This is a genomic window from Leisingera sp. S2M4 (assembly GCF_055398055.1).
Window position 1 is genome coordinate 2436019 of the sequence record NZ_AP040861.1, and the last position, 55221, is coordinate 2491239.

At 65.8% G+C, this 55221-nt stretch carries 55 protein-coding genes and 1 tRNA gene (2 of these 56 cut by a window edge); 27 read left to right on the forward strand and 29 right to left on the reverse strand.

Features of this window, described 5'->3' with window-relative positions; genetic code table 11:
- Positions 1–758, forward strand: partial view of an alpha-D-ribose 1-methylphosphonate 5-triphosphate diphosphatase gene (locus tag ACZ52D_RS11785; RefSeq protein WP_222455090.1) — the 3' portion only. It extends 394 nt beyond the left edge of the window; 758 of the gene's 1152 nt are visible here — the last part of the coding sequence; the start codon falls outside the window, past its left edge; the stop codon is at positions 756–758.
- A 145-nt stretch (positions 759–903) separates the two neighbouring features.
- Here ACZ52D_RS11785 and ACZ52D_RS11790 read toward each other — a convergent pair whose 3' ends face one another.
- Together ACZ52D_RS11790 and purE are read right to left on the reverse strand one after the other, a co-directional pair.
- Positions 904–1980, reverse strand: coding sequence for a 5-(carboxyamino)imidazole ribonucleotide synthase (locus ACZ52D_RS11790; RefSeq protein WP_464441435.1), 1077 nt, complete (start codon positions 1978–1980; stop codon positions 904–906).
- Positions 1973–2461 (reverse strand): 5-(carboxyamino)imidazole ribonucleotide mutase, encoded by a 489-nt coding sequence (purE, locus tag ACZ52D_RS11795; protein WP_222455092.1) that lies wholly within the window; start codon positions 2459–2461, stop codon positions 1973–1975. The genes ACZ52D_RS11790 and purE overlap by 8 nt, the downstream gene beginning before the upstream one ends.
- A gap of 335 nt (positions 2462–2796) precedes the next feature.
- Between purE and ACZ52D_RS11800 the strand changes: the two genes are divergently transcribed.
- Positions 2797–3054 (forward strand): DUF1272 domain-containing protein, encoded by a 258-nt coding sequence (locus tag ACZ52D_RS11800; protein WP_464441436.1) that lies wholly within the window; start codon positions 2797–2799, stop codon positions 3052–3054.
- Positions 3055–3087: 33 nt separating this feature from the next.
- Positions 3088–4389 (forward strand): PDDEXK-like family protein, encoded by a 1302-nt coding sequence (locus ACZ52D_RS11805; protein ID WP_464441437.1) that lies wholly within the window; start codon positions 3088–3090, stop codon positions 4387–4389.
- Positions 4390–4453: 64 nt separating this feature from the next.
- Here the strand turns inward: ACZ52D_RS11805 and ACZ52D_RS11810 are convergent, their stop codons facing one another.
- Positions 4454–5737, reverse strand: a complete 1284-nt coding sequence (locus ACZ52D_RS11810) for a uracil-xanthine permease family protein (protein WP_464441438.1) — start codon at positions 5735–5737, stop codon at positions 4454–4456.
- 424 nt (positions 5738–6161) lie between these two features.
- Positions 6162–6386, reverse strand: coding sequence for a YdcH family protein (locus ACZ52D_RS11815; protein ID WP_222455095.1), 225 nt, complete (start codon positions 6384–6386; stop codon positions 6162–6164).
- A gap of 182 nt (positions 6387–6568) precedes the next feature.
- Here ACZ52D_RS11815 and ACZ52D_RS11820 point away from each other — a divergent pair, with 182 nt between their 5' ends.
- The 4 genes from ACZ52D_RS11820 (at position 6569) to ACZ52D_RS11835 (ending at position 8640) form a co-directional block, all read left to right on the forward strand.
- Positions 6569–6982 carry an Hsp20 family protein gene (locus tag ACZ52D_RS11820; RefSeq protein ID WP_222455096.1) on the forward strand — a complete coding sequence of 138 codons (414 nt, stop codon included), beginning with the start codon at positions 6569–6571 and terminating at the stop codon, positions 6980–6982.
- Positions 6983–6986: 4 nt separating this feature from the next.
- Positions 6987–7211: a DUF1150 family protein gene (locus tag ACZ52D_RS11825; protein ID WP_222455097.1), complete on the forward strand. Its 225-nt coding sequence runs from the start codon at positions 6987–6989 to the stop codon at positions 7209–7211.
- A 116-nt stretch (positions 7212–7327) separates the two neighbouring features.
- Positions 7328–8227: a PhzF family phenazine biosynthesis protein gene (locus ACZ52D_RS11830; RefSeq protein ID WP_417472636.1), complete on the forward strand. Its 900-nt coding sequence runs from the start codon at positions 7328–7330 to the stop codon at positions 8225–8227.
- Entirely contained in the window at positions 8224–8640 is a 417-nt protein-coding gene (locus ACZ52D_RS11835; protein WP_464441439.1) for a VOC family protein, read from the forward strand. Before ACZ52D_RS11830 ends, ACZ52D_RS11835 begins: the two co-directional genes overlap by 4 nt.
- 26 nt (positions 8641–8666) lie before the next feature.
- On the opposite strand, the gene ACZ52D_RS11840 is transcribed toward ACZ52D_RS11835, so the two are convergent.
- From ACZ52D_RS11840 to trxB, 5 genes are all read right to left on the reverse strand, one after another.
- Entirely contained in the window at positions 8667–9488 is an 822-nt protein-coding gene (locus tag ACZ52D_RS11840) for a hypothetical protein (RefSeq protein ID WP_464441440.1), read from the reverse strand.
- Between the two features lie 119 nt (positions 9489–9607).
- Positions 9608–11683 carry a bifunctional sulfate adenylyltransferase/adenylylsulfate kinase gene (locus ACZ52D_RS11845; RefSeq protein ID WP_222455101.1) on the reverse strand — a complete coding sequence of 692 codons (2076 nt, stop codon included), beginning with the start codon at positions 11681–11683 and terminating at the stop codon, positions 9608–9610.
- Positions 11684–11912: 229 nt separating this feature from the next.
- The gene (locus ACZ52D_RS11850) at positions 11913–13589 is read right to left on the reverse strand and encodes an adenylate/guanylate cyclase domain-containing protein (RefSeq protein ID WP_464441441.1); all 1677 of its coding nucleotides are present in this window, start codon (positions 13587–13589) and stop codon (positions 11913–11915) included.
- A gap of 92 nt (positions 13590–13681) precedes the next feature.
- Positions 13682–14740, reverse strand: coding sequence for a Hint domain-containing protein (locus tag ACZ52D_RS11855; RefSeq protein WP_464441442.1), 1059 nt, complete (start codon positions 14738–14740; stop codon positions 13682–13684).
- A gap of 196 nt (positions 14741–14936) precedes the next feature.
- The gene (gene trxB / locus ACZ52D_RS11860) at positions 14937–15881 is read right to left on the reverse strand and encodes a thioredoxin-disulfide reductase (protein ID WP_222455104.1); all 945 of its coding nucleotides are present in this window, start codon (positions 15879–15881) and stop codon (positions 14937–14939) included.
- A gap of 246 nt (positions 15882–16127) precedes the next feature.
- Between trxB and ACZ52D_RS11865 the strand changes: the two genes are divergently transcribed.
- Positions 16128–16628, forward strand: coding sequence for an Lrp/AsnC family transcriptional regulator (locus tag ACZ52D_RS11865; RefSeq protein ID WP_222455105.1), 501 nt, complete (start codon positions 16128–16130; stop codon positions 16626–16628).
- 59 nt (positions 16629–16687) lie between these two features.
- Here ACZ52D_RS11865 and ACZ52D_RS11870 read toward each other — a convergent pair whose 3' ends face one another.
- The 5 genes from ACZ52D_RS11870 to lgt form a co-directional block, all read right to left on the reverse strand.
- Positions 16688–17455, reverse strand: coding sequence for a Hint domain-containing protein (locus ACZ52D_RS11870; protein ID WP_222455106.1), 768 nt, complete (start codon positions 17453–17455; stop codon positions 16688–16690).
- Between the two features lie 249 nt (positions 17456–17704).
- Complete coding sequence (locus tag ACZ52D_RS11875) at positions 17705–17833, reverse strand: hypothetical protein (protein ID WP_369925444.1); 129 nt, start codon at positions 17831–17833, stop codon at positions 17705–17707.
- 290 nt (positions 17834–18123) lie between these two features.
- Positions 18124–18879, reverse strand: coding sequence for a peptidoglycan editing factor PgeF (gene pgeF, locus ACZ52D_RS11880; RefSeq protein ID WP_464441443.1), 756 nt, complete (start codon positions 18877–18879; stop codon positions 18124–18126).
- Positions 18876–19943: a class I SAM-dependent methyltransferase gene (locus tag ACZ52D_RS11885; protein WP_464441444.1), complete on the reverse strand. Its 1068-nt coding sequence runs from the start codon at positions 19941–19943 to the stop codon at positions 18876–18878. The genes pgeF and ACZ52D_RS11885 overlap by 4 nt, the downstream gene beginning before the upstream one ends.
- Complete coding sequence (gene lgt / locus ACZ52D_RS11890) at positions 19940–20839, reverse strand: prolipoprotein diacylglyceryl transferase (RefSeq protein WP_464441445.1); 900 nt, start codon at positions 20837–20839, stop codon at positions 19940–19942. Before lgt ends, ACZ52D_RS11885 begins: the two co-directional genes overlap by 4 nt.
- A gap of 96 nt (positions 20840–20935) precedes the next feature.
- Here lgt and ACZ52D_RS11895 point away from each other — a divergent pair, with 96 nt between their 5' ends.
- From ACZ52D_RS11895 to ACZ52D_RS11915, 5 genes are all read left to right on the forward strand, one after another.
- Entirely contained in the window at positions 20936–21184 is a 249-nt protein-coding gene (locus ACZ52D_RS11895) for an accessory factor UbiK family protein (protein ID WP_222455110.1), read from the forward strand.
- A 409-nt stretch (positions 21185–21593) separates the two neighbouring features.
- Positions 21594–22094: a type III secretion system chaperone family protein gene (locus ACZ52D_RS11900; protein ID WP_222455111.1), complete on the forward strand. Its 501-nt coding sequence runs from the start codon at positions 21594–21596 to the stop codon at positions 22092–22094.
- 40 nt (positions 22095–22134) lie between these two features.
- Positions 22135–22950, forward strand: coding sequence for a pyrroline-5-carboxylate reductase (gene proC / locus ACZ52D_RS11905; protein WP_464441446.1), 816 nt, complete (start codon positions 22135–22137; stop codon positions 22948–22950).
- On the forward strand, positions 22943–23281 hold the full coding sequence (locus ACZ52D_RS11910) for a tRNA-binding protein (RefSeq protein WP_222455113.1): 339 nt from the start codon (positions 22943–22945) through the stop codon (positions 23279–23281). The genes proC and ACZ52D_RS11910 overlap by 8 nt, the downstream gene beginning before the upstream one ends.
- A 1-nt stretch (position 23282) precedes the next feature.
- Positions 23283–24236, forward strand: coding sequence for a 2-hydroxyacid dehydrogenase (locus ACZ52D_RS11915; RefSeq protein ID WP_464441447.1), 954 nt, complete (start codon positions 23283–23285; stop codon positions 24234–24236).
- Positions 24237–24271: 35 nt separating this feature from the next.
- On the opposite strand, the gene ACZ52D_RS11920 is transcribed toward ACZ52D_RS11915, so the two are convergent.
- Complete coding sequence (locus tag ACZ52D_RS11920; protein WP_222455115.1) at positions 24272–24862, reverse strand: thymidine kinase; 591 nt, start codon at positions 24860–24862, stop codon at positions 24272–24274.
- Positions 24863–25259: 397 nt separating this feature from the next.
- Here ACZ52D_RS11920 and ACZ52D_RS11925 point away from each other — a divergent pair, with 397 nt between their 5' ends.
- The 6 genes from ACZ52D_RS11925 to ACZ52D_RS11950 all read left to right on the forward strand — a co-directional run bounded on the left by ACZ52D_RS11925 (position 25260) and on the right by ACZ52D_RS11950 (position 33582).
- The gene (locus ACZ52D_RS11925) at positions 25260–25724 is read left to right on the forward strand and encodes a hypothetical protein (RefSeq protein ID WP_222455116.1); all 465 of its coding nucleotides are present in this window, start codon (positions 25260–25262) and stop codon (positions 25722–25724) included.
- 538 nt (positions 25725–26262) lie between these two features.
- Positions 26263–26976 (forward strand): trypsin-like serine peptidase, encoded by a 714-nt coding sequence (locus ACZ52D_RS11930; protein ID WP_369925429.1) that lies wholly within the window; start codon positions 26263–26265, stop codon positions 26974–26976.
- A gap of 170 nt (positions 26977–27146) precedes the next feature.
- On the forward strand, positions 27147–29438 hold the full coding sequence (locus tag ACZ52D_RS11935) for a glycosyltransferase family 2 protein (protein ID WP_464441448.1): 2292 nt from the start codon (positions 27147–27149) through the stop codon (positions 29436–29438).
- Positions 29439–29546: 108 nt separating this feature from the next.
- A complete protein-coding gene (locus ACZ52D_RS11940; RefSeq protein WP_464441449.1) occupies positions 29547–31118 on the forward strand; it encodes a class I SAM-dependent methyltransferase in 1572 nt (523 codons plus the stop codon).
- A gap of 115 nt (positions 31119–31233) precedes the next feature.
- Entirely contained in the window at positions 31234–32607 is a 1374-nt protein-coding gene (locus tag ACZ52D_RS11945) for a hypothetical protein (RefSeq protein WP_464441450.1), read from the forward strand.
- A gap of 93 nt (positions 32608–32700) precedes the next feature.
- Positions 32701–33582, forward strand: a complete 882-nt coding sequence (locus ACZ52D_RS11950; protein WP_222455121.1) for a hypothetical protein — start codon at positions 32701–32703, stop codon at positions 33580–33582.
- On the opposite strand, the gene ACZ52D_RS11955 is transcribed toward ACZ52D_RS11950, so the two are convergent.
- The 8 genes from ACZ52D_RS11955 to ACZ52D_RS11990 form a co-directional block, all read right to left on the reverse strand.
- Positions 33566–34513, reverse strand: a complete 948-nt coding sequence (locus ACZ52D_RS11955) for a hypothetical protein (RefSeq protein WP_464441451.1) — start codon at positions 34511–34513, stop codon at positions 33566–33568. The two genes, ACZ52D_RS11950 and ACZ52D_RS11955, sit on opposite strands and share 17 nt — an antisense overlap.
- An 88-nt stretch (positions 34514–34601) precedes the next feature.
- Positions 34602–35534: an AEC family transporter gene (locus ACZ52D_RS11960; protein ID WP_464441452.1), complete on the reverse strand. Its 933-nt coding sequence runs from the start codon at positions 35532–35534 to the stop codon at positions 34602–34604.
- Positions 35535–35619: 85 nt separating this feature from the next.
- A complete protein-coding gene (locus tag ACZ52D_RS11965) occupies positions 35620–36417 on the reverse strand; it encodes an MBL fold metallo-hydrolase (RefSeq protein WP_369925415.1) in 798 nt (265 codons plus the stop codon).
- On the reverse strand, positions 36417–37226 hold the full coding sequence (locus tag ACZ52D_RS11970; protein WP_464441453.1) for a TatD family hydrolase: 810 nt from the start codon (positions 37224–37226) through the stop codon (positions 36417–36419). The genes ACZ52D_RS11965 and ACZ52D_RS11970 overlap by 1 nt, the downstream gene beginning before the upstream one ends.
- 41 nt (positions 37227–37267) lie before the next feature.
- The gene (locus ACZ52D_RS11975) at positions 37268–38386 is read right to left on the reverse strand and encodes a DNA polymerase III subunit delta' (protein WP_464441454.1); all 1119 of its coding nucleotides are present in this window, start codon (positions 38384–38386) and stop codon (positions 37268–37270) included.
- Positions 38383–39021, reverse strand: coding sequence for a dTMP kinase (gene tmk, locus ACZ52D_RS11980; protein WP_464441455.1), 639 nt, complete (start codon positions 39019–39021; stop codon positions 38383–38385). The genes ACZ52D_RS11975 and tmk overlap by 4 nt, the downstream gene beginning before the upstream one ends.
- Positions 39018–40208, reverse strand: coding sequence for a D-alanyl-D-alanine carboxypeptidase family protein (locus tag ACZ52D_RS11985; RefSeq protein WP_464443135.1), 1191 nt, complete (start codon positions 40206–40208; stop codon positions 39018–39020). The genes tmk and ACZ52D_RS11985 overlap by 4 nt, the downstream gene beginning before the upstream one ends.
- Positions 40209–40215: 7 nt before the next feature.
- Positions 40216–41121, reverse strand: a complete 906-nt coding sequence (locus ACZ52D_RS11990; protein WP_464441456.1) for an SPOR domain-containing protein — start codon at positions 41119–41121, stop codon at positions 40216–40218.
- A gap of 299 nt (positions 41122–41420) precedes the next feature.
- On the opposite strand from ACZ52D_RS11990, the gene ACZ52D_RS11995 reads away from it, so the two are divergent.
- A tRNA-Ser gene (locus tag ACZ52D_RS11995) sits at positions 41421–41510 on the forward strand.
- Between the two features lie 293 nt (positions 41511–41803).
- On the opposite strand, the gene ACZ52D_RS12000 is transcribed toward ACZ52D_RS11995, so the two are convergent.
- Positions 41804–42160, reverse strand: a complete 357-nt coding sequence (locus ACZ52D_RS12000) for a RidA family protein (protein WP_417474764.1) — start codon at positions 42158–42160, stop codon at positions 41804–41806.
- A 100-nt stretch (positions 42161–42260) separates the two neighbouring features.
- On the opposite strand from ACZ52D_RS12000, the gene ACZ52D_RS12005 reads away from it, so the two are divergent.
- From ACZ52D_RS12005 to ACZ52D_RS12030, 6 genes are all read left to right on the forward strand, one after another.
- Positions 42261–43145 (forward strand): LysR family transcriptional regulator, encoded by an 885-nt coding sequence (locus ACZ52D_RS12005; RefSeq protein ID WP_464441457.1) that lies wholly within the window; start codon positions 42261–42263, stop codon positions 43143–43145.
- A 112-nt stretch (positions 43146–43257) separates the two neighbouring features.
- Positions 43258–44727: an aldehyde dehydrogenase family protein gene (locus tag ACZ52D_RS12010; RefSeq protein ID WP_464441458.1), complete on the forward strand. Its 1470-nt coding sequence runs from the start codon at positions 43258–43260 to the stop codon at positions 44725–44727.
- Positions 44724–45731: a membrane dipeptidase gene (locus ACZ52D_RS12015; RefSeq protein WP_464441459.1), complete on the forward strand. Its 1008-nt coding sequence runs from the start codon at positions 44724–44726 to the stop codon at positions 45729–45731. Before ACZ52D_RS12010 ends, ACZ52D_RS12015 begins: the two co-directional genes overlap by 4 nt.
- Before the next feature lie 48 nt (positions 45732–45779).
- Entirely contained in the window at positions 45780–47339 is a 1560-nt protein-coding gene (locus ACZ52D_RS12020) for a BCCT family transporter (RefSeq protein WP_464441460.1), read from the forward strand.
- 72 nt (positions 47340–47411) lie between these two features.
- Entirely contained in the window at positions 47412–49115 is a 1704-nt protein-coding gene (locus tag ACZ52D_RS12025) for a hypothetical protein (RefSeq protein WP_464441461.1), read from the forward strand.
- Positions 49112–49756: a DUF3726 domain-containing protein gene (locus ACZ52D_RS12030; RefSeq protein ID WP_464441462.1), complete on the forward strand. Its 645-nt coding sequence runs from the start codon at positions 49112–49114 to the stop codon at positions 49754–49756. Before ACZ52D_RS12025 ends, ACZ52D_RS12030 begins: the two co-directional genes overlap by 4 nt.
- A 114-nt stretch (positions 49757–49870) precedes the next feature.
- On the opposite strand, the gene ACZ52D_RS12035 is transcribed toward ACZ52D_RS12030, so the two are convergent.
- From ACZ52D_RS12035 to ACZ52D_RS12055, 5 genes are read right to left on the reverse strand one after another with little or no spacing between them, the layout of a single operon-like run.
- A complete protein-coding gene (locus ACZ52D_RS12035) occupies positions 49871–50800 on the reverse strand; it encodes a glucokinase (RefSeq protein WP_464441463.1) in 930 nt (309 codons plus the stop codon).
- A 4-nt stretch (positions 50801–50804) separates the two neighbouring features.
- Positions 50805–51902 (reverse strand): ABC transporter ATP-binding protein, encoded by a 1098-nt coding sequence (locus ACZ52D_RS12040; RefSeq protein WP_464441464.1) that lies wholly within the window; start codon positions 51900–51902, stop codon positions 50805–50807.
- A gap of 5 nt (positions 51903–51907) precedes the next feature.
- Positions 51908–52801, reverse strand: coding sequence for a carbohydrate ABC transporter permease (locus tag ACZ52D_RS12045; protein WP_222455734.1), 894 nt, complete (start codon positions 52799–52801; stop codon positions 51908–51910).
- Positions 52794–53666 carry a carbohydrate ABC transporter permease gene (locus ACZ52D_RS12050; RefSeq protein WP_464441465.1) on the reverse strand — a complete coding sequence of 291 codons (873 nt, stop codon included), beginning with the start codon at positions 53664–53666 and terminating at the stop codon, positions 52794–52796. Before ACZ52D_RS12050 ends, ACZ52D_RS12045 begins: the two co-directional genes overlap by 8 nt.
- 57 nt (positions 53667–53723) lie before the next feature.
- Positions 53724–54968, reverse strand: coding sequence for an ABC transporter substrate-binding protein (locus ACZ52D_RS12055; protein WP_222455736.1), 1245 nt, complete (start codon positions 54966–54968; stop codon positions 53724–53726).
- Between the two features lie 242 nt (positions 54969–55210).
- Here ACZ52D_RS12055 and ACZ52D_RS12060 point away from each other — a divergent pair, with 242 nt between their 5' ends.
- Positions 55211–55221, forward strand: partial view of a response regulator transcription factor gene (locus ACZ52D_RS12060; RefSeq protein WP_222455737.1) — the start only. The gene runs 727 nt beyond the window's last position; 11 of the gene's 738 nt are visible here — the first part of the coding sequence; it begins with the start codon at positions 55211–55213; its stop codon lies off the right edge, out of view.

The window sequence follows — 55221 nt, forward strand, 5'->3', positions numbered from 1 at the left end:
TGCGGCTGGAGATCCACATGCTGGACGACTACGCCGCGCTGCCCGCCCGCATCGCGGACTGGCAGGTGCCCTATGTGGTGTTCAACGACCACCTGCCGCACGAGCGGCTGGCGGCGGGCAAGAAGCCACCGCGCCTCACCGGCCAGGCGCTGAAGGCGGGCCGCAACCCGGAGGTCCACTGGCAGATGCTGAAGGACATGCACGCGCGGCGGGCCGAGATCCCCGCTGCCATGGATACCCTCTGCGCCGCGTTGTCGGAGATGGGGGTGCGGCTGGGCAGCCACGACGACCATCGTGCCGAGGACCGCAGCCTATGGCGCGCGCGCGGCGTGCGGATCTCGGAGTTTCCCGAAACCATGGAAGCGGCAGAGGCGGCGCGGGCTGGCGGTGATCACATCATTCTCGGCTCGCCCAACGTGGTGCGTGGCGGCTCGCACAAGGGCAATGCCTCGGCGGTGGAGCTGATCGCGATGGGGCTGTGCGACGCGCTGGCCTCGGACTACCACTATCCCAGCCCGCGCCGCGCCGCCCTGATGCTGGAGCGCACGGGCCTGATGGATCTGGGCACGGCCTGGCGGCTGGTCTCGGAAGGTCCGGCCCGGCTGCTGGGCCTGGACGACCGCGGCACGCTGGAGGCGGGCAAGCGCGCCGATATCGTGGTGCTGGACAAGCGGACCCAGCGGGTGGCTGCGACGATCGCCGGTGGGCGGGTCAGCTATATGTCAGGAGAGGTGGCAGGCCGGTTCATGGGCTGCTGAGGGGGAGGCGGCGCCGCGCATCAGGCCGGATGGCCCTCTTTACGGCGCGTGAAAGCGGCGGGGCCGCTTTCACATGCGTTTCTCTGCGCGGGCGTGCGCCGTCCTGATGTGGGGGGAAACCCACGGGCCGGGGCTGGGTCCCGGCTTACTCCTGTGGTTTCACCACGCGGTTCACATGCGCCATCTTGCGCCCCGGCTTGGCCTCGGCTTTGCCGTAGAGGTGCAGCGCGCAGTTGGCTTCGCGGGCCAGCTCCGGGATGCGGTCGATGTCATCGCCGATCAGGTTTTCCATCACCACGTCGGAATGGCGCTGGCCATCACCCAGCGGCCAGCCGGCGACGGCCCGGATGTGCTGCTCGAACTGGTCGGTGGTGCAGCCGTTCTGGGTCCAGTGGCCGGAGTTGTGCACCCGCGGTGCGATCTCGTTGACGATCAGACCCTGCGGGGTGACGAACAGCTCGACCCCCAGAACGCCGACATAATCCAGCGCGTTGAGGATCTTGCCCGCCATCAGCACCGCATCCATGCGCTGCGCCTTGCTGAGGCGCGCGGGCACGGTGGTGGTGTGCAGGATGCCGTCGCGGTGGACGTTCTCGCCCGGGTCGAAACAGGCGATCTCGCCGCTCACGCCGCGGGCGGCGATCACCGAAACCTCGTGGCTGAAGTTGACGAAGCCTTCGAGGATCGAGGGCGCGCCGGCCATCGCGGCGAGCGCCTCGGCGGCGTCTTCCGGTGCCTTGATGCGGGCCTGGCCCTTGCCGTCATAGCCGAAGCGGCGGGTCTTCAGGATCGAGGGCGCGCCGATCTCGGCGAGGGCCGCATCAAGGCTGGCCTGATCGGTGATGTCGGCAAAGGGCGCCGTCTGCAGGCCGAGATCCTGCAGGAAGGTCTTTTCCGTCAGCCGGTCCTGGCTGATCCGCAGTGCCTCGCGGCCGGGGCGGATCGGCTTTTGCGATTCCAGCAGGTCCAGCGCCGAGGTCGGGATGTTCTCGAACTCATAGGTGATGACGTCGACCGAGGCGGCGAAGGCCTTGAGCGCCTCGGCATCCTCGTAGCCTGCGGTGGTCACCCGGTCGGCGACATGGCTTGCGGGCGGGTTGGCGCCGGGCTCGAAGATATGGGTTTTGAAGCCGAGGCGGGAGGCCGCGACCGAGAGCATGCGGCCCAGCTGGCCGCCGCCCAGGATGCCGATGGTGGCGCCGGGAGAGAGCATGTCAGTCATCGACGGGCTCCTCCGGGATCGAGGCCGAGAGCGCCTCGCGCCAGCTGTCCAGACGCTGCGCCAGCTCGGGGTCCTGCAAGGCGAGGATGCCCGCGGCCATCAGGCCCGCGTTGGCGGCGCCGGCCGCGCCGATCGCCATGGTGGCCACCGGGAAGCCCTTGGGCATCTGCACGATGGAATAGAGCGAGTCGACGCCGGAGAGGGCGCGTGTCTGCACCGGCACGCCGACCACCGGCACCCGGGTTTTCGACGCGACCATGCCGGGCAGGTGGGCAGCGCCACCGGCACCTGCGATGATCACCTGCAGCCCGCGCTCCGCTGCGGACTTGCCGTAGCTCCACAGCCGGTCCGGGGTGCGGTGGGCGGAGACGATCTTTGCCTCATAGGCAACGCCCAGTTCATCGAGGATATTCGCGGCTTCCTTCATGGTGGGCCAGTCGGATTGGCTGCCCATGATGATGCCTACTTTGATGTCGGCCATCGGCTTGGCTCCTGTCGCGGCTTGTGGAGCGCGCACTATAGGGAAAGTTGGATTTTGCGCAATCCGGGAAAGGTGCTGGAATGCGGTGCCGTGGTTCGGTTTTTGCGGGTCTTGGCTTCTATGCCGCAGGGCGCTCCCGCCCGTGGGGGAGGCAGCAAAGCTGCCCCGCCGCCCCGGTTGGGCCGGGCAGCGCGCGGGGCGCGCTGCGGGTGCGGCTGTTGGCGGGCCTTGCGCCGGGCGGGGGCGGCGGGCAGGGTGGCGGCAAAGCGGAGGGTAAGATGCTGGAGTCGTGACCAAATGGTGAGCTGTGTGATCGGGATCTGCCGCCGAATGCGGTGGATGCGCGGATCTGCTCCTATGAATGCACCTATTGTGCCGACTGCGTGGAGCATGTGCTGCACAATGTCTGCCCGACCTGCGGCGGCGGCTTTGCGCCGCGCCCGATCCGGCCGCAGAAGGCCTGGCGGCAGGAATTGAACCCGGGTTTGAGCAACCATCCGGCCTCAACGCGGCGGGTGCATTCGAAATTCAGCCGGGCAGAGATCGACGCCCATGTGGCGCGGATTCGAGATCTGGAGCCGGGGGCGCGGTGAGGGGCGTCAAGAGATCGAACTAAAGGAGATTTGATGTCTGAAAGTGATTTGCCGACCAGCCGGGCGCTGGAGGATCTGTTTGTGAATAATCCGCGGCTGGAGCGAGTTGAGGCCTATCTCAACCGGTTCAACCCAATCCGCATCATGAAGATGGAGCGCCGAGAAATCCGCCACTCGGCGATCCTGGCCTGGCTTCTGGACCCGGCGGAGTCGCATGGGCTGGGGGACCGCTTCCTGAAGGCATTTCTGGCCGAGGCCTATCGAGGTAACAACAGCATTGACGGACCGTCGGCGCTGGAGATCATCCAGAGCGATCTGCGCGATGCGGAGGTGCGGCTTGAGTGGCAGAATATCGACATATTCATCTTCAGCCGGCGCAACGGCTGGGCTTTTATCATTGAGAATAAATTCGACAGCAGCCAGCACTCCAACCAGTTGCAGCGCTATCTGGACAAGGTGCGCGCGATCTATCGTGGGCGCGCAGGCCTGCGGATCTGCGGGGTGCTGCTGACGCTGCGCGAGGAGGCGGCGCAGGTGCCGTCCTTTGTGGAGATCCGCTATGAGACCATCTGCGGGTTTCTTCCGCGGTTTCTGGAGCAGGAAGCCCATGTTCTGCGGCCCGAGATCGCCGTGTTTATCCGGCAGTATATTGAAATTATTGAGGAAGCCGCAGATATGAGCAGCGAGCACAAAGAGATGGTCCGGCTGGCGCGCGAGCTGTATCGCAGCCACAAGAAGGTGCTGGATTTTGTCATTGAACATGGCGCGGCAACCGAGCTCTCGCTGGCGGTGGAGGCGCTGTTTGGCGCTGATCCGCAGCTTCTGGATGCGACGCAGATCGGCCGACGGGCCCAGCGGTTCTGCTATGGGGATCTGCACCGGGACTGGGTCAGCTTTCTGCCGCAGGACTGGGTGCGGGCCATGGGGGGCGCGCCGGGGCGCTGGGCGGGCTGTGAAAACTGGTGGCTGGGGTTTCCGGTGACCTGCTGGATCACGCTGTCGGCAGGCGCGGACGGTGCCAAGGGGCGCCTGCGGCTGCATGTTGAAGTGGGGCCGCTGACGGATCACGCTACCCGTGCTGCGCTGATCGGGGCGATTGAGAGCAGGGCGAAAGCCGGTGGTTTCAAGCGTATCCGCTTTCAACAGGGCGCGGCAAATGAGGGCAAGAAGTTCTCGAAGTTTTTCAAGGATAACACTGCCGAAATCAGCGATATCCACGATGCAGAAGAGATCGGAGAGGGCATAGCGCGGCTGCTTGACCGCTTTCAGGCGGAGTTTGCGGCGGTGGCGGATGTGCTGGGGGTTCTGGTGCAGCCACAAGCCGCGGTAGAGTGAGCGCTGGCAGAGGCTGTATCTGGTCTTCGAATGCAGGAGCCGCCGGGGCGGCTCCTGCAGGGGATCAGTCCCGCTGTTTGGGCAGGATCAGGTTCAGCAGCAGGCCCGCGACACCAGAGAGGCCGATGCCTGCGAGGGTGAAGCCTTCGCCGAATTCCAGCGTCAGCCCGCCGAGGCCGATGATCAGCACGGTGGAGATGATCACCATGTTGCGCGCCTCGGACAGCGCGTCGCCCAGCTTGGCCAGCACCGACAGGCCGACCACGGTGACCATGCCGAACAGCAGGATCATGATGCCGCCCATCACCGGCATCGGGATGGTCGCCAGCGCCCCCGACAGCTTGCCCACGAAGGCCAGCGCGATCGCGATCAGCGCCGCCCAGGTCATGATTGCCGGATTGAAGGCGCGGGTCAGGGTGACGGCGCCGGTGACCTCGGAGTAGGTGGTGTTGGGCGGGCCGCCCAGCAGGCCGGCGGCGGTGGTGGCCAGCCCGTCGCCCAGCATGGTGTTCTGGATGCCCGGCTTTTCCATGTAGTCACGCTTGGTCACGTTGGAGATCGCCAGGATGTCGCCGAAATGCTCGATCGCGGGCGCGATGGCGACCGGCAGGATGAACAGGATGGCGGCGAGGTTGAACTCAGGCATGACGAACTCGGGGATCGCGAACCAGGGCGCAGCGTCCAGCGCGGAGGTGTCGATCAGGCTGGTGTCGCTCACGGCGCCCAGCACCAGCGCCGCGATGTAGCCCGCGGCAACGCCCGCAAGGATCGGCACGATGCGCATGATGCCGCGGCCGAGGATCGCGGTCAGCATGGTGGTGCCGAGCGAGATGGCGGCCAGGGCGAGCGCGGTGTTGCGCGGCATCACCTGGGTGTCGCCGGCAAGGCCGGTGGCCATGTTGACCGCCACCGGCGCCAGCGACAGGCCGATCACCATGATCACCGGGCCGACCACCACCGGCGGCAGCAGCCGGTGCAGGAAGCCGCTGCCGAAGGCGCGGATGGCAAAGCTGAGCGCCACATACAGAAGACCCGCGGCGGCCAGGCCGCCGGTGGTGGCGGCAATGCCCCAGGTCTGCACGCCGTAGATGATCGGCGCGATGAAGGCGAAGGAAGAGGCCAGGAACACCGGCACCTGGCCGCGGGTGACGATCTGGAAGATCAGCGTGCCAAGGCCCGCGGTGAACAGCGCCACGCTGGGGTTCAACCCGGTCAGCAGCGGCACCAGCACCAGCGCGCCGAAGGCGACGAACAGCATCTGGGCGCCGGCCAGCGCCTGTCTGGGGGAGAATTTGTAGGCGGTGTCCTGCACGTCGGGCACCGGGTCGTGGTCGCGCGTGGCGGTCATGGGCAAGTTCCTCGTCCGTTTTTGTCTTTGTTGTTCGTTGCGTGTGGTTGCGGTTTGTCTCAGGAGCCGCCCCCGGCAGCTTGCCGGGCAGCGGGGTGAGCAAAAATTTTCGAGGTTCTAGAAAGAAACGCGCGGTTTGACCATCCTCGGTTTTTCGGAAGGTGGTGGTTTGCGGGCTGCTCCGGCGGGTGACGCGCAGGCTGGCTCAGCGCGCCGCAGGCGCGCTGCCACGCCCAACGCCCTGGCGGGCAGCTGGCTGCCTGTCAGCGGGGGCGGGAGGGGCTGTGGAAGGTTCGGGCGGTGGTGTTCAATGGCCGGTCCCGCAGGCCTTGCGGGGCAACCGGCACAAGCCGGGGCAGGGGCTGCAGGGGGCATCCGGTATCGCGCGGGCCGAAAGCGGTTGGATGGCCGCGCCGCACAGCGGTCAGGCGATGATGTCCGGGGTCAGCCGGTCTTCGATCAGCGAGATCTTGTCCTTGAGGATAAGCTTCTGTTTCTTCAGGCGGCGGATCGTCAGCTGGTCGCTGGTGCCGCGCTCTTCCAGCGCGGTGATCGCCTCGTCCAGATCCCGGTGCTGTCTGCGGAAAACCTCCAGCTCAACCTTCAGGACCTCGTCGGTTTTCATCGACACATCTGTGGGTGCATTCATTGGCGACTCAGGTAAGCTGATGAAGGAAGTTGGGAAACCATACGGCGTTAACCGCTTTTCCGCCAGACCTATGCGTACATGGTCTTGTGAATCCAGATGGAACTTCCCATATTCCTTTCTGAGGCGGCTGCCGGGATCGGGGCCGCACCCTACCGTCGCTTTGGCATAAAGGACGAACGAACGTGTCGAAACTTACCTTGGCCTCCTACCCGCATATGCTGGGGTTTGAGCAACTGGAACGCCTTCTGGAACGCTCCGCGAAGTCGGGCAACGAAGGCTATCCCCCTTACAACATCGAACAGACCTCTGATCATTCCTACCGCATCACGCTGGCCGTGGCCGGTTTCGCGGAGGAGGATCTGGCTATTACCGTCGAGGACCGCCAGCTGGTGATCCGCGGCCGCCAAAGCGACGACAGCGACGGGCGGGTGTTTTTGCACCGCGGCATCGCAGCGCGTCAGTTCCAGCGCATGTTCGTGCTGGCCGATGGCGTCGAAGTCGGTGAGGCGGTGATGGAAAATGGGCTGCTGCATGTGGATCTGACCCGCGCACGGCCCGAAACCGTGGTTCAGACGATCAACATCAGAAAGGGGTAAGGCAATGAACACACCGTTTGATTTCAGCCAGGGCTCCGGCCGGACCGTTTACGTCAAGGCAGTGCCGGTGACGGATCTGCCCAAGGATGTGCAGCAGAGCGTGGCCGGACGCCAGCGGCTCTACGCGGTCCACGATTCGCAGGGTGGCCAGCTGGCGTTGGTGACCGACCGGCGCATGGCCTATGTGCTGGCGCGGCAGAACGACCTGACACCTGTCGCGGTCCACTGAACAGCGTCCCGTGCAGTGCGGCGGCCTCGGCCGTTGACAGACCGCGGGCGATACAGATGATGCCAAAGGCGGGCGCAGGCCCGCCTTTTTTGATGTCCGCCGTGGGGGAGCTTGCAATGGCACTGTATGATTTCGACTGGGTGGATGCGTTTTCGGCGCGGGCCTTTGGCGGCAATGGCTGCGCCGTGGTGCATGGCGGGGCGGAGCTGCCGGAGACGGTCTGCACCGCCTACGTGCGCGAGACCTCGCTGGTGGAATGCACGTTTACCGGCCCGTCGCAGGTCGCCGATGTCCGGGTGCGGTATTTCCTCGCCAGCCGCGAGATTCCCTTTGCCGGTCATCCCACCATCGCCACGGTGGCGGCGCTGCGCGACCGCGGGCTGTTCGAGGGCGACCGGATCACCCTGGAAACCGGGGCCGGGCTGGTGCCGGTCACGCTGGACGGCGACCTGATCGAGATGACCCAGGTGGCGCCCGAGTTCGGCCCCTTTGCCGATCCCGCGCTGGTGGCGGCGGCGGTGTCGCTGCCGGTGGAGGCTATCGTGGGGCGCCCGCAGAAGGTGTCCACCGGGTTGCCCTTCTGCATCACGGTGCTGCGCGATCGCGCGGCGCTGGAGGCGGCCCGGCTGGACCTCGGGGCGCTGGCCGAACTGGGCCGCGCGCTGGGGGCTGACGGCATCGACATGATGGAACCGTTCCTGGTGACGCTGGAGGGCGCGACACCGGCGGGAGACACTTTCTCGCGCCTGCTGATGGCTCCGCCGAGCCCGCCGGAGGATCCCTTCACCGGCTCGGCCACCGGCGCGATGGCGTCCTACCTGTGGCGGCACGGGCTGATCGACAAGGCCGCGTTCACTGCCGAGCAGGGTCACGGGCTGGGCCGTCCCGGCCAGGCCCGGGTGGCGCGGGTTGGCACGCCGGATGCAATCGAAGGGGTGCGGGTGGCCGGAGAGGGCTTCGTGCTGATGCGCGGCACGGTGGATCTGCCGTCCGATCCGGGGCCGCAGGGGCGATGATTGCCTATGTCACGGTTGGCGCCGATGATCTGGCGCGGGCGAAGCGGTTCTACACCGCCTTCCTGCCGCCGCTTGGCTACAGTCTGACGGAAGGGCCCGAGGGGCTGAGCTTCTGCCTGCCAGTGGCACCGGGACAGCGCCCCGTGTCGCCCGATTTCTACGTGAAGCCACCGTTTGACGGCGCCGCGGCGACGGCGGGCAACGGCTGTATGGTGGCCTTCGAGGCAGGCAGCCAAAAGGCGGTGCGCAGCTTGCATGCGGCGGCGCTGGCGGCGGGCGGCACCTGCGCGGGCGCGCCGGGGTTCCGCGCCGCCTACAGTGCCGATTTCTACGTCGGCTACCTGCGCGACCCCCAAGGCAACAAGATCGCGCTGTTTTCCAGCAACCCGGAGGAGCCCGGCCGCGACGGGTGAAGGTTCCGGAAGACCTGCAAGGAGCGTCAGCTCTGCCAGGTCATATCCGCGGGCAGCCGGTCGGCATGGCGCTTCAGCATGCGCCCGAACAGGCTGTCGGGGGTGGGGCGATGGTTGGGCCGCGTCTTGCAGTGCACGTGCAGCCCGGTGATGTCCGGGTCGTCCTCGAGGCGCCACTTGTCGGTGGGGGCGAAGAAGCGTGTGGTCTGCTTGCCGTTCCAGCAATAGAAGGGTTTGGTGCCAAGGGCGTATTGCGTCAGCTTGTGCTTCTTGATCAGGCGGGAGAAGGCGTCGTTGCCGTAGATGGTGATCCCAAGGTCGCGCGGCGAGAAGGGTTTGCCCTGCAGGCGCCACAGCGCGGGCTTCAGCACCCGCCTGCGAAAGCCCAGCCAATGCGGCATCAGGTCGGGGTGGTCATAGACCCGGTTGTAGTCGCGGATCATCTCGCAATCTTCTGGCAGGTAGAACACTGATGCGCCGATGCGATGCCGGTCTTCCCAGGCGAAAAACGGCTTACCTGGGTCGATGTCAAACGGGCGGAACAGCAGCACGTCGCAGTCCAGCCACAGGCCGCGGCCAAGCTCCATCAGCTTCATCCGGAACAGGTCCGAATAGGACAGGGTGCTCTGGATGTTGGCGCGTTCGGTGTAGCGCAGCGGTTTGAGGCGGGGGATCAGATCCGCGGGCAGGACCTCCGCGGCCGGGCGTAACCGGACGCCGGCGGGAACGTTTTCCACCGGGCCGAGATGGTACAGGTCGACGTCAAAACCGTGGTCGAGCCAGGACGACAGGCAAAGTGCGCCCAGGTTGTGGATCCGTCCCGATATCCATAGCGTCGCCAGTTTCACGCCTGGTCTCCCCGATAGCCCGCCAGTCCGGCGCAGCCTTACAGGAAAGTCGGGGCATGTCGCAATCCGCCCCGCCCAAAGGGGCGGGGCGGTGTGGTGTCAGGGTCGTACCGTCAGGCTCAGCCCGAGATCAGGCCCATGCTTTCCAGCTTCAGCAGAACCTGGTGGGCGCAGTTGTCCACGTCGGTGCCTTCGGTCTCGACGCGCAGTTCCGGGTTCTCCGGCACGTCGTAGGGGTCGGAGATGCCGGTGAACTCCTTGATCTTGCCTTCGCGGGCCAGCTTGTAGAGACCCTTGCGGTCGCGGCGTTCGCATTCCTCGATCGAGGTGGCGACATGCACTTCGACGAAGGCGCCGAACTGTTCGATCTCCTCGCGCACGGCGCGGCGGGTGGCGGCATAGGGCGCGATCGGCGCACAGATGGCGATACCGCCGTTCTTGGTGATCTCGGAGGCCACGTAACCGATGCGGCGGATGTTGAGGTCACGGTGCTCTTTCGAGAAGCCCAGCTCGCTCGACAGGTTCTTGCGCACGATGTCGCCGTCCAGCAGCGTCACCGGGCGGCCGCCCATTTCCATCAGCTTGACCATCAGCGCGTTGGCGATGGTGGATTTGCCGGAGCCGGAGAAGCCGGTGAAGAACACGGTGAAGCCCTGCTTGGAGCGCGGCGGCTTGGTGCGGCGCAGTTCCTTCACCACCTCGGGGAAGGAGAACCATTCCGGGATTTCCAGACCTTCGGCCAGGCGGCGGCGCAGTTCGGTGCCGGAGATGTTGAGGATGGTGACGTTGTCGCGGTCCTCGATCTCGTCGGCGGGTTCGTACTGGGCGCGTTCCTGCACGTAGACCATGTGCTTGAAGTCGACCATCTTGAGGCCGATTTCTTCTTCATGGGCGCGGAACAGCTCCTGCGCGTCATAGGGGCCGTAGAAGTCTTCGCCCTGGGAGTTCTTGCCCGGCCCGGCGTGGTCGCGACCGACGATGAAGTGGGTGCAGCCGTGGTTGGCGCGGATCAGGCCGTGCCAGACCGCCTCGCGCGGGCCGGCCATGCGCATCGCCAGGTTCAGCAGCGACATGGTGGTGGTGGCGGCCGGGTATTTGTCCAGCACCGCCTCGTAGCAGCGCACGCGGGTGAAGTGGTCGACGTCGCCCGGCTTGGTCATGCCGACGACCGGGTGGATCAGCAGGTTGGCCTCGGCTTCGCGCGCGGCGCGGAAGGTCAGCTCCTGGTGGGCGCGGTGCAGCGGGTTGCGGGTCTGGAAGGCCACGACCTTGCGCCAGCCCAGCTTGCGGAAATGCGCGCGCAGCTCGTTCGGGGTGTCGCGACGGCCGCGGAAGTCATAGTGGATCGGCTGCTGGATGCCGGTCACCGGGCCACCCAGGTAGACCTTGCCTGCGGTGTTGTGCAGGTAGTTCACCGCCGGGTGCGCGTCGTCATCGGCGCCAAAGACCTTCTCGGCCTCGCGGGATTTGTTCGGCACCCAGTTGTCGGTGACGGTCATGGTTGCGAGGATCACGCCTTCCTGGTCGCGCAGGGCGATGTCCTGGCCCGCTTCCAGCTTGGAGGCGAAGTCTTCGGACACGTCCAGGGTGATCGGGATCGGCCACAGGGTGCCGTCGGCCAGGCGCATGTTTTCGACCACGCCGTCATAGTCTTCCTCGGTCAGGAAGCCCTTCAGCGGGTTGAAGCCGCCGTTCATCAGCAGTTCCAGGTCGCAGATCTGGCGCGGGGTCAGGTCCCAGCTGACCAGATCGGCCGCTTCGACTTTCAGCTTCTGCGCGCTTTCGTAGGAGACATAGAGCTCAGGGATGGGAGCCAGGTTGCTTTGCATTGGATGGGTCCTGTGCTTGATGGGTGGCAGGCCGCTGGCGGTGCCGGTAAGTTCCGCGTGCAGCGCGTTGTATTCGGCGAGCTTGCGGGAGAGGAAACGATCTGTGAGCCGCAGTTTTTCAGTCGCGCCCCGGGTGGTCAGCGTGTAGGCAAACCGCTGCCGCTTGTCCGGGCCGGGGCGGTTGCTGATGGTGATCAGCCCGGCCTCGGCGGCGGCGCGCAGCTGCGTGTTGAGCCGACCAAGCGAAATCCCCAGCGCGGCGGCGGTGGCCCGCTGCGAGGCGTCCGGTGCCGCGTCCAGCTGGCGCAGCAGCCGAAAGAGCAGGTCTTCCTCTTCCGGAGACGGTGGGGGGGCAAGGGTCGGCACGGGCGGGCAGCTCTGTCAAAGTGTGTTCACGGCTGAACGCTTTGCATGGAATGCCGCTGTTGCAAAGTCGAAATTGCCCGTATTGGGCGATTTCCTGCCGCGTTGCATCGCTGCAACGCAGCGCTTCGGATTTTTTGGGAAATTGTTCCGCGCTCCGGCGGTTCGCCGGAACGGGCGTGGGGTGGGCGGCCCGGGCGGGCCGTGTTTTTGGATAAAGAGTTTCGCGAATTTATCGGGCGGCGGCCAGAATCCGGGGCAGGGCGGCGGCCTGCTGCACCGGCAGGGCGGCAAGCGAATCACTGACGCCGCGCAGATCGACCTGTCGCAGATCGAAGCGCTCGGGCGTATACCCGGCCGCCTTCAGCAGCTGCGCCGAGATCAGAAGCTCCACCGCCAGTGGCTTGGTCTGGGCTTCGAGACGGCTGGCGGTGTTGACGCTGTCACCGATGATGGTTTTCGGTGCATGGCCGACGCTGCCGATCTCGCCCAGCACCACCTCGCCCAGGTGCAGGCCGATGCCGATGCGCACTTCGGGCTCTCCCTCGTCGGCGAGCTGCGCATTGAACTGTTGCAGGGCGAGGCCGATGGCGGTGGCGGCCTCCAGCGCCGCCTCGGCCGAGGGTTGGGCACCGGGGGCCTTGAACACCGCCAGCAGCCCGTCGCCGAGATACTTGTCGACGGTGCCACCGGCCTCGGTGATGGCGGGCACGATGGCGTCGAAGAACCGGTTCAGCAGGAACACCACGTCATAGGGCAGCTGGCCTTCGGTGCGGGCGGTGAAGCCGCGCATGTCGAGGAACAGGATGGCCAGCTGCTGCTCGCTGCCCTGGCTGGCGTGGGCGCGGCCGGGGCGGCCGTCGGGGCGGAACACGCGGGTGACCGTGAGCGGTGCCGCGGGGCGGATCTGGCAGGCCAGCCGCATGTTGGCCGGGGCGTTTACCCGCGCGAGGCTGCGGGCCTCGGTGGGCTCGGGGGATGGCAGGTCTTCGGCGCCGTCGTCGATGACCACCCGGCAGGTGGTGCAGCGGCCCTTGCCGCCGCACAGCGCGGTATGGGCAATGCCGTTGGCGCGCGACATCTCCAGCAGGGTCATGCCGCGTTCGGCGCGGATCTCGGGACCGTCGGCATAGCGGATCCGCACCGCTTGTCGGCGCCGCATCATCTTGCGCAGCAGGTAGCTGGTGGCGGTCAGGGCAAGCAGCAGCCAGAAGGTGGTGAGCCAGAGCGTCTCGGTGCGCAGCAGCTGCGCAAAGGCGTCGCGGCTGGGCCAGTTGAACGCCGCCATCAGCTCGGCGCGCTGGCTGCCCTCGACAAAGAGGTCATAGATCCGGCGTCCCTCGGTCAGCAGCCCGGCCAGCGCAAAGCCGGGGATGAACACCGCCAGCCCGGCCATCCAGGGGATCATGGGGCGCCACCAGCGGGTCAGGCGCAGCCAGTAGTGCAGGCCGATGCAGCCGTGGATCCAGACCGCCAGCAGCAGCGCCGTCTGCTGCCAGACCTCGGGCGAGTTCCACATCAGCACGATGACATAGGGCATCGCGTCGTTGGTGTCGTGGATCTCGTGGGAATAGCGGGTGTAGACAATATGGCTGAGCAGCTGGAGCGGGATCAGCAGCCCGAGGACGGTCTGCACCGCGGTGCCGCGGGGCATCCGCAGATTGCGCCGCCGGGCGAGGCTCCACAGTGCCAGGCCCGCGTGCAGGAGCAGCGAGGCGTAGAGGATCACGCTGCCAAGCAGGCTGTGGGTGATCAGTTGGCGGACGTCCTGGAACCGCGCCATCCAGACCGGGGACAACAACCCGAGGCCGATGTTGATGAAGTGAAAGAAGGCATAGGTGAACAGCACCAACCCGGTAGCGATGCGGGTGCGGCTGATCCAGTTGCCCTGCCAGAGTGCGCTTGCCAAGCCGGTTCCCCTTCGCGCCGTCGTTACCGCACAGGGTGCCGGGCGGGGCGGGCGTGGTCAAGGCGGGGCGGATGCGGCGCTGGCATGGCGGGTCAGCCGGAGGACCCGTGCAAAAGCTGGCTTTCCTGCGGCTTCAGCAAAAGGCGCGCGGGCGGGTAGCCGTGGTCTCCGCTGTGGGCGAGGTCGGGAAAGAGCGCGAGGATTTCCCGTCGGGTGGCGGCGCCACCGTCGGCCAGCAGCCTTGCGCCCGGCCGGAAGCTCTCGCTCCACAGGCCTTCGGACAGCACCAGCTGGTGCTGGGCAAACAGCAGGTGCACATAGGTGGTTGCCGCCACCGTCTGACGTTCGATGCCGTCCTGCGCCAACAGGTGGCTGGCGGCGGCCAGCGCCTCCGGTTCGCCGAACAGCAGCTGGCACGTGGCGCCATCTTGCAGCAGCCGGTGCTGGGGCGAGACCCAGAGGTCCCGCGCGGGGCAGCCGGGGCCAAAGGCATTGGCGGCGATGCGCACCGGTTGCAGGTGCGGGCACTGGCGCAACCAGTCGGCGCCGACCTGCCGCAGCCCCACCCACAGGAGCGGCTGATAGCCGTTGTCGCGGGTCAGAACCAGGTCGCCGGGCCGCAGCCGCTCGATCGGGCGCAGGCCGGAGTGCGTGGCGATGCGGGTGCCGGTCACGAAACAGGGGACGAAGCGTGGCCGTTCGCCGTTGACGTAATTGCTGCCGGTCAGCTTTTCATAGCGGCCCCCGTGCACAAGTGGTGCCGAGGTCGCAAAGCCCCACGGGGCGTCGGCACCGGCACCGTCACGGCTGTAAAGGCTGACTGTGACGACCGGGCCAGCGGTCGCGCCCTCGGCGTTTACCTGTTGCAGATGCAGCAGCGACTGTGCCGACACCCGGCTGCCAGCGGGCACCAGCCTGCCGCCCTCGATCACCTGATGGCCACCGGTCAGCCCGTCCTCGAAACTGCTGGCACGCCCGGCGCTGTCGAACAGGCGGATCTGCTGCGCGGGCTGGCTGGCGTCGAATTCGAAAACAGTACCATCGGGGACGTCCGCGTTGCCGCGCACGGGGCTTTGCGCCGCCAGCCGGGATGAGCTGGCGTCGACGGTCAGGGCGCTGACCGGATAGGCGCGGAGTGTGCGAATGGCCATAGGGCCCCCGGCAAGACGTGATCGGTGACCAGCTTTGTGCCGCAGCTGCTGCTAAGGTGGGGTTAAATCAAGGGGTCGGGGCAGAGGGGGCGGGCGGAAATATGCCCGGCAAGTGCCTTGGATTTTAATGACCGGCGCCGGGCCGGGCATCCAGGCTCCCCCCTTGCCCGCGTTAGGGCAGGGGGGAGCCGGTTTGTCAGTCTTCCTGTTCGGCGAGGAAGCGTTCGGCGTCCAGCGCGGCCATGCAGCCCATGCCGGCCGAGGTCACCGCCTGGCGGTATTTGTGGTCGGTCAGGTCGCCCGCGGCAAAGATGCCGGGGATCGAGGTCTCGGTGGTGCCGGGCTTCACCTTGACGTAGCCGCCGTTGTGCAGCTCCAGCACGTCCTTCACCAGCTCGGTCGCGGGCGCGTGGCCGATGGCGACAAAGACGCCCTTGCAGGGGATCTCTTTCAGTTCGCCGGTCTGCACGTTCTTGACCACCACGCCCTCAACCCCCAGCGGGTTGTCGGTGCCGACGACCTCTTCGAGGGTGTGGAACCACAGGGTCTCGATCTTGGGGTTCTTCAGCAGGCGGTCCTGCAGGATCTTCTCGGCGCGCAGCTCGTCGCGGCGGTGGATCAGGGTCACCTTGGAGGCGAAATTGGTGAGGAACAGCGCCTCTTCCACGGCGGTGTTGCCGCCGCCGATCACCACGATTTCCTGGCCGCGGTAGAAGAAACCGTCACAGGTGGCACAGGCGGAGACGCCGAAGCCCTTGAACTTCTCTTCCGACGGCAGTCCCAGCCACTTGGCGCGTGCGCCCGTGGCGAGGATCACCGCATCGGCGGTGTAGGTGGTGCCGCTGTCGCCCTTGGCGACGAAGGGGCGCGAAGAGGTGTCGAGCGAGGTGATGATGTCGCCGATGATCTCGGTGCCCATTGCCTTGGCGTGTTCCTGCATCCGCACCATCAGGTCGGGACCCTGCACCTCGGTGTCGCCGGGCCAGTTCTCGACCTCGGTGGTGGTGGTCAGCTGGCCGCCGGGCTCGATCCCCTGAACCAGGATCGGTTCCAGCATGGCGCGGGCGGCATAGACCCCCGCAGTATAGCCCGCAGGCCCGGAGCCGATGATCAGGACCTTGGTGTGGCGCGTCTCGCTCATGTGTGTTCCCCACGTAATGCAGCATGGCGGGCTTGCCGCCGTCAGAAAAAGCATATAGCGCCCGCCTCCGCAGGCTTAAACCCCCCCTCTGCTGCCGGTCCCGTGGCGGGATGGAAAAACGGCGCGCTGCGGGGGATTGCCGCTTGCACCTTCGCAAGGCAAAGATTATTGCGCGCAAATGAAATATTATTGCGCAGCCCTGCGGCGGTGCTATAAGAAACGAAAAACCTGATAGGAGCCTCAGCCATGGTCACAACCCGTCTTGATCCGATTGATCGCAAGATTCTGTCGGAGCTTCAGGCAGATGGGCGAATGACCAATGTGGAGCTGGCCAAGCGTGTCGGCATTTCCGCGCCGCCCTGTCTGCGCCGGGTACGCGCGCTGGAGGAGGCCGGGCTGATCCACGGCTACCACGCGGATGTGAACGCGCGTGAGCTGGGGTTCGAGGTGCAGGTCTTTGCCATGGTTGGCCTCGAGAGCCAGGCCGAGGCGGAACTGAGTGCCTTCGAGGAGAAATGCCGGGGCTGGCCGCTGGTGCGCGAGTGCCACATGCTGAACGGCGAGGTGGATTTCATCCTGAAATGCGTCTCGCCCGACCTGTCGACCTTCCAGAGCTTCCTGACCGGCGAGCTGTTGACCACCCCGAATGTGGCCAGCGTCAAGACATCGCTGGTGATCCGGGGGGCCAAGGATGAGCCGGGGGTGCCCTTCGAGGTGCTGGAAGAGCGGCTGGCGCGCGAGGCCTGAGCGATGCGCGGCGCGTGAGCGCCCGGCGCGAAGGCCGGGCGTGACGTCGGGCGCGGGCGTTACAGGATCGGGCTGCCGCTGCGGTTGCCCTGATCGGCGCGGCGATGGGCGAGAGGGCCGAAGTCGCGGATGCTGTCCGCATGCGCAAACATGTTCAGGAACAGTGTCTTGATCGGGTGGCTCGCCAGTTTCAGCGCATCCGGGCCGGGGTGGTAGGTCTCGAACTCCAGCCCGCCGACGGTGATCACCGCGTGGCGCGCCAAGCAGAGATGGTACATGTCGACCGGCGTCGGCGGCGCGGTTTCAAAGATCGTCATGCCGTCGCAGAATTCGGTGGCGCGGGTCAGCAGCGTGCCGCCATCGGCGGTGCCGCGCAGCAGCCGCGCCGAGGGGCCGACGACCAGACTGCAATTGGGGCGCTGCAATCCCATGCTGTCGGCCATGAAGCTGGTCAGCGGGTGGCTGCGTTTCCGGCTGCCGGGACGGCCCGGCACCAGGCTGGTGTGTCCGATCCACAGCAGCGTCTGCGCCTCGCCGTCGCGGGTCAGCAGCCGGTCGCCGGGCAGCAGGTCCTCGACCGCGATCGGCCCGTCGGTGGTTTCCACCTGCGAGCCGCGGGAAAAGGCAGTAAAGGCCTCTTCGAACAGCGGCATCGCCGGGGCGATGTGGCGGGTTTCGGCAATGCCTCCGTCGGGCAGCAGGCAGGCGACCTCGAAGCGACGCAGCTGCGGTTTGCCGGCGGCGCGCAGCGCGGTCGGATCCTGCAGGAAGGCAGTGGCCTCGGTGGCGTTGGCAGCGGCTTTTTGCAAGGAATGCGGAATGGTCATGGCGCGCAGGACTCTCCTTGGCGGTTGATCCGCGGCATCGGCCCCCACCGAATGCGCGGAACGGGTAAAAACAACTCTGTCAAATCTTTGTGCCACCAGACCGATCTGGGAACGGTCTGGCGCCGTGTCTTGTCATACGCGCGACGGCGCGTTTGGGTTTCAGCGCCGGTCAGATGCCCCGGTGGCGGCAGGCCCTGCGGGTGCCAGAAGCACCGACAGGCGTCGCCACCGGGGCACCCGTCCCCGGCGTCAACCCGTCTTCAGCCTGGCCGCCCGTCGCGCCCGCACCACCGCGGCGGTGGTCCAGGGCAGGGGTGTCGCGGCCTCGACCTTGGCAGCGCGCAGGATCGCTGCAATGAAACGTCTGTTCATCTTCATGTCGGCTCTGTCCTTGGCCCGGCAGCGACAGGGCTGCGGTTGCATGTGTTCTGCTCTCTTTATGAGTAATCTTTGCGCCGTGATTATGACCGGGCGGGGGCATTTTCAGCGGCGCTGCCGGGCTTGCGACGCTTTGCGTTGCCGACAGGACGCGAGGCTGCAAGTGCCTGTGGTGCTGGAGAAAACCGGCGCTTCGCCGCGGCGCGGCCTGTCGCGGGCGCGGCAATTGCGGCGCAAGCGCGCGGCTTCTGCCACAATTGCAATGGTTAACGGGCGTTAGGAAATGCGCGTCACAGGCGGATGCAGGCGATCAGGCGTCCGTAGTCGGCTTCCTTGGCGTGGGTGGCGCGGCGGAAGGAATAGAACCGCGCCGGATCGGCGTAGGTGCAGTGACGGGTCCACTCGGCGGCGCCGACGCCGGCCTCGCGCAGCTTGTACAGGCCAAGGCCCGGCAGATCGAACTGGTAGCGACCCTCGCGGCCATTGGCGAAGAAGCGGGCAAAGCGCGCATCCTGCATCATGAAGTCGTCGAAGAACTCCGGGCCGACCTCGTAAGCGCGCTGCGAGATGCTGGGGCCGATGACAGCGGCGGTCTTCTTGCGCTGGGCGCCGAGGGATTCCATCGCGTCCAGCGTTGCCTCCAGCACCCCGTCGAGGGTGCCGCGCCAGCCTGCGTGGGCGGCGCCGATGACGCCTGCCTCCGGGTCGGCAAACAGCACTGGCTGGCAGTCGGCGGTCAGGATCGACAGCGCAAGACCGGGGACGTTGGTGACCATCGCATCGGCGCGCGGGCGGGTGTCTGACGCCTCGGTCACCACATACACGTCGGCGCTGTGAACCTGGTTCACGGCGCAGAGGTTTTCCGGCGGCACCTCCATCGCGGCGGCGACCCTGGCCCGGTTGATCTGCACCGCCTCGCGCTGGTCAGAGGAGCCAAGACCGCAGTTCAGACCCTGAAACACCCCGGAGGAGGCGCCGCCACGACGGGTGAAGAACCCGTGGCGGGTCGGGCCTAGCAGGTCGGATGTGAGAATTTCCAGCGTCATGGGTTCAATCCTGGCGGCGGGGCGGCCTGCGGCGGATAGAGGCCGAGAATTTTGAACAGGTTTCCCATTTCCGCCGGGTGCGTCAACCGCCGATGTGCGGCGACCAGGTTGTCGAGCGCCGCGCCCTGCAACGGGGCCGCCAGCGCGCGGGCGCGGTCGGTGATGCCGAGCCGTTCGAGGAACACCCCCTGCGGGGTGAGGCGGCTGTGGGCGCAACCTGCGGTTTTTGCTGCCAATGCCAGTGCTTCGAAATCCACATGAGCAGTCAGGTCCGCCGCGCCCGGAGTGGTCAGTACATCGGCGGGGGCATGGGCGCGCAGCGCCTGCAACGTATCGCCGAGCGCGCGCCAGTCGCCGTAGTCGACGATCAGCGCCGCGCCGCCGTGGGCCGCGATTCGGGTCGCGAGGGCCTCGGTAATCGGCGCGGCGGGTTCGCAGATCTCCACCAGGTCGCCGTCCCGGGTGTCTTCCAGCCGGTGCGCCAGGGCAGGCTGCGGCGTCGCGGGGGCAAGGCCGAAGGACAGCGTGCCGTTGCTGAGGCCAATGCGCCGTTCGCTCCAGCCCGCGCCGCTGCGGATGAACTGGCGGATCGGCAGCGCATCGAAGAATTCATTGGCCACCAGGAACAGCGGCTGGTCCGGCAGGGCCTCGACATGGTCGTGCCACTGGGGCGCGAAGCCTGCAAGCGTCTCTGCCTGCACCTTGCGCAGTGCGGGGGAGGCCTCGACCAGGCGCAGCTGCATCGCGGCGTGAAAGCCGGGCACACCGCGGGTGGCGCGCAAGAGATCCGCCATCAGGGTGCCGCGGCCCGGTCCCAGCTCGGCCAGGGTGAAGGGCGCGGGCGCGCCCTGGTCCAGCCAGCTTTGCGCCAGCGCCAGGCCCAGGAGTTCTCCGAACATCTGGCTGATTTCCGGCGCGGTGGTGAAATCCCCCGCCGCCCCCAGCGGGTCGCGGGTGGTGTAATAGCCGAACCGCGGATGCAGCAGGCAGTCGGACATGTAGTCCGCGACAGAGATCGGCCCCTCTGCCCGGATGCGGGTGGTGAGGTGGTCTGTCAGGCTCATGCCGGGCTCTGCTGCGGCTGGCGCGCGCGGATCAAGAAGAAGAGGCCAAGCGCAATCATCGGCAGCGACAGCGCCTGCCCCTGAGTGAGGCCGACGCCATCGATGTGCCAGGCCAGTCCCAGCGGGTTGCCGGGGGTGACGAACTGGGCATCGGGCTGGCGCACGAATTCCACCGCGAAACGGGCCAGCCCGTAGCCTGCGAGAAACACGCCAAGGACGCGGCCCGGCGCATGCAGGGCGTTGCGGCGCCACACGAGGTAGAGCAGCAGCGCGCCCAGCAGCAGCCCCTCCAGCGCGGCTTCATAGAGCTGCGAGGGGTGGCGGGCGCAGATTTCGCCCAGGGCCTGGCCGCAGTCCTGCGCCATCTGGCCGGGGAAGGCGACGCCCCAGGGCAGCTCGGTGGGACGGCCCCAGAGCTCGGCGTTGACGAAATTGGCCAACCGCCCCAGCAGCAGGCCGGGGGCCACCACATGGGCCACCAGATCGGCCATCTGCAGGCGCGGGATGTTGTGGCGCGCGGCATAGATCCAGGCCGCCAGCACCACGCCGATCAGCCCGCCGTGAAAGGCCATGCCGCCCTTCCAGATCTGCAGGATCTCGACCGGGTTCTGCATGTAATAGCCGGGGTTGTAGAACAGCACCGAGCCAAGCCGCCCGCCGAGGATGACGCCGAGGATGATCCAGGTCAGCAGGTCCTCGACCTGATCGGGCTTCATCGGCGGCTGCTGCGCGGGCCACAGGGCCGGACGGCGCAGCGCCGCGACGGCCAGCCGCCAGGCGATGACGATCCCGACGATATAGGCCAGCGCATACCAGCGCAGGGCAAACTTGAAGGAGCCGATGGAGATCGAGAAGATCTCGGGCGAGAGGTCGGGGAAGGGGATCATGGCCTGCATGCGGGATGAATGCCTTTGTGTGGTCAGGGAAGTCAACGGCTTGCAGCCGCGCCAATGCTTGCCCATATAAGGTGCAACCCTGTCACGGAGAAGACGATGCAGAGCCGCAACAAGATCCTGGATGACATTTCCCAGCTGATGACCAATGCAATGGGCGTGGCCCAGGGCGCCAAGGACGAGGCGGAGACCGCATTGAAAGGCATGCTGGACCGCTGGCTGGCCGACCGCGATTTCGTCACCCGCGAGGAATTCGACGCGGTGCGCGCCATGGCCCAGAAGGCGCGCGAGGAGAACGAGGCGCTGAAGGCGCGGCTGGACGCGCTGGAAACCGCGAACAAGGGCTGAGCCTTCACCCGTCCCGGCCCCTTGGTGCCCCCGGGCGGCGCGGCCGCGCCGCTGGTGCGGCGCAGGCCCTGATCGGTAGAAAATGACCCCGTCACGGCCCCGGGCCCGTGGCGGGGTTTTCCGTAACTGACAGGGGCAGTTCCATGGTGCAAGATATGGGTGCCGACCGACGGTGCACGGCTCTTGAGCCCTCTGTCGTCACCGGCAATTCCAGCCGGCATCTAGGGGGCTGTGGATAGTTCGTCCACAAGTTATTGCAGTTATCCCCTAAATAAAGGGTTGCCAGAACCCCAATTCCGCACCACCATATCTAGTAGGGAGCGGGGATGCCTCCCCGAGCCTCAACATAAAAACTGGCCGCGGGGCGCTGCCACGCCCGTCAGCGTCAGGGATCTAGAGAGGTGGAAACATGGCACTATCCGAGCTTCAGCTGGAAGAGGACGTCCATCCCATCGACATCGTCGAACATCTGGCTTCGCACCACGACTGGGACTTCGACCGGGTTGGCGATGACCAGATTGCCATGTCGGTAGAGGGGCAGTGGCGGACCTATTCGCTGACCCTGGCCTGGTCGGGCTACGAGGAGTGCCTGCGGCTGGTCTGCAGTTTCGAGATGGAGCCGCCGGAGGCGGAGCTGCCGCGGCTCTACGAGCTGATCAACTGCATGAACGATCAGTGCTGGGAAGGCAATTTCACCTATTGGGCCGATCACAAGCTGATGCTGTTCCGCTATGGGCTGATGCTGGCGGGCGGCCAGTTGCCGAGCCCGCAGCAGATCGACGCGATGCTGAAGGCCGCGGTGGCCAATGCCGAGCGCTACTACCCGGCGATCCAGCTGGCGGTCTGGGGGAAGCGCAAGCCCGCGGATGCCCTGCAGGTCGCCATTGCAGAGGCCTACGGCCGCGCGTAAACCTAGCCCCGGACCTGACAAATCAAGGGGAGGGGCTGTTATGGACATGACGGAGATCGCCGCGCGCGGGCTGGTGCTTCTGGGCTGCGGGAAAATGGGCTCGGCGATGCTGGCGGGCTGGCTGGAGAACGGATTGCCGACCAACTCGGTCTGGGTGATCGATCCCCGCCCATCGGATTGGCTGAAGGCCACCGGCGTCAACGTGAATGCCAAGCTGCCGGCGGCGCCCGGTATCGTGCTGATCGCGGTGAAGCCGCAGATGATGGGCGAGGCCCTGCCGACCTTGCAGAGCTATGGCAACGGCCAGACGCTGTTCATCTCGGTGGCGGCGGGCACCTCGATCGAGACCTTCCAGAACATCCTTGGCGCCGAGACGCCGATCGTGCGGGCAATGCCCAACACGCCGGCGGCGATCGGTCGTGGCATCACCGCGCTGATCGGCAACAGCTATGCGAGCCCGAAGGACCTGGAGCGCGCCGAAGGTCTGCTGCAGGTGGTCGGGCAGACCGTGCAGCTGGACAGCGAGGCGCAGATGGACGCGGTGACCGGCGTCAGCGGCTCCGGTCCCGCCTATGTGTTCCACCTGATCGAAACCTTGGCCGCCGCGGGCGAGGCGCAGGGCCTGCCTGCCGAGATGGCGATGAAGCTGGCCAAGGCTACCGTTGCAGGTGCCGGCGCGCTGGCCGAGGCGGCCGAGGAAGATCCGGGCCAGTTGCGCGTCAACGTGACCAGCCCCAATGGCACCACCCAGGCGGCGCTTGAGGTGCTGATGGACGAAAGCGAAGGCTTCCCGGCGCTGCTGAAGCGTGCGGTTGCAGCGGCTGCGGATCGCTCGCGGGAGCTGGCGCGTGGCTGAGATTTCCTTTGACGACTTCATGAAGGTCGATGTCCGCGTGGGCGAGATCGTGCGCGCGGAACCCTACCCGGAGGCGCGCAAGCCCGCGATCAAGCTGTGGATCGATTTCGGCGACGAGATCGGCGTCAAGAAAAGCTCGGCCCAGATCACCGCGCATTACACGCCGGAAACCCTGCCGGGCAAGCAGGTGCTGGCCGTGGTGAATTTTCCGCCGCGGCAGATCGGCCGGTTCATGTCCGAGGTGCTGGTCCTCGGGCTGCCGGATGCCGAGGGCGAGATCCATCTGATCGGCCCCGATGGAAAGGTGCCGCTGGGCGGAAGGATGCATTGAGATGAAACTGTTGATCGCACGACCGATGACCGCCGCCGTCGAGGCGCGCGCGCGCGAGGAATTCCCCGAGGTGGAAATCCGCGGCAACACCGAGGTGATGAGCGAGGCGGAAATGCTGCGCGCATTGGCAGAGTTCGACGCGGTGGTGCCGACGCTGGGTGACCTGTTCTCGGCCGAGATCTTCGCCAGGGCGGGGCAGCCGCGCTGCAAGCTGCTGGCCAATTTCGGTGTTGGCTACAACCATATCGACGCCGAGGCCGCGCGCGCGGCGGGCGTCGAGGTGACCAACACCCCCGGTGCCGTGACCGATGCCACCGCCGATGTGGCGCTGACGCTGATGCTGATGTCGGCCCGCCGGGCCTCGGAAGGGGAGCGGCTGGTGCGCAGTGGCGACTGGCAGGGCTGGCATCCGACCCAGCTGCTGGGGCTGCATGTGACGGGCAAGCACGTGGGCATCGTCGGCATGGGTCGCATCGGTCAGGCCATCGCCCGGCGCTGCCATTTCGGGTTTGGCATGCAGGTGTCCTATGTGGCGCGCTCGGACAAGGAGCTGGACTTTCCGGCGCAGCGCGCGGACAGCCTGATCGCCCTGGCGAAAGCGGTGGATGTTGTGGTGATCGCGGTGCCCGGCGGCGCCGAGACCCGGCATCTGATCGACGCCGAGGTGCTGGCGGCAATGCGTCCCCACGCGCATCTGATCAACATCGCCCGTGGCGAGGTGGTGGACGAGGCGGCGCTGATCGCCGCGCTGCAGGAGCGTCGGATCGGCGGCGCGGGTCTGGATGTCTACGAGTTCGAGCCTGCGGTGCCGCAGGCGTTGCGGGAGCTGGACAATGTCACCCTGTTGCCGCACCTGGGCACCGCCACCGAGGAGGTGCGCAGCAACATGGGGCATATGGCGCTCGACAATGTGGCGGCCTTTAATGCCGGTACCGTGCCGCCGAACCGGGTCTGACGCCCGCCGGACATGAGGTGCCGCCGGGGCTGGGGTCAGCTCTCGGCGGCTTGCCCCACGGCCTCGCGCCAATGGCGGCGGCAGAGCGAGACGTAGGTTTCGTTGCCGCCGATCTGGACCTGGTTGCCGTCAGTGACGACACGCCCTTGATCGTCCTGGCGCACCACCATGGTTGCCTTCTTGCCGCAATGGCAGATGGTGCGCACCTCGCGCATCTCGTCGGCCAGCGCCAGCAGCGTGGCTGAGCCGGGAAACAGCTTGCCCTGGAAATCCACCCGCAGGCCATAGGCCAGCACCGGAACCCGCAGATCGTCGACCACGCAGGCCAGTTGCCAGACCTGGTCAGGGGACAGGAACTGCGCCTCGTCCACGAACACCGCGGCCACCGGTCCCTGGTCCAGGCGCTGCTTGATGCGCTGGAACAGGTCATCACCCTCGGCGAAGGTATCGGCGTCCTGGCCGATGCCGATGCGCGAGGCGATTCGACCGGTGCCGGCACGATCATCGAGGCGCGCGGTCAGCAGGTAGGTTTCCATGTGGTTTTCGCGGTAGTTGTGCGATGCCTGCAGCAGCACCGTCGATTTGCCCGCGTTCATGGTGGAGTAGTGGAAATAGAGCTTGGCCATGAGGAGGGTTTAGCCGCGCTGGCGGATGGGGAAAACCCAAACTTGCCGCTTTGCGGGAATTGCCGACCCGCGCGGGGTGGGATGGGACCACGGAGGCGGGGCGGAGAAGGCCCGCCGGGGCTGACGCGGCGGGGTGGAACAAATTCCCCTGTGATGCCGCATCAATCGCCCCGGAAGGCACTGGTTCCGGGCAGACCAATTGCCCTTGGCGCAGAATGTCACTCACCCATCCTGCCTCACACTGAACAACAGAAAGCTGTTGCACGATGTCACTCGCTAAATCCCTCAAAAACCTGAGGGATGGATAAGGTATCGCAATTCCTCTACAACTCAGAAATGGGAAATTAACCGCTGAGTTCCCCTATCGGGAGCAGCGACCGTGCCAGGTAGGATTTTTATGGCTGAGATTGGGACGTATTTGAAAAAGCACACCGAGGCGCTGGTGAAGGATGTCGGCATCGAAGCCGCCTGCCAGATTACCGGCAAGTCGAAGGCGACCTTGGGGCGGTATTACTCGGACAATGCGGAACACGCCGATCGCTTCATGCCGGTGGATGCGGTCGCCAGGCTGGAAGGAGCGGCGTCCTACCCGCATGTGACCTCGGCGCTGGCTGACCTCAAGAACATCACCCTGTCCTACAACGGCAATGGCTCCGCCCAGGAGACCGGTCGCAGCGGCGGGGTGAATGCGGATGTGATCGCGCTGAGCCAGCGCTTTGCCCAATTGATGAGCGAATACCAGGCCGCGATCGAAGATGGCATCATCACCGTGAACGAGGCCAAGCGGCTGTTGCGCGAGACGGTGCTGTTGCAGCAGGTGCTGCTGGACATGAAACTGCATCTCGAAGAAGAGAGCGCCTGAGGCCCGAGGCCGCGCGTAGCCATCGCGCGGCGCTGCGATCGGACAATTTGAGCTGTGTTTCGCCCTGGCCGTCGTGCCGGGGCTTTTTGCGTCTGCGCCGGCGGTGTCGGCACACCGGGTCCGTCCGTGGGGCTGACGCCGGGTAACAGCCTGCTTTGGGGCGTTAAACAATTGGGCGCTGGCCGCAACTTCAGGGGGAATTCGCCGAGGGGCACATCGACCCGATTCTGCCGCATTTGCGCCGCGAAGTTACCGGTGAGCGCTAAAAACACCGGGAAAACTGGGAAAAACCGCAATCGATCTCCTAACGAAAACGTTGGCATTTTCCGCGCCTTTTCAAGGGTTTTTCATAAAATCTTACCGGTTCATTAAGAAAACAAGGGGCTTTGGCGCTCTCGGCCTGCGCGGCGGGTGGCGGTTTAAGGCTTTGTTAACCCTGCCTCATTCTGCCCATGTTTCTGCCAGCGCGGCACCGCAGCAGGCCGCATTCCGGCCCAAGCCGTCACCCACGATGAGAGCATGGAAAATGGAGTGGGTGATGAGACGTTTTATGGGAATGGCGGCTGCTGTCGCCATGTTGGCCGCCAGTAGCGCGGCCCAGGCCGAGGGCCGTCCGGCCCCGGTGCAATCCGTCCCCGGGTGGGAGGCCGTCGGTCGGCTGAATATCTCTGGCCGCAGCATGTGCACAGGCAGTCTGATTGCGCCCGACCTTGTGTTGACCGCGGCGCATTGCCTGTACAGCCCCACCAACGGGCGGGCTGTGAATCCGCGGCGTATCAAGTTCGAGGCGGGGCTGGTGGGCCGCCAGTCAAAGGCCGCGCGGCAGGTGGTAAAGGCGGTGCTGCACCCCGGTTACGATCACCGCAGCGGCGGCGAGGCACAGAGTGGCGTGGACCTGGCGGTGCTCCGCCTTGACCGGCCGATCAGCCCGCAGAGGATCCAGCCCCTGTCGCTGGCAGCGGCGCCCTCGCGCGGTGACACGGTGGATGTGCTGTCCTACACCTATCATCAGGCGACGACCCCCAGCCGACAGAATGCCTGCCGGGTGCTGTCCTCCCGGCAGAGCATGATGGTGACATCCTGCCGGGTGGATTTCGGGGCGTCAGGGTCGCCGGTGCTGCAACTGCTGCCGGGGCGGCCGCCGCGGCTGGTCTCGGTGATTTCCGCCAAGGCGCGGATGGGGGGCAAGCGGGTGTCGATTGCCACCGGTCTCAATCACTCGCTGCATTCGCTGATGCAGGCGGCGGGCTGACGCGCCCCGCCGTCGGGCGGGGCAGGGGATGTTGCCATTTTATCAATCGCGGTCGGGCTCTGGGTCGGCCGCGATGGCTTGGCGGTTCCGACCCGGAGCGGAGCGCGTTATGAACGGGCTGCCCACCGCACCCGCGGTCCGGCCAACCCGCCCAGAGGGACAGCTGCAGAATGACCAGACCGGCCCCCACCGCCCGCGAAGGCAGGATTCTTGAACGCGATCTGAGCGCGCTGACCCTTGGTCGGGCACGGGTGCTGGATGCGGTGGTACAAACCGGCGGCCGTGACGCGGCCGTGGCGCGGGTGTTCTTCAGCTCGGCGGACAGCGCCGAAGGGCTGGGGCTGGAGGTCGGTCAGGGCGCGCGGGAAACGGCGGTCACCCAGCACAATTTTGGCGGCGCGCCGGTGTTCGAGGCCGCGGTCGATGACTGCGACCAGCCGGTGACGGTGCGGGTCGATGACGGCGCCTGGAGCGTGCCCTTGCAGCCTGCCGAGACCGAGCTGCTGGCCGGGATGAACGTGCTGGTGGCGGTGCGCAATGGCGAGACGCCGGAAATTGCGGCGGACTGGCTGACGTATCACGCTGCGCGGCATGGCATGCAGGCAGCGGTGATCCTTGATCGCGCCGAGCCGTCGGCCAGCCGTGACTTCGCCACCGCGCTGCGGGCGCTGGTCGAGGACATCGCAGGGCTGGAGCGGGTGATCGTGGTGCGCTGCAGGCTGCCGCTGGGCAAGCCTGACCTGCCCGCCGAGGCGCATCCGTTCAACGTGCCCGGTGCGCCGGGCAAGGATCGCATGGAGATCCCGCCCGCCGATCCCTGGCGGGCGCCGCTGGGGGAGTTTCTGATCTACGAGATCCTGCGTGCCCGCTTTCTGGAGCAGGCCCGCGCGGTGGCGAATATCGACCTTTTCGACCTGCTGGCACCGGACGACGGTCCGAATATCTTTGACCGGGCCGTGCAATCGGCCTCGGGCTGTGTGCAACTGGGCGGGGTGCAGGCCTACCCGTGGCGGCTGCGCCCGGACAGTGCCGCGGGGTTTGGCGATCACATCTGCACCCAGTTCGACTCGGATGCCTTGCGGCCGCGCTGGTGCCTCGCGCCGGGCAAGGTGCCGCGCGACTGTATCTGGCGCCTGGTGCGGGTGGTCGGCGTTGCGCCTGCCGCGCAGGATGTGGCGTTGTTCTACCGCTGCATGGCCCTGCGCCACCCGACCGAGAGCATCTCGGAGATCGTGCCCAAGACCAGCCTGGTGGAAACACCGCAGCTGCTGGAGCTGGCATACGGCCATTTCGGCGCCAAGCCCGTGCGCATCCCCGAGGAGCGTCTGCAGCGACCGGCAGGCGGCCGGGGGCGAACTGCCATCGTCACCACCATGAAAAACGAAGGCCCGTTCATTCTGGAGTGGCTGGCCTATCACCGGATGATCGGGGTGGACGACTTCCTGATCTACACCAACGATTGCACCGACGGCACCGATACGATGCTGCAGCTGTTGCAGGACAAGGGGCTGGTGCAGCACCGCGAGAACCCGTTTCGCAGCACCGATCTGAAACCGCAGCACGCGGCCTTGCAGGCCGCCGAGGAAGAGCCTGTCATCCGCGATGCCGACTGGGTGGTCTGCATGGATGTGGACGAGTTCATCAATATCAAATGCGGCGCGGGGCGCCTTGAGGATCTGTTCGCGGCGGTGGGCGACGCCAACATGATCTCGATGACCTGGCGGCTGTTCGGCAACAATGATGTGCGTGACTTTACCGGCGATCTGATCCTGCGCGAGTTCACCCGCTGCGCCCATGAAGTGACCCGCAAGCCGCATCAGGCCTGGGGGTTCAAGACGCTGTTTCGCAACAATGGCATCTTCAAGAAGCTGGGCGTGCACCGCCCCAAGGGGCTGAAGCCGCAGCTGTGGCAGGACATCCGCTGGGTCAACGGCTCTGGCAAGCCGATGCCGCGGGAGATGTACCGCAACGGCTGGCGCTCGTCCCTGTCGACCTACGGCTATGATCTGGTGCAGCTGAACCACTATGCCGTGCGCAGTGCCGAAAGCTTCCTGGTCAAGCGGGATCGCGGCCGGGTCAACCATGTCGACCGCGACCAGGGGCTGTCTTACTGGTTCCGCATGAACAACAACGCCGAGGAGGAACGCTCGATCCAGCGGATGATCCCGGCGCTGGAGGCGGAGCTGGCCCGGCTGATGGCCGACCCCGAGATTGCCGCCGCGCATGCATACTCCTGCGCCAGGCACCGCGAGAAGATCGCCGAGCTGAAGCAGCGCGACGACATGCTGACGCTGTTTCAGGAGCTGACCAGTGAGCGGTTGCAGAAACTGTCACGGCTGCATGCGCATTTCGGGGCGAACGTGTTCCTCAGCGGGCCGGGCGTGATCCCGGAGGAGATCGCCGAGAAGGCACCGGGCAGCGATTTCTGGTTCACCGTGAAGCGCGGCGAGACCACCCACTAGCCGCCGGGCGCGCCGATTTGACAGGTTTTTCTGCCGGGGTCTAAAATTCGCCATAAAGTTTCAGCACGTCTAGGGGCGTATTCGTGGATTGTTTAAAGGGCAGAAAACATGGGACTTCCCACCATCGCGTCGCTCTGGGTCGGGCCGGAGCTGAGCTGGCTGGAGCAGTTGTGCCTGAAGTCCTTTGTCGACAACGGCCACCCGGTGATCCTTTACACCTATGACAGCGTTCAGGGTGTGCCCGACGGGGTCGAGATCGCCGATGCCAACGAGATCCTGCCCGCCGATCGCATCATCCGCCATGCCCGCACCGGCAGCCCGGCCTATCACGCCGATGTCTTCCGGCTGCACCTTCTGCGGCAGACCGATTACATCTGGGCTGACACCGATGCCTATTGCTGCCAGCCCTGGAACATCAGGGGCAAGCACTTCCACGGCTGGATCTCCGACGACAAGCCGATGGTGAACAACGGTGTTCTGCGGCTGCCGAAGACGTCGAAGACGCTGAAGGCGATGTTGCAATTCACCAGCGATGAATACCCGATCCCGCCTTGGTACAGCGCCGAGAAGCAAGCCGAGTTGCAGGCGCTGAAGGATGCCGGGCAGGGCGTGCATGTGTCGCTGTTGCCCTGGGGAGTCTGGGGGCCGGACGCGCTGACGTGGTTCTTGCAGGACACCGGCGAGGTGGCGCAGTCGCGCCCCGGACATGTGATCTACCCGGTGCCGTTCAAGCTGGCGGGGGTTGTGTTGAACCCCAATCGTGCCAACAAGGCCCGCGGCTTCATCCGGGACGATACCCTCTCAATCCATTTCTGGGGCCGCCGGTTCCGCAACATTGCCGCCAAATACGGCGGTGTCCCGGCGCCGGGCTGTTACGTGGATGACCTTCTGAAGAAACACGGCATCACTGCCGAGGCGACCCGTCACCTGCTGCAAGCCAGCCCTGAAGCGAAAGAGGTGCCCATGCCCGCAATCGATCCGGCGACGTTGGATTTCTCGATGTTCAGCGATCAGGACGTGGCCAATATCCTGTTGCAGCGCTCCGAACTTGCCACCTCTGGCCAGACCATCCGGGACTGGATGGCCGGGGACGAGCAGCTGCTGCTTGAGGAGGCGCGCTCGCAGCGCGACCATATCCTGGCGGAGTCCATTCGCATCGCCGAGCGGGAATGCGGTTTCTTCCTGAAGGCCACCGATGACATCGCCCCCAGGCGTGCCGCCGACATCGGCTGCGGCTATGCCTTTGCCAGCCTGTTGCTGCACCGGCGCTATGATTGCGAGCTGGTGCTCATCGATATCGAGGAGGGCAATGGCCGCCACTTCGGTTTTCAGGGCGAGGGCGCCGGCTATACCAGTCTGGCGACCGCGCGCGCCTTCCTTGAGAAGAACGGCGTGCCGGCTGACAAGATCACCACCATCAACCCCAAGAAGCAGGACACTGGCGGGCTGGCGCCTGTTGACCTGGTCGTCAGCCTCGCGTCCTGCGGATTTCACTATCCGGTCAGCACCTACGAGGCGATGTTCGCCAATCAGGTCAACGCCGGTGGCGGGATCGTGCTGGATATCCGCAAGGGGTCGGGAGGCATCGGCGCGATGAAGGCTTTTGGCGCGGTGGAGGTGCTGGAGAAACACGGCAAATACTCCACGGTGCTGACACGGGTCGGCGCCACCGACAGCTGATCGGGGCAGGCTGTTAACTTTTTGCGGTTAAGGTCGCGCGCAACCCTCGCTGTGCCGAGCGCGTAGTGAAAGTGGCTTGCCCCTGGCGGGCAGGCAGAAAGGATATGAGGCCGCAATGATCGCGGAGCATTTGGATTTCAGATCGGTGCTGCCGGAGCTGGACGTCGACGAGGTGCGCCGCGTTGCCGATATCAACGGTCAGGCGGCAGAATTGTCCGCGCTGCTGCATCGTCGCTATGGCTGTCGGGTCGAGTATGTGAGCCTGGACCGCAAGGGGCGGCCGGTGTCGCCGCAACCCGAGGATCTGCAGGCGTGGCGGGACCGGCTGGTTGCCGCGGGCGTGGACGAGGACGCGATCCATGTGCAGGGCAGCACGGTGCCTTCGCACCCCTATGACGTGATCCTCGCGTTGAACAGCTTCGGGGTGCGTCACAAGATCCAGAACATCAAACCGCTGCTTGACCAGGCGCTGCACCCGCTCAGCCGGTTGGTGATCGAGATCCGCAAGGGCTCGGGCAGTTATCCGTTTCTCAAGGCCTATGGCAGCTGCAACACGCTGCTGGCGCCGGAGGCCGAGCGGACCGGGCTGGCGGTGCTTTCGGCCGAGCCGCAGGAGCTGCAGCCGCCCTCCGGCGAATGGTCGGCGCTGGCGCAAAGGCTGGCAGCGGACGAGGGGTTCTTTGACGAGCTGGAGGAGCACTCGTTCCTGTTCATGCCGCGCGGGCGCACGCTGGTCGTGACCTTCGACAATCTCGATATCGCGATGACCAAGCGCGATGACCGGCGGCCCTGGGGCTTCAGCTTCATCGAGGCGCAGGGCTGGTCGATGCTGGGGGTGATGGCCAATGGCTGGACCTGGTTTCGCCACGCGGAGGTCACCGCCAAGTTCGAGGCGTTGCGGGACAGCGGCTTTTTCGACCGCTTCGAGCGGGTGGTGTTCTATGGCGCCTCCATGGGCGGCTATGCAGCGGCGGCCTATGCCGCGGCGGCGCCCGGATCGACGGTGTTTGCGATCAGCCCGCAGTCGACCCTCGACAAGCGGCTGGTGCCCTGGGAGATGCGCTACAAGAAGGTGTGGGAGCGGGATTTCTCGGGTCCCTTCGGCGATGCGGCGCTGGCCAGCCAGGCGGCGGGCGAGGTGCATGTCATGTATGACCCTTATGTGGCCCCCGACGCGGCCCATGCGGAGCGCTTTACCGGGACCAACGTCACGTTCTGGCGCTGCCCCCTGCTGGGGCACCGGCTGGGGTCCTCGCTGCAGCAGATGGGGATCCTGCAGGACATCGCCACGGGGGCGATCAATGGCACACTGACACGGCAGCGCTTTCGCCAGTTGTTGCGGCGGCGGCACGGCTTTGCCCGCTATCAGCGGGAACTGGCCAATCTGGCGCTGGAGCGCGGCCATCCGCAGCTGGCGCGCAAGGTCTGCGATTACGTGCTGCGTCAACGGGACGACCGGTATTTCCGCCGCCTGCGCCAGCGGTTGTGATCATCCGAGGCTTATGCGATGCAAAAGGCCGGGCCGCCGCGGAAGATCGGCCGCCACCCGCCCGGCCAGATAGGGACTGAGGTAAACGGCACTATGCGCGACATCACCATCGCCTTTCACATCGGAGCGCCGAACACCGACAATGGCCAGCTGACCTGGTCGTTGCGCAAGGATGCGGCGCGGCTGCTGGAGCAGGGGGTGATGATCCGGCGACCCGGGACCTATATGAAGGCGGTCACCGACATGCTGCGCAAGCAGGACCAGGAGTTTGTCACCGACCAGGAGCGGGATGCGCTGCTGGCGCATCTGGTCAAGGACAATGACGTTGACCGGCTGATCCTGACCAGCTCCAGCTTCCTGGGGGTGCCGGCCTGGATGCTGAGCGGGGGGCGGCTGTTTCGCAACGCGGGGCGCAATGCGGCGGCGCTGCGGGGATTGTTCCCCGACAACCCCTGCGCCTTCTTCCTGGGGCTGCGTAATCCCGCGACCCTGATCGGGCCGGTGTTCCGCTCGCAATCGAGCCGTACCTGGCAGGAGTTCGCGGGCAAGGCGGACTTCCTGAACCTGCGCTGGTCGGAGGTGGTTGCCGATATCCGGATGCGCAACCCGGAGTGCCCGATCACCGTCTGGTGCAACGAGGAAACGCCGGTGATCTGGCCGAACATCCTGGGCCATGTGACCGGGCTGGGCGACAGCTTCCGCTTCTCCGGGGAACTGGACATCACCCGAGGCATCATTTCGGAGGCGGGATACGAGCGGCTGGAAGCCTATCTGGCCAGCCGCCCCGGCCTCAGCGAGGCGCAGCGCGAGCGGGTGCGGGAGTTGTTCCTGACCTACTACTACAGCGAGGACGCGGTCGAGGAAGAAATCGATCTGCCCGGATGGTCCCAGACGCTGGTGGACCACATGAGCGAGACCTACCAGGCCGATACCGAGCTGATCCGACGAATGCCCGGCGTCACCTTTCTGAGCTGACGGCGGCGTGGCTGTAGAACCGGCGCATCAGGATGGCGGTCAGGTACATCGGCACCTGGTAGCAGCCTAGAAAGATCAGCAGCGGCTCGGTTGTGGCTGGGGGCAGGGCGATCAGGAACAGGGCGAAGTTCCGGTTGCCGGCCACGACGGAGACGGCCACCGCGCCACTGCCCGTGCGGCGGCGTACCACCGCATAGGTCAGCATTTGCAGGCCGAGGTTGGCCGCCAGCGCAAATCCCATCCATTGCAGCACCAGCCAGGGCTGCTGCTCCAGGGCCGGGCCCAGGGCCGACATCAGTGCGACCACGATCACGGCCAGTGCAATCATCGTCAGCCCGTCGATCGCGGTGGCCTGATTTGGCCGCAGGTTCGGCAGCGTGAGGCGCCGCAGCAGGAAACCGGCAAGGACCACCAGGCCAATCGTCGCCACCAGCCGACCCGCCGCGCGCAGCACGTCCGCGAGGTGGTCAAGCGCGCCGAGACCCGGCATCAGCAGGAAGATCGGGATCACCGTCAGCGGCATCAGGGCGGTGCCGAGGATCAGCAGGCGAAAGGCGGTCTCGGGCGGGTGGCCCAGCAGGGCGGTGATGTTCGGGCTGCCGGTCACCGACGGTGCGCTGAGCATCAGCACCAGCGCAAGGGCGGCCGGGGTTTCCGCAAGGCCCAGCAGCGCGGCCCCTGCCAAGGCCAGCAAGGGCAGTGCCAGCTGCAGCAGCGCCACGGCGCAGAGGGTATCAAGACCGTCCCGCAGGCCGCCGACGGCCCGGCTGTAGCCGATCCTGTAGGCGTTGAGGAACAGGAGCGCCGCCACCATGTGTGGCAGCCAGGGCTGCAACCTCGCCGCCAGGTGCGGCAGCAGCAGCCCCGTGAGCAGCCCCATGACCAGCGCAGCGCGACCGTGGCGGGCCGCAAGCTGCAGCAGGCCCATCATCCGGCGCAGCCAGGCATGGGCCCGGCGGGCGGAGCGCAGAGGCGAGCGAGACAGCGGTCCCCGCCCGGGCCGAGGGCGCGCGCTCGGGTCATGTCAGCAGCAGCAGCCAGAACCAGATGGTGAAGATGCTGACTCCGGTTGCGATCAGGACTGAGGACGCCGCCACCCGTTTGGCGCGTCCGTACATGCTGGCAAAGATATAGCCGTTGAACCCGGTGGCCATGGAGGCATTCAGCACCCCCGAGCGGAACAGATCCTGCGGCAGCGCCAGCGCTGACCCCATGACCCAGACAATCGCCGGGTGGATCATCAGGGAGGTGAGGCAGACAAAAAGGATGGCGCGCAGATCGCCCTCGGGGCGGTATTGGACCAGCACGCCGCCCAGGGCGAACAGCGCGCCGGGCAGGGCGGCGCGGATCACCAGGGACAGGGCCTCATCCACCACCATCGGAATGGCGTAGCCCGAGAAATTCACCAGGAACCCCAGTGCGATCCCGAGGATCAGCACGTTGCGGAACATGGCATTGAGCACCGCGGAAACGGTCTTGACCCCGCCCGCGCCGCGGTTGCGCAGGATCTCCATCACGGTGATGCCGACGCCGTAGCAGAAGGGCGAATGAAAGGCGATGATCGCGTAGTTGCCGGTCAGGTTGTCGGCGCCGAAGGCGCGTTCGGTGATCGGCAGCCCCAGCAGAACCGAGTTGGAGAACAGGCAGCAGAAACCGATCACGGCGCAGTCTTCCCAGTCGCGTTTGAACAGGATGCGGGCGCCGAAGAGGCCGATCATGAAACAGGTAAAGGCACCGGTGTAGAAACTGACGAGCAGACGGGGATCAAAGCTTGCGGACAGATCCAGCGTGGCAATGGCGCGAAACAGCAGGCAGGGGATCGCAAAGCTCTGGGTGAACTTGGCCAGACCGTCGATATGTCCCTGCGTGAAGAAGCCCTTGCGTGTCGAAACGTAGCCCGCGCCGATGACCAGGAAAACTGGCAGGATGACATCAATCAGGGTTTGAAACACGGGCAGGGTACTCCGCAAAAATGTTTTGCTGCAATGGCTTGGCTAAAATGTCCGCGGGGGCAGCCCCCCGCCAATCCGTCTCCCTTCAGAGCGGGAGCCGGATCACCATGCCGTCATAGGCCGGGGTGATGTGGTCCGGTGTTTCGGCTTCGACCGTGGCGTAATCCATGTCGTTATGCATGTTGGTGATGATGCCGCGCTTTGGGGCCATCCGCTCGAACCAGGACAGCGCGTCGGCGTAGCAGAAATGCGTCGGGTGCGGACTGCGGCGCAGACCGTCGAGGATCCAGACGTCCAGCCCTTCCAGCGCGGGCAGCGCGGCATCGGGGATCGCGGAGACATCCGGAAGATAGGCCAGGTCGCCGATGCGGAATCCGAGCGCGTCAATGGAGCCGTGCTCGACCTCGAAGGGGCGCAGCGAAATCGCGCCACCGGGGCCGTCGATCTGGAAGGGGCCGTCAATGGATTTCAGTTCTAGGATCGGCGGGTAGGGCGAACCATCCGGCTGGACGAAGACGTAGCCAAAGCGGCTCAGCAGGTCGTTCTGGGTGGGGCCGTCGGCATAGACGGGGATGCGCTGGCGCATGTTGAAATAGACCATGCGCAGGTCGTCGATGCCGTTCATGTGATCGGCATGGGAATGGGTGTAGACCACCGCGTCAAGGCGGCTGACACCGGCGTCCAGAAGCTGGTTGCGCATGTCCGGCGAGGTGTCGATCAGCACCGAGGTGGTCCCGTCGGGGCCGTCGCGCTCCACCAGCAGCGAGCAGCGGCTGCGGCGGTTCTTCGGGTTCTCCGGGTCGCAATCGCCCCAGTGGCCGCCGATGCGTGGCACCCCGCCGGATGAGCCGGAGCCGAGGATGGTGAAGCGCATTTCCGCCATCAGGCTGCGGCCTCGTAGCGGGCGGCCTTCCAGAACAACCGGTCGAAGTTGGCCTGGGTCTGGGCCGCGAAATCAGCATAGTTCATGCCAAAGACCTCGGCGCCGACCTTGGCGGTGAAGGCGGTATAGGCCGGTTCGTTGCGCTTGCCGCGGTGCGGCGGCGGGGCCAGGTAGGGGGCGTCGGTTTCCACCAGGATGCGCTCGACCGGGGCCGCGGCGAAGATGTCGCGCAGTTCCTGACTCTTGGGGAAGGCGGCGATGCCGGACATCGACAGGTAGAAACCCAGGTCAAGGGCCGCGCGGGCCAGCTCCGCCGAGGAGGAGAAGCAGTGCATCACGCAGGAGTAGGCGCCGTTGGCCATTTCCTCGGTCAGGATACGGGCCATGTCGTCATCGGCGGCGCGGGCGTGGATGATCAACGGCAGGCCGGTTTCGCGGGCGGCGGCGATATGGGTGCGCAGGGACTGCTGCTGCACCTCGGCGCTGTCGGCGGTATAATGGTAGTCCAGCCCGGTTTCGCCAATGCCGACGAATTTCGGGTGCTTTGCCAGCGCCACCAGCTCCTCCACCGTAACCAGCGGTTCTTCGGCGGCGCTCATCGGGTGGGTGCCCGCGGCATAGAACACCGGATCATGGGCCTCGGCGATGGCGCGCACGGTGGGTTCGTTCTTCAGCTTGGTGCAGATCGTGACCATCCGGGTCACACCGGCTGCGGCAGCGCTGGCCAGCACCTCGTCCAGCCGTCCTTCGAAGTCGGGGAAGTCCAGGTGGCAGTGGCTGTCGGTAATCTGGGGGGTGGTCTCGGTCATGAATCCTCTGGCGCAACTTGGACCGCGCCGGGCAGCTGCGCTCAGCGCGACGCGGTTTCCTGCATCTTGAAAACCGTATCTAGGACTAGCGCGGCGGGGTCAAGGTTCACCGCCTGGCCGTGGCGGGCGCGGGCGGTGACCTCGGCCGCCAGATCCGCCCAGGCGCGGCCCTTGCGCGGATCGGGGGCCAGCCGGGCCAGCATCTCGGCTTCCTGCGGGGCGGCTTCGGGGGCGGGCGGCGTGCCGGTGGCGCCGGTGCGCGCCAGCCGCGCCAGCGCCATTTCGGTCAGCGATAACAGCAGCTCGAACCGTTCCGCGGCACCGCGCTGGGCGGCGGCCTCGGCCAGGGCCATGGCGCGCTGGCGGTCGAGCCGGGGCAGGGAGGCAAGGATCTGCACCAGCTCGGCATAGATCTTGAGCCCGCCCAGATTGATCAGCCGCAGCGCCGCGCCGACAGAACCACCGGCCAGGGCCGCGAGATGGTCCATGTTCTCCGGGAGCGCCACCTCGGACTGGGCGAGCGCGTCCTGCATGTCACTGGCAGACAGCGGTCCGAGCCGCAGCGTGCGGCAGCGGGAGCGGATGGTCGGCAACAGTCGCGAGGGCTGATGCGAGATCAGCAGCAGCGTGGTGCGGGCGGGCGGCTCCTCGAGCATCTTCAGCAGCGCGTTGGCGGCGCTTACGTTCATGTCGTCGGCAGCGTCGACGATCACCAGGCGCCGTCCGCCGTCGGTGGCGGAGAGGCCGAAGAAACGGTTCAGCTTGCGGATGTCGTCCACCACGATCTGGCTGCGCAGTTTGCCCTTGTCGTCGTAGGAGCGGGTAATCGACGCAAGGCCCGGCTCTGCCAGTGCCTGAATGCGGTGAGCGACCGGGTGGTCGGGATCGACATCGAGGCTTTGCGGCGGAGGCGGCGCGCCGAACAGCCCGTCTTCGGCGGGCGGCGTGGCCAGCAGAAAGCGCGCGATGCGCCAGGCGAGGGTCGCCTTGCCGACACCTTGCGGCCCGGTGAGCAGCCAGCCGTGGTGCAGGCGATCGGAGGTATAGGCGGTGAGGAAATCCTGCTCGGCCGACTGCTGTCCGATCAGCCGCAGGGTTTCGCGAGGGTGCGGTGCGCCTTCGGCCTGGTCGGCGCGTGGCAGCGCGTCTTCATCGCTCATGCCAGAACCTCGTCGACATGTTTGCGCACCTCGGCGGCCACCGCAGCGACCGGACGCGCCCCGTCGATGATCCGGAAGCGGTTGCTGAACTCCTGCGCCAGCGCCAGGAAACCCGCCCGCATCTTCTCCTGCAGCTCGACGCCGAAATCCTCGAAGCGTTCTTCCTTGCCCTGGCGTCCCTTGGCGCGGGCGAGGCCGACGGAGGGGTCCATGTCGATCAGCAGCGTGAGGTCCGGCTCGCGGCCGATCATCAACTTGTGCATCTGGTCCACCGCGGCCCGCAGATCGCCGCGCGACAGACCTTGGTACATCCTGGTGCTGTCTGCAAAACGGTCGCAGATCACCACCTTGCCCGCAGCCAGCGCGGGTTCGATTGTCCGCTCAAGGTGATCGCGCCGTGCCGCCATGAACAGCAGCAGCTCGGTCTCTGCCGACCAGCGGTCGGGGTCGCCCTCCAGCACCAAACGGCGGATTTCCTCGGCCCCCGGCGAGCCGCCAGGCTCGCGGGTCAGCACCACCTCGCGGCCCGCATCGCGCAGCGCGTCGGCCAACAGGCGACACTGGGTCGACTTGCCGGAGCCGTCGATGCCCTCGAAGGTGATGAACAGGCCGCGCGCGCCTCTGGCGGGTGTCACAGCGCCCCCTCGGGGCCGTTCAGGAAGCGCTTGATCAAGACCTGCGCCGCGGTGCGGACCTGCACCACGAAGCCGCCGCGCGGGACGTCATTGGCCGCAACCAGCGGCAGGCGCACCTCCGGCAGTTCCTCGGGTTGCAGCACCAGCTCGGCGAGCCGCTGTCCCTGCTTCACGGGCGCTTCGATCGGGCCGCTGTAGACCACTTCGCCTTCGATGGTGTCCGCTGTCAGCGAGGGCAGCAGGATCTCGAGATCGTTTGCGGGTACCAGCCCTACCGATCCTGTAGCGCCGCGCCAGACCTCGGCCTCGGCGATTGGATCGCCCTGTTTGGCGACGGTTTTCTTGGTGAATTGGCGAAACGACCAGTTAACGAGGGCTTCGGCCTCCTCTGCGCGGGAGCGTTCGCTCTCCATCCCGGTGATGACGAAAATCACCCGGCGGTCCCCCTGTTTGGCCGAGCCGACGAGGCCATAGCCGGCCTCCTCGGTGTGGCCGGTCTTGAGCCCGTCGGCACCGATGCCGAGCCGCAGCAGCGGGTTGCGGTTGCGGGTGTTTGAGGGCGCGCGGCCGTCGAACTCAAAGGAGGTTTCGGCAAACAGCGGGTAGTATTCCGGGAAGTCCTCGATCAGCCGTTCGGCCAGGATCGCCAAGTCATGCACCGACATGCGGTGGCCCGCGGCGGGCCAGCCGTTGGAATTGGCGAAGGTGGAGGCCGTCATGCCGAGGTCCTGACCGCGTTTGGTCATGTAGCGGGCGAAACCGGCCTCGGTGCCATCGGGGCTCAGCGCCTCGGCGATCACCGCGCAGGCGTCATTGCCCGACAGTACGATGATGCCGCGCAACAGATCTTCGACCCGCACCCGGTCGGTGGTGTCGAGGAACATGGTGGAGCCGCCATAGCTCATGGCGTGTTCGCTGACCGGCAGGGTTTCGTCCAGCGACAACCGCCCGTCGCGCAGCGCCTCGAAGGCGACGTAGAGTGTCATCAGCTTGGACATCGAGGCCGGCGGCAGTGGCACATCGGCATTCTTTTCCAGCAAGACCGTATCGGTGCCCGCGTCCAGCACATAGGCCGCGCGTGCCTTGGTATCAAAGGCCGCAGCCGAAAGCGCAGAGAAGCTGACCGCAAGGCCGGTTGCCAGTCCGAGCCGCAGGGCCGCCAGCAGTCCGCGCCCGGTCCGGGCCATGTTCAGGTTAGTTCGAGACAGCATAGGCATCCGCAAATCCGGTTTCCTTTACGCTTTTCAACAGCTGGGTGCGTTCTGCCTTGGTTTTGGCCGGACCGACCAGAACCCGCCAGAAGGCTTTGCCATTGGTGGAATGTTCCCGCACCGACGGCACCATGCCTGCGTTGCGCATCATGTCCGCGGTACGATTGGCGTTGGCTTCGACGCTGAAGATTCCGATCTGGATGTAGGGCTTGTCCAGCGCGGACGGCTGCGGGGCAGGGCGCGGCGCGGCGGGTGCGGCGCTGGCGACCGGGGCGGCCGCGTCGATTGCCTCAGCAGCCCCTGCAATCGGGTCCAGCGACGTTTGTGCAATGTCCGAGCCCGCGCTGGCGGCCAGGGCCTGCGCCGCATTTGCAGTCTCGGCGTCGGTATCGGCCGTGGCGGTGTCGGCGTCGGTCTCCGCGTCGCCGGGGCTGACTTCCTCGCGGCGCAGGGCGGTGACATTCAGCTCGACCGGAGCTCCGGCCAGCATGCCGAGGGCTGCCGCCGCGTCGGAGGAGACCTGCAGGCGCGGGCCGGGGATCTCGCGCTCACGCCGGAACAACGCGCCGATCACGAACTGGCCGTTGGCGTTGTTGCGGATGATCACGCGTTCGGGTTCCTTGGTGTCGGGGTGTGCCACCCAGACCCCTCCGATCGATGGCCGGCCGTCCCAGAGACCGGCTTCGGTGACCTGGAAGGCTTCGGGCGCTTCGACGTCGCGTTCCACCAGCCGGGTGCTGCTGGACGGGGTCACGGCGGCGGCGCCGTCCGGTTTCTTTTGCAAAAAGCCCAGTTTGGGACCGTCTTCGCAGCCGGTCAGAACCAGCAGGCCAATGGCCACCGCAGCAATCCGCGGCGCGGTCCTTGCATTGGACATGGTGTTTTGCATGCTCTCTTCCTTGCCTGTGCCCGCAGCGCCAGCGCGCCCCTGCCGGAATGTCCGGTCTTCTTGTTGATTTGGCGGCATGATAGCCTGCGTGTCCGGCCATGAAAACCCTGCCGCATCACCGCATGCGGGAAAGCCCGGAGGCCGGCATGTTTCCGCCCGAATGGCGCCCTGCGCAACGCGGGCTTGACGGGCCAAGGGGCATTGGCCGGGGCGCAGGGCCCGCAGGGCGGCGGTGGCGAAGGGGCGGTCCAATTTACGCTTGCTTCGTGCGGTTTTGCAGCCTAAACCGCAACCGGACCGGGGAGGTGGCAGAGTGGTCGAATGCGGCGGTCTTGAAAACCGTTGAACGTGAGAGCGTTCCCAGGGTTCGAATCCCTGTCTCCCCGCCACTTGCCCCCGCGAAGATGTGATCCCGAACCTTGGCTGCCGGGTTTCCTGTTCTTTCTACAGGGGATTGGCTGAGCTTTCGGAGGGGGGAGAGTGGCTTAAGGCGGTCTCTGAGAGACGAAGTTCCCAGATCCTATTGCGTCAACGGAGACGGTTCCTCTCGGCGAGCTACAGAAACCGCGTCGTGGGTTGAACCCAGTGCACCGAATGCCGGGCCTGTGGTGGTCGGCATTCGGAATTTTATCGCTGCGGGCAGCCGCTTCTAGCTGTATCACCGCCCGCCGCCAGAGGGGCGTCAGCCTTCCGCGGCGATGGCCAGAACCTCGATGCGGTAGTGCGGCTGCGCCATGCGGGCCTCGACGCACACGCGGGTCGGCGGTGTCGTGTCGGCGACCCATTCGTCCCAGACGGCGTTCATGCCTGCGTAATCGTCCATGTCGGCGAGCCAGATCTGTACCGAGATCAGGTTCTGGCGGCTGGTCCCGGCCTCGGCGAGCAGCGCATCGACCTTGGCGAAGACGTCGCGCGACTGGGCTTCGATGTCGCCGTCCTTGAGCTGCGACACTTGCCCGGCGAGGTGCACCTGGCCGTTGTGGATCGCGATTGCCGAAAAGCGGGACGAGCCGCCGATTTTCCTTAAAGTGCCAGTCATGCGGGGCGCTCCTTGTTTCTGCTGTCCGCTGGTCTTGTAGACAGCTCCCTATGATTCAGGCAAAGTTCATTACCTGAATTCTACTTCAGGAGATCTGAAATTGGCCATCAAGATAGAAATGCTGCGCTGTTTCTGCGCCGTGGTGCAGCAGGGCAGCCTGAACGAGGCCGCCAGTGAGTTGGGCCGCACCCCGTCGGCGGTCTCGATGATGCTCAAGCAATTCGAGGAGCATATCGGCGCGCCGCTGTTCGAGACGGCGCGAAAGTCGCGTCTCACGCCGCTGGGCGAGATGATCTACAGCGAGGCCCGGCGTGAGATCGAACATTTCGGCCGCACTGTCGCTGCGATCGAGGGGCTGTCGCGTGCGGAAGAAGGCCAGGTGAGGCTGGCGGTAACGCCGTCTGTCGCAACGGCCATTCTGCCCGCGGTGATCCGCCACTTTCGTCGGGACCATCCGAAGGTGCGCATCGACATGCGCGACATGGACAGTGGCTCGGTGCAGCGCGAACTGGAGGCCGAGCGGGCCGATATCGGCATCGCCACCATTACGGTGGCCTCGGGGTTCGAACGCAAGTTGCTGTTCTCGGACGCCTTTGGGGTCGTTTGCGCGCGCGACGATTCGCTTGCGTCGCGGGGGGAATCTGTGGGCTGGGGTGATCTCGCAGGGCGCGATTTCATTGCCAACGGGCTGTGTCGGCTGATCGAGGATCCGGGCTTTGCCACGATCCGGGACGCTGCGCTGATGTCGGTGCCCAACACGGCCTCGCTGTTGGCGCTGGTGCGCGGCGGGGTTGGTCTGACGCTGCTGCCCCGCCGGGCCGTGCCGCAGGAGGACGCTGGCCTTGCCTTCCTTCCGCTCGCCGAGAGCGAGGCGCGGCGGGATCTTTACCTCGTGTCGCAGCCGCGCCGTCTGCTGCCGCCATCGGCGCGGGCCTTCCTGCGGGTTCTGGAAGCCGAGACATCAGATTTGCGAGGGGATGTATAAATTCAGATTTCCTGAAGAAAGTTCAATCTAATCGAATTTGACTGAATCTCCTGATCTTGGCCTACTGGCGGCGATCACGTCCGGGGCGCCCGGTCCAGACAGGAGACACAGCATGAACGCGAAGACTGACCTCAACCGCAACTACATCGCAGGGGCCTGGGTTGCCGGGATCGGCGAGATCGAGAACCGCAACCCGTCGGACCTGTCCGACCTGGTGGGCCGCTATGCGCAGGCCAGCGCCACCCAGCTCGACGACGCCCTGGCGGCGGCGAAGCGCGCGCAGGCGATCTGGGCGGGCTATGGGCCGGAGCGGCGCCACGACGTCCTGATGGCCATCGGCACCGAGATGATGGAGCGCGCTGCAGAGCTCGGCGAGCTGCTGTCGCGCGAAGAGGGCAAGCCGCTGGCCGAAGGCAAGGGCGAGGTCTACCGCGCCGGGCAGTTCTTTACCTATTATGCCGCCGAGTGCCTGCGCCAGATCGGCGATACCGCCGACAGCGTGCGCGCCGGTGTTGAGATCGACGTGCGGCGCGAGCCGGTGGGCGTTGTCGCCGTCATCAGCCCGTGGAACTTCCCCACCGCGACCGCCAGCTGGAAGATCGCCCCGGCGCTGGCCTTTGGCAACGCGGTGATCTGGAAGCCCGCCAATGTCACCCCGGCCTCGGCCGTGGCGCTGACCGAGATCATCGCCCGCCAGGACATTCCCGAAGGGCTGTTCAACCTGGTCATGGGCGCGGGCAGCGAGATCGGTCAGAAGTTGGTCGAAAGCCCCGAACTGGACGCGATTTCCTTCACCGGCTCGGTGCCGGTCGGACGCGGCATCGCCCGCGCGGCGGTTGGGAACTTCACCAAGATCCAGATGGAGATGGGCTCGAAGAACGCGCTGGCGGTGATGGATGACGCTGATCTCGACCTTGCGGTCAGCCTCGCGCTTGGCGGCGCTTTTGGCGGTTCGGGGCAGAAATGCACCGCCTCGTCGCGGCTGGTGGTGCATGAGGCCGTGCACGACGAATTCGTCGAGAAGCTGATCGCGGGTGCGAAGGCGCTGAAGGTCGGCCACGCGCTGGAGGAGGGCACGCAGATCGGCCCGGTGGTGAGCGAGGCGCAGCTGGCGGCCAATCTCGACTATATCGAGCTGGGCAAATCCGAAGGCGCATCGCTGGCCTGCGGCGGTGAACGCCTCAAGCTTGCGACCGAGGGCTACTACATGTCGCCCGCGGTCTTCACCGGCACCACCAATGACATGCGGATCAACCGCGAGGAAATGTTCGCCCCGATTGCCTGCGTCATCAAGGTCGGCTCCTACGCCGAGGCGCTGGAGGTGGTGAACGACACCGAGTTCGGTCTGACCTCGGGCATCGTCACCCGGTCGATTGCACGGGCCACCCATTTCCGCCGCAACGCCCGCACCGGCTGCGTCATGGTCAACCTGCCGACCGCCGGAACCGACTATCACGTTCCTTTTGGCGGGCGGGGGAATTCCTCTTACGGACCGCGTGAGCAGGGCGCCTATGCGGCCGAGTTCTACACCACGGTCAAGACCGCCTATATCGCGGCCGGCACGCCGGAGGATCTGAAGTGAGCCACCGGATCGATTGCCTGCAATATGCCAACTGGTCGGAAAAGATCTTCCGCCAGATGCGCGAAGGCGGCGTGGACGCGGTCCACGTCACCATCGCCTATCATGAAAACTTCCGGGAAACCGTGCTCAATATCGAGGCCTGGAACCGTCGCTTCGAGGAATTCCCCGAGCTGATCTTTCAGGGCCGCACCGGCGACGACGTGCGCCGCGCCAAGGCCGAGGGACGCACCGCGATCTTCTTTGGCTTCCAGAACCCCAGCCCGATCGAGGACGATATTGGCCTGGTCGAGATCGTCCACACGCTCGGCGCGCGCTTCATGCAGCTGAGCTACAACAACCAGTCGCTGCTGGCGACCGGCTGCTACGAGGCCGAGGATCCGGGGCTCACCCGGATGGGGCGCGAGGTGATCGAGGAGATGAACCGCGTCGGGCTGGTGGTCGACATGAGCCATTCCGCCGAGCGTTCGACGCTGGAGGCTGTGGAGCGTTCGGCGCGCCCCATCGCCATCACCCACGCCAATCCGGCCGCCTGGGCCCCGGCGCTGCGCAACAAGAGCGACACGGTCATCCGGGCGCTGGCCGAAACCGGCGGCATGCTCGGCTTCTCGCTGTATCCGCATCACCTCAAGGACAAGTCGGCCTGCACGCTGGAGAGCTTTTGCGAGATGATCGCGCGCACCGCGGAAGTGGCGGGCACCCGGAGCCTCGGGATCGGTTCGGACCTGTGCCAGGACCACCCCGACAGCGTCGTCGACTGGATGCGCATGGGCCGCTGGACCAAGCGGATTGATTACGGCGAGGGCTCGGCCGCCGCGCCCGGTTTCCCCGACATGCCAAGCTGGTTCGAGGACAACCGGCACTTCTCCAACATCGAGGCGGGGCTGCGGGCCGTGGGCTTCGACGCGGCAGAGGTGGCCGCGATCATGGGCGAGAACTGGCTGCGCTTCTTTGACGAAAGCTTCGGCGCCGCTGGGGAGGCGGGGCTGAGGGCGGTGGCCGAGTAGCGCCACCGGAACACAACAGACCTGCGAAATTCCTTCAGGGAGGATGGAATGACGGACCAAACCCAGACCCCGGCTGCGGCGGCAACGCCCGGCTCCGGCCATATCAACAGGCCGCTTTTCGCGATCACCGGCGGCTTCATCGCCATCTTCTGCCTGATCGCGCTCTTCGACCTCGCGCTTCTGTCGTCGATCGTGGACGCGAGCTTTGCCTTCTCGGCCAAGTATTTCGGCTTCTACTGGCAGCTGCTGCTGCTGGCGACCTTCCTGATCGGTCTTGTCCTGATCGTGCTGCCCGGCGGGCGGGCGCTCATGGGCGGTCTCGCGCGGCCCGAGTTCTCGGTGTTCCAGTGGGGCTCGATGATCATGTGCACGCTGCTGGCCGGCGGCGGGGTGTTCTGGGCCGCGGGCGAGCCGATGGCGCATTTCCTGTCCCCGCCGCCGTTCTTCGGCACCGAGGCAGGCACGGCCGAGACCGTGGCCCCCGCACTGGCGCAGAGCTTCATGCATTGGGGCTTTCTGGCCTGGGCGATCCTCGGCGCGCTCTCGACCGTGATGCTGATGCATTACCACTATGAAAAGGGTCTGCCGCTGGCACCGCGCACGCTGCTCTACCCGCTGTTCGGTGACCGCGCGATCCGCGGCCCGATCGGGCTTGCAGCCGACGCCTCCTGCATCATCGCGGTGGTCGCGGGCACCGTCGGCCCGATCGGCTTCCTTGGCCTTCAGGTCAGCTACGGGCTGAACGCGCTGTTTGGCATCACCGACAGCTTTGCAACACAGGCGACCGTGATCGCCGGTCTGGTCGTGCTCTACACCCTGTCGGCAGTCTCCGGCCTGACCCGCGGCATCCAGCTGCTGAGCAAGATCAACGTGATCCTTGCAGGCGGGCTGCTGCTGTTCATGTTGGTCTTCGGGCCGACCGCCTTCATCTTCAAGAGCTACTTCGCCGGCTTTGCCGACTATATCGGCAGCTTCTTCGGCATGGCGCTCTACCGCGGCGATGCCGGGTTGTTCGGCGAGCCGGGCTGGCTGGGCTGGTGGACGGTGTTCTTCTGGGGTTGGTTCATGGGCTACGGGCCGCTGATGGCGATGTTCATCGCCCGGATCTCGCGCGGTCGCTCGATCCGCTCCATCGTGATCATGCTGTCGCTGGTGGCGCCGGTGATCACCACCTTCTGGTTCACCATCATCGGTGGCTCTGGCATCGCCTTCGAGCTGGCCGAAACCGGCTCTGTCTCGACGGCCTTCGAGGGCTTCAACCTGCCCGCCGCATTGCTGGCGATCACCCAGCAGCTGCCGATGGGGTTTGTCGTCTCGCTGCTGTTCCTGGTGCTGACGACGATCTTCGTGGCCACCACGGGCGACTCGATGACCTACGTGATCTCGGTCGCCATGTCCGACCAGGACCGCGCCTCGCTGCCGGTGCGGGTGTTCTGGGGCATCGGCATGGGTTTGATGGCCATCATCCTGATCTCGCTTGGCTCGGGCGGCGTCGGCAAGCTGCAGAGCTTCATCGTGGTGACCGCCGTTCCGGTGTCGCTGGTGCTGCTGCCCTCGCTGTGGGACGCGGTCAGGATCACCCTTGCCAAGGGTCGCGAACGCGGCTGATCCGGTCGCCGGGCGACCCAAGACGGGTCGCCCGCACCGATACGTGGTAACATGCAACAGAGGAGGCGTGTGATGAAACTTGACCAGCTGAGCCCAGATCGCGTCGCGCTGCGCCGCCCGGAGACGGTGATGCGCCTGGCACGGATGGGGTCGTTCCACCAGTCGCGGCTGTCCTTCATGCGGGTGCTGCTGCGGCGTTTGAAATCCGAGAACTGGCGCTTTGAACGTCGCGCCTTTGAGATCGACGCCAATGGTGTGGGGCACGCGGTCTACACCATGCACGGACCAGAGCGTAGCTACAGCCTCGTGGCCTTTGCCCATGATCTCGCCCCCGAGCAACGGTCGGATCGGGTCATCGCCACCGCGTGGGATACGACGTTCACCCTGTTCGACGGGCTGCCCACCGCGGCGGATATCGAGCGGCTGTCGCGCAATGTACCCCTGCAGGAAGCCGGGCGTGTCACCTCCAGCGAACTGACCGTGTCGCGGGCCAACAGATCGGTGCGGATGTTTGACCATGTGGTGGACTGCCTGAGCCGCGGCGAACAGCCCGACACCGCGCTGGTTGATGCCGTCGGCTACTTGATGCGCACCACCGCGGTTTACGGCTCGGGCAAGCTCGGCGCGGCAGACCGGGAAAGCATCTGCGACCGTCCCGAGTTCGCGGCACCGTTTCAGGCCGAGATGCTGACCGTGTTTCTGATCCGGGGGTTCGTGCTCGACCTCGTGGAACATCTCGCCGTCGTCAAAGGTGGCGGGCGTGCGGTGACGCTGGAGCCAAAGCTGCGCCGCCGTTTCGGCATCGGCAACTCCACCGGGCTTGGCATGGCGCCGTTCCTGCTCAACCATCCGATCCTGCTCAACAACTGGATCGCGGCGCGGGAAACCGGGCTGGCGCGGGTCCGCGGGGTGGCGGCTGCCACCTCCGACGAGATCGAGGCCTTCCGCACCTTCCTGCGCCGGGGGCGCCGTACCATTGACGAGTGGCAGTCCGAACACCCGATCCAAAGCGGCAGGATCGCAGAGCTGAAGACCGATCTGGCCCGGCTGAACGGCCATGTCGAAGGAGGCGCGCTGGTGGAGGCATATCCGTGGGATCGCCTGTACCAGTGGGCCGAGACCGCGCTGAGCATTGAAGGGCAGGAGCTCCTCGTGTCGCTGATGATGGAACCCTATGGTGCGCTGATCGACGATCTGCCAATGCAGATGAGTGCGGACGAGAACGCCGGATTTCGCATCGAAGGCGGTATGACCGTGGCACGCTTGCGCAGCATTCTCGAGGAGGACTACGCTTGGGCGCTGGGGATCGACTGGCAGAGCCCCGAAGCGCAGGCGCGCACCTGGTACATCTCGGCGGAGAAACTCGAGCCGCGTCTGGGCGACCGGTATTCCGAGCCGGTTGCGGCCTATGAACAACCCTTGGCCCCGGGCCGCGACGCGGCGCTGCTGTACGAGGCGCTGAAGAGCGAAGCCGACGCAACCCGCGTCGCGGATTTCCTGCTGCGCCACCCGGAGCACCGCCATATCCTGCGGCGGGTGCAGATCGCGGCCCGCCATCCCTATGCCGAGATCCGCGACAACACCGTCGCCGCCGACGTGCTGCCCATCGATCTTTTGCGGGCGAAGCTGTCGTTCTTCGGTGCCTGCCATTTCGATCCGCGCTCCGACCGGTGGGTGCGCATCAACATGTTCCGCAATGCGCCTTTCCCGCACGAGCTGGCCGAGATGGAGTTCGCCGGGTGGACGTATCCTGCCCTTTCGGAGGTACCCGCGTGATCTGCTCGCTGAATGAAATCGAGGCGCTCGCCCGCAAGGCGGCGCGGGGCGGCGGCATGAGCTGGGGGCTGGCCGAAGAGACCGGCAAGGCGGTGCGCTGGCTCAGCGCCAACGGGTTTCCCGGACCGCAGCTGCTGGCCGAGTTGCTCTGCCAGAATGACGGCAAACCCTATTGCGATCTCGCGCCGCAGCAATCGGAGGGGATCTGGCACGCCCGCAGTGGTCCGCTTTGCCCGATCGTGGCCGGGACATTGATCTGCGATCGCGCCGAGGACCTGGAGACGGAGGCGGCGTTGCGGCTGGGCGAGGTCGCCGTGCCATTGCTGCTGCTTCCATTCGCCTCCGAGGCCGCGCGCACCGTCGGCTCGACCGTGACCTTGGAGTGGCGTGGCATATGCTTCGGTCTTGAAGGCGGCGCCCCGAAAGTTCGTGGCGAGGAGGCGGCGCTGGGCGTGGCCAGGGTGAGCTCTGTCGCGTTGTCTCTGGCTGGCGCGCAGGCGCTCGGACAGGTCTGGACCGGCGCGGGTCGCCACGTCACGCGCGACACCATGGAAGTTCTCGAGAGCTTTGCGCAGCGTACCTATGCACCAGCGACCGAAGAAAGTCGGGCAGGGGCGGGCGCCGGACAGGACAACGACTGACGACGGGGCTGCTGCGATGGCCGAGAGGCACGCTTTGGCCGACACCGTGAAGCACGAGCAGGATTGAAAGGCGGGCAGCCGTAAGCGGTTGAAATCCCGCCTTCCGCGCTCTTGCTAATCCCGGCCGAGCGGCACCTGGGCGCAACCGTGCAAGGCCGCCGTGTCGGCCGTGATGACAAAGGCCGGTGTGGTCGCATGGGTCGCGACCGGGTAGGCCCGTGCGGTGATATCCCGGAACCGGGTGCAAAAGGCCCGCGTCAGGATCGAACGGGCGACGCTGCCGGCAAAATAGACGCCATTTGTCGGCAGATAGGTCAGCATCAACTCTCGGTGCAGCCAGCCCATCAACTCGGCATAGAAGCCTACCGCGCCGGAGATCTCGGGGTCTCCTTCGTCGCAGAGGCGCATGAAAGCTTCCGGGGCGGATGCGGTGCGGCCTGTGACCCGGCGGCAGACTTCGGAAAACCCACGGCCCGAAAAACAATGTTCGACCGTCGGAAAAGACTCCGACAGTCCCGCTTGTCTCGCATCCATCGCCTTGGCAATGGATGCGGGCAGGGCCGTGTGTCCGAACTCTGCCCGCAGGCACAGGAGGGTGTCACCCTGCTCAACGACCGGGCTGACATTGAAGCCGGTGCCGATCCCAACAACGAGGGACTGGCGGGGGCTGGCGTTTTCCGGGGTGCCATTGGCAACGGTGAGCATATCCTCGGGCCGCAGCTGCGGCACCGAGTATCCGAGCGCGACAAGGTCATTGATGATCTTGCCCCGGCCCTTGCCCAGCTGGGCGGCCAGGCGGGGGGCTGATATCTCCCAATTCCGGTTGGTCAGCCGGGCGGTATCGCCGTCAACCGGACCTGCCACGGCAACGACGAATTCCTCCGGTGCCGGGCCATCATCCGACGTCAGGAAGGCATTCACCACGGCGTCAAACGACGCGAAATCCTCGTTTCGGAAGCTTCGGGTGGATCCGGGCCGCAATTGGCCCGCATCCGCAATAGCGAGGCGGCTGTTTGTTCCGCCGATATCTGCCACTAACCGCATTCTGTCAGTTCAACCGCTGACCGGTTTCCGGTGCAAAATACGAGACCTTGCCCAGGTCAAACGCGAGCTTTTGCGCCTTGCCGGGTTCGGCCGAGGTCTCGGCGTGCAAACGGGCGGTGACATGTTTGCCCCCCATCTGCATCACCACATAGGTGTCGGCGCCTGCCGGTTCGACGATATCGACCATGCATTCGGCTTCTTGTGTCACCGACCCGTTGCGATGGCCCGGCTCGGCGATATCCTCGGGGCGCACGCCGATGATGACGTCTTCCGGCAGGTTGCGGTTCTGCCTATCGGTCAGCACGATCGGTGCCCCATCGCGGCGGGCGATCTCGATGCGCGAGGCCTCGCTGTCGGATTTGACCTTGGCCGGGATCAGGTTCATCGCCGGGTTGCCCATGAAGTCGGCCACGAACAGGTTGGCCGGGCGGTTGTAGATCTCGGCCGGGGTGCCGATCTGCTGGATCACGCCGCCTTTCATCACCACGATCTTGGTGGCCAGGGTCATCGCTTCGATCTGGTCATGGGTGACATAGACCATCGAGGCGCCGAGCCGCTGGTGCAGCTCCTTGATCTCTGTGCGCATCTCGACCCGGAGTTTGGCGTCGAGGTTGCTGAGCGGCTCGTCGAACAGGAACAGCTTGGGATCGCGCACCAGCGCGCGCCCCATCGCTACCCGCTGCCGCTGTCCGCCGGACAGTTGGCCGGGGCGGCGGTTCAGCAGCGGTTCGATCTGCAGCTGCCGGGCAACCTTCTGCAGCTTCTCCTGCTGGGTCGCCGCATCGACACCGCGCACCTTCATGCCAAAGGTGATGTTCTTGGCGACGGTCATCGTCGGGTAGAGCGCATAGGATTGGAACACCATTGCGATGTCGCGGTCCTTGGGGCTGACATCGGTCATGTTGCGCCCGGCGATGTGCAGCTCGCCGCCCGAGATCGGCTCCAGCCCCGCAATACAGTTCAGCAGCGTGGACTTGCCGCATCCCGACGGTCCGACAAGGACCAGGAAGTCGCCCTGTTCGATCGAGACGTTGATGTCCTTGAGGATCTCGACAGAGCCGTAGTTCTTGTAGAGGTTCTTGATATCCAGGATCGGTGCCATGGGTTTTATCCTTTCACGGAGCCGGCGGTCAGACCGCGGATGAAGTATTTGCCAGCAACGACGTAGACGAGAAGCGTTGGCAGCGCGGCGATGATGGCGGCGGCCATGTCGACGTTGTATTCCTTCACGCCGGTGGTGGAGTTGACGATGTTGTTGAGCGCGACTGTGATTGGCTGCGTGCCAGACTGGCTGAACGAGACGCCAAACAGGAAATCGTTCCAGATCTGGGTGAACTGCCAGATCACGGAGACCACGATGATCGGCAGCGACAGCGGCAGGAAGATCGACCAGAAGATGCGGAAGAACCCGGCACCGTCGACCTTGGCGGCCTTGCTCAGCTCGGCCGGGATCGTCACGTAGTAGTTGCGGAAGAACAGCGTGGTGAAGCCCAGACCGTAGATCACATGCACGAAGATCAGCCCCGGAATGGTGCCGGCAATGCCCATGAACCCCAGCACGCGGGCCATTGGCAGCAGCACGACCTGGAACGGGATGAAGCAGCCGAACAGCATCAGCGCAAAGAAGATATTGGCGCCTTTGAATTTCCAGTGGGCCACCACATAGCCGTTCATCGCGCCCAGCAGGGTCGAGATCAGGACGGCGGGCACCGCGATCAGCACCGAGTTCCAGAAGTAGGGTTTGACCCCGTTGCACTGGATGCCGGTGCAGGCCTTCGACCAGGCGGTACGCCAGGCGTCAAAGGTCACTTCGCGCGGCAGCGCCATCAGGTCGCCGGTGCGGATTTCCTCAAGGCTTTTTAGCGAGGTTGTGATCATCACGAACAGCGGCAGCAGGTAGTAGAGCGCGAAGAGGCCGAGGATGACATAGAGAAGCCAGCGCAGGCCAATGCGAAGGGTGCGGCTTTGGCTGCGGGGGGTGTCGATTGCGAAATCAGTCATTTTTGGCCCTCAGTTCGGAGTAGAGGTACGGGACGACGATGGTGAACACGACGCCCATCATGATCATCGCCGAGCTGGCCGCCTGGCCGATGTCGCCGCGCGAGAAGGCCATCGCGTACATGTAGGTGGCGGGCAGGTCGGTGGCGAAGCCGGGGCCGCCGCCGGTCAGCGCGATCACCAGGTCGAAGCTCTTGATCGCGAGATGCGCCAGCACGATGAAGGCGGACAGGAAGATCGGCGCCATCGAGGGGATGATGATCGCGGTATAGACGCGCCAGGTGGGGATGCCGTCGACCTGGGCGGCGCGGATGATTTCCGTGTCGACCGACCGCAGCCCGGCGAGGAACAGCGCCATCACGAAGCCCGAGCTTTGCCAGATGGCGGCGAGGACAATGGTGTAGATCGCCTTGTCGGGGTCGACGAGCCAGTTGAAGGTGAAGGACTCGAACCCCCAGCCCTGTACCGTCGCTTCCAGGCCAAGGCCGGGATTGAGGATCCATTTCCAGGCCGTGCCGGTGACGATCATCGAAAGGGCCATCGGATACAGGTAGATCGTGCGGATCGCGCCTTCGGTGCGGATGTTCTGGTCCAGCAGGATTGCCAGCATCAGGCCCAGCACCATCGAAATGGCAATGAACAGCGTGCCGAAGATGAAGAGGTTGTTCATCGCCACGTCCCAACGTGGCGCGGCAAACAGGCGGTCGTACTGGATGAAGCCTTCGATGTCGTATTTCGGCAGCAGTTTCGATCGTGTCAACGATACCCAGGCTGTCCAGATGATGAACCCGTAAACAAAGACCAGAACGGCGATGAACGAGGGAGCGAGCACGACTTTTGGCAAGTGCTCTTCGAGCCACTTGGACATGGGATTTCCTCCATAGGGATGACCTGCCCCGGAAGGGCAGGTCAGGACGTCTTCAGGTTACATGCTGTTCTGAACTGCTGTCAGCAGTTGCTGGACCGCATCCTCCGACGACATGTCGGAGTTGAAGTGGGAGGTCACCACATCGGTGATCGCGCCGGCCTGTGCGCCGCGCAGGGCCATGCCATGGGCATAGGAGGGCAGCAGCGCGCCGCTGTCCGAGCTGGCTTGCATATCCTTGGCCGACAGGTCGGCGCACTGGTCGAATTCGTCCAGGGCAACGTCGGTACGGGCCGGGATCGAGCCCTTGTTCAGGTTGAACACCTTCTGGAAGTTCTTGCCGACGATCAGCTTGGCCAGAAGCTGCTGACCGGCTTTCTTGTCGTCGCCATCGACGTCGAACATCGCGAAGCTGTCCACATTGTAGAGAAAGCCGTCGCCCGGCGTCGAGGCGCAGAGGAAGTCTTCGCCCGGCGCCTTGCCCGCGGCCAGGAACTCGCCCTTGGCCCAGTCGCCCATGATCTGGAAGGCCGCTTCGCCGTTCATCACCATTGCCGTGGCCAGGTTCCAGTCACGACCGGGGAAGTTTTCGTCGACATAGCCACGCATCTTGCGCATCTGGTCGAACACCGCCTTCATTTCATCCGAGGTCAGCGTGGCTTCATCCAGTTCGACGAACGCCTTGCGGAACCCATCCGGCCCCAGGATGCCAAGTGCCACCGCCTCGAACACGGTCGCGTCCTGCCAGGCCTGCCCACCGTGCGCCAGCGGGATTACCCCGGCGGCCTGCAATTTTTCGGCAGCGGCGTTGAATTCATCCCAGGTGGTGGGCATTTCGATGTCGTTGGCTTTCAGCACATCGGCGTTGGCCCAGATCCAGTCGACCCGGTGGACGTTGACCGGGGCCGCGCACCAATTGCCTTCGCATTTCATGTGGTCGGCAATGGAGGCAGGCAGAACCTTGGCCCAATTTTCAGCTTCGGCCACGTCCGAGATATCCGCCAGGACGCCTTCTTCGTACCATTCCTGGATCGCCGGGCCTTTCAGCTGAACGGCGGTCGGCGCATTGCCGGACAGCACGCGGGCGCGCAGCGCGGTCATCGCGGCGTCACCGCCACCGCCGGCCACCGGCATGTCCGTCCAGGTGCCGCCGTTGTCGGCGAATTCCTTTTGCAGCACCGCCACGGACTTGGCTTCACCGCCCGAAGTCCAGTAGTGCAGCACTTCGGCGCTGGGCTCTGCGCTGGCAAAAGTTGCGGACAGAATGGCCACAGCGGACACGGCGCTGAGTACTTTGGTTTTCATAGTTGTCTCCTCCCAATGGTTGATCCGGTGGGGTATCTTTGGCCCCGGTCGATCAAGTGCTCCTGTCTTGAGGCATGCGGCCCCAGCCATGCAATCCGTGCAACGCCGGAATCTGCTGGGCGCATGGAGAAAATGCCGCGTTCTGTTACAGGCTGTTACGAGGGCGTTGATTCTGTTGCCGTCTGTTACATAAGTTCCAGTCCCGGACCTCGTGTTCCGGGACTAGGGAGGGGATATATTCAATGACGATTCC

Excerpts from the sequence above, each read along its gene's own strand:
- ACZ52D_RS11790 (WP_464441435.1), bottom strand. The coding sequence starts at position 1,980 with ATGACTGACATGCTCTCTCCCGGCGCCACCATCGGCATCCTGGGCGGC.
- purE (WP_222455092.1), bottom strand. The coding sequence starts at position 2,461 with ATGGCCGACATCAAAGTAGGCATCATCATGGGCAGCCAATCCGACTGG.
- ACZ52D_RS11805 (WP_464441437.1), top strand. The coding sequence starts at position 3,088 with ATGTCTGAAAGTGATTTGCCGACCAGCCGGGCGCTGGAGGATCTGTTT.
- ACZ52D_RS11810 (WP_464441438.1), bottom strand. The coding sequence starts at position 5,737 with ATGACCGCCACGCGCGACCACGACCCGGTGCCCGACGTGCAGGACACC.
- ACZ52D_RS11815 (WP_222455095.1), bottom strand. The coding sequence starts at position 6,386 with ATGAATGCACCCACAGATGTGTCGATGAAAACCGACGAGGTCCTGAAG.
- ACZ52D_RS11825 (WP_222455097.1), top strand. The coding sequence starts at position 6,987 with ATGAACACACCGTTTGATTTCAGCCAGGGCTCCGGCCGGACCGTTTAC.
- ACZ52D_RS11830 (WP_417472636.1), top strand. The coding sequence starts at position 7,328 with ATGGCACTGTATGATTTCGACTGGGTGGATGCGTTTTCGGCGCGGGCC.
- ACZ52D_RS11835 (WP_464441439.1), top strand. The coding sequence starts at position 8,224 with ATGATTGCCTATGTCACGGTTGGCGCCGATGATCTGGCGCGGGCGAAG.
- ACZ52D_RS11855 (WP_464441442.1), bottom strand. The coding sequence starts at position 14,740 with ATGGCCATTCGCACACTCCGCGCCTATCCGGTCAGCGCCCTGACCGTC.
- trxB (WP_222455104.1), bottom strand. The coding sequence starts at position 15,881 with ATGAGCGAGACGCGCCACACCAAGGTCCTGATCATCGGCTCCGGGCCT.
- ACZ52D_RS11865 (WP_222455105.1), top strand. The coding sequence starts at position 16,128 with ATGGTCACAACCCGTCTTGATCCGATTGATCGCAAGATTCTGTCGGAG.
- ACZ52D_RS11870 (WP_222455106.1), bottom strand. The coding sequence starts at position 17,455 with ATGACCATTCCGCATTCCTTGCAAAAAGCCGCTGCCAACGCCACCGAG.
- ACZ52D_RS11875 (WP_369925444.1), bottom strand. The coding sequence starts at position 17,833 with ATGAAGATGAACAGACGTTTCATTGCAGCGATCCTGCGCGCTGCCAAG.
- pgeF (WP_464441443.1), bottom strand. The coding sequence starts at position 18,879 with ATGACGCTGGAAATTCTCACATCCGACCTGCTAGGCCCGACCCGCCAC.
- ACZ52D_RS11885 (WP_464441444.1), bottom strand. The coding sequence starts at position 19,943 with ATGAGCCTGACAGACCACCTCACCACCCGCATCCGGGCAGAGGGGCCG.
- lgt (WP_464441445.1), bottom strand. The coding sequence starts at position 20,839 with ATGCAGGCCATGATCCCCTTCCCCGACCTCTCGCCCGAGATCTTCTCG.
- ACZ52D_RS11895 (WP_222455110.1), top strand. The coding sequence starts at position 20,936 with ATGCAGAGCCGCAACAAGATCCTGGATGACATTTCCCAGCTGATGACC.
- ACZ52D_RS11900 (WP_222455111.1), top strand. The coding sequence starts at position 21,594 with ATGGCACTATCCGAGCTTCAGCTGGAAGAGGACGTCCATCCCATCGAC.
- proC (WP_464441446.1), top strand. The coding sequence starts at position 22,135 with ATGGACATGACGGAGATCGCCGCGCGCGGGCTGGTGCTTCTGGGCTGC.
- ACZ52D_RS11915 (WP_464441447.1), top strand. The coding sequence starts at position 23,283 with ATGAAACTGTTGATCGCACGACCGATGACCGCCGCCGTCGAGGCGCGC.
- ACZ52D_RS11920 (WP_222455115.1), bottom strand. The coding sequence starts at position 24,862 with ATGGCCAAGCTCTATTTCCACTACTCCACCATGAACGCGGGCAAATCG.
- ACZ52D_RS11925 (WP_222455116.1), top strand. The coding sequence starts at position 25,260 with ATGGCTGAGATTGGGACGTATTTGAAAAAGCACACCGAGGCGCTGGTG.
- ACZ52D_RS11930 (WP_369925429.1), top strand. The coding sequence starts at position 26,263 with ATGAGACGTTTTATGGGAATGGCGGCTGCTGTCGCCATGTTGGCCGCC.
- ACZ52D_RS11935 (WP_464441448.1), top strand. The coding sequence starts at position 27,147 with ATGACCAGACCGGCCCCCACCGCCCGCGAAGGCAGGATTCTTGAACGC.
- ACZ52D_RS11940 (WP_464441449.1), top strand. The coding sequence starts at position 29,547 with ATGGGACTTCCCACCATCGCGTCGCTCTGGGTCGGGCCGGAGCTGAGC.
- ACZ52D_RS11945 (WP_464441450.1), top strand. The coding sequence starts at position 31,234 with ATGATCGCGGAGCATTTGGATTTCAGATCGGTGCTGCCGGAGCTGGAC.
- ACZ52D_RS11950 (WP_222455121.1), top strand. The coding sequence starts at position 32,701 with ATGCGCGACATCACCATCGCCTTTCACATCGGAGCGCCGAACACCGAC.
- ACZ52D_RS11955 (WP_464441451.1), bottom strand. The coding sequence starts at position 34,513 with ATGATGGGCCTGCTGCAGCTTGCGGCCCGCCACGGTCGCGCTGCGCTG.
- ACZ52D_RS11965 (WP_369925415.1), bottom strand. The coding sequence starts at position 36,417 with ATGGCGGAAATGCGCTTCACCATCCTCGGCTCCGGCTCATCCGGCGGG.
- ACZ52D_RS11970 (WP_464441453.1), bottom strand. The coding sequence starts at position 37,226 with ATGACCGAGACCACCCCCCAGATTACCGACAGCCACTGCCACCTGGAC.
- ACZ52D_RS11975 (WP_464441454.1), bottom strand. The coding sequence starts at position 38,386 with ATGAGCGATGAAGACGCGCTGCCACGCGCCGACCAGGCCGAAGGCGCA.
- ACZ52D_RS11985 (WP_464443135.1), bottom strand. The coding sequence starts at position 40,208 with ATGGCCCGGACCGGGCGCGGACTGCTGGCGGCCCTGCGGCTCGGACTG.
- ACZ52D_RS11990 (WP_464441456.1), bottom strand. The coding sequence starts at position 41,121 with ATGCAAAACACCATGTCCAATGCAAGGACCGCGCCGCGGATTGCTGCG.
- ACZ52D_RS12000 (WP_417474764.1), bottom strand. The coding sequence starts at position 42,160 with ATGACTGGCACTTTAAGGAAAATCGGCGGCTCGTCCCGCTTTTCGGCA.
- ACZ52D_RS12010 (WP_464441458.1), top strand. The coding sequence starts at position 43,258 with ATGAACGCGAAGACTGACCTCAACCGCAACTACATCGCAGGGGCCTGG.
- ACZ52D_RS12020 (WP_464441460.1), top strand. The coding sequence starts at position 45,780 with ATGACGGACCAAACCCAGACCCCGGCTGCGGCGGCAACGCCCGGCTCC.
- ACZ52D_RS12025 (WP_464441461.1), top strand. The coding sequence starts at position 47,412 with ATGAAACTTGACCAGCTGAGCCCAGATCGCGTCGCGCTGCGCCGCCCG.
- ACZ52D_RS12035 (WP_464441463.1), bottom strand. The coding sequence starts at position 50,800 with ATGCGGTTAGTGGCAGATATCGGCGGAACAAACAGCCGCCTCGCTATT.
- ACZ52D_RS12040 (WP_464441464.1), bottom strand. The coding sequence starts at position 51,902 with ATGGCACCGATCCTGGATATCAAGAACCTCTACAAGAACTACGGCTCT.
- ACZ52D_RS12045 (WP_222455734.1), bottom strand. The coding sequence starts at position 52,801 with ATGACTGATTTCGCAATCGACACCCCCCGCAGCCAAAGCCGCACCCTT.
- ACZ52D_RS12050 (WP_464441465.1), bottom strand. The coding sequence starts at position 53,666 with ATGTCCAAGTGGCTCGAAGAGCACTTGCCAAAAGTCGTGCTCGCTCCC.
- ACZ52D_RS12055 (WP_222455736.1), bottom strand. The coding sequence starts at position 54,968 with ATGAAAACCAAAGTACTCAGCGCCGTGTCCGCTGTGGCCATTCTGTCC.